Annotated in this window: 58 protein-coding genes, 6 tRNA genes and 1 rRNA gene; all 65 read right to left on the bottom strand. The window is 38.5% G+C overall.

Features of this window, described 5'->3' with window-relative positions:
• A 16S ribosomal RNA gene (locus BMX18_RS08840) occupies positions 1-169 on the bottom strand; the annotation flags it as partial.
• Positions 170-1198: 1029 nt separating this feature from the next.
• Entirely contained in the window at positions 1199-1585 is a 387-nt protein-coding gene (gene rplQ / locus BMX18_RS08835) for a 50S ribosomal protein L17 (protein WP_003067190.1), read from the bottom strand.
• Between the two features lie 14 nt (positions 1586-1599).
• On the bottom strand, positions 1600-2538 hold the full coding sequence (locus tag BMX18_RS08830) for a DNA-directed RNA polymerase subunit alpha (RefSeq protein WP_009853219.1): 939 nt from the start codon (positions 2536-2538) through the stop codon (positions 1600-1602).
• Between the two features lie 48 nt (positions 2539-2586).
• Positions 2587-2970, bottom strand: a complete 384-nt coding sequence (gene rpsK, locus BMX18_RS08825) for a 30S ribosomal protein S11 (RefSeq protein ID WP_003062885.1) — start codon at positions 2968-2970, stop codon at positions 2587-2589.
• A gap of 17 nt (positions 2971-2987) precedes the next feature.
• Positions 2988-3353: a 30S ribosomal protein S13 gene (gene rpsM, locus BMX18_RS08820; protein ID WP_006531334.1), complete on the bottom strand. Its 366-nt coding sequence runs from the start codon at positions 3351-3353 to the stop codon at positions 2988-2990.
• A gap of 17 nt (positions 3354-3370) precedes the next feature.
• Complete coding sequence (gene rpmJ, locus BMX18_RS08815) at positions 3371-3487, bottom strand: 50S ribosomal protein L36 (protein ID WP_002959355.1); 117 nt, start codon at positions 3485-3487, stop codon at positions 3371-3373.
• Positions 3488-3512: 25 nt separating this feature from the next.
• Positions 3513-3731, bottom strand: coding sequence for a translation initiation factor IF-1 (infA, locus tag BMX18_RS08810; RefSeq protein ID WP_001040189.1), 219 nt, complete (start codon positions 3729-3731; stop codon positions 3513-3515).
• A 117-nt stretch (positions 3732-3848) separates the two neighbouring features.
• The gene (locus BMX18_RS08805) at positions 3849-4505 is read right to left on the bottom strand and encodes an adenylate kinase (RefSeq protein ID WP_074965567.1); all 657 of its coding nucleotides are present in this window, start codon (positions 4503-4505) and stop codon (positions 3849-3851) included.
• A 96-nt stretch (positions 4506-4601) separates the two neighbouring features.
• Entirely contained in the window at positions 4602-5906 is a 1305-nt protein-coding gene (gene secY / locus BMX18_RS08800; RefSeq protein WP_039696042.1) for a preprotein translocase subunit SecY, read from the bottom strand.
• A gap of 16 nt (positions 5907-5922) precedes the next feature.
• A complete protein-coding gene (gene rplO, locus BMX18_RS08795) occupies positions 5923-6363 on the bottom strand; it encodes a 50S ribosomal protein L15 (protein WP_003062876.1) in 441 nt (146 codons plus the stop codon).
• Positions 6364-6503: 140 nt separating this feature from the next.
• Positions 6504-6686 (bottom strand): 50S ribosomal protein L30, encoded by a 183-nt coding sequence (gene rpmD, locus BMX18_RS08790; RefSeq protein WP_006531331.1) that lies wholly within the window; start codon positions 6684-6686, stop codon positions 6504-6506.
• Between the two features lie 14 nt (positions 6687-6700).
• Positions 6701-7195, bottom strand: coding sequence for a 30S ribosomal protein S5 (gene rpsE, locus BMX18_RS08785; RefSeq protein ID WP_003062871.1), 495 nt, complete (start codon positions 7193-7195; stop codon positions 6701-6703).
• A gap of 18 nt (positions 7196-7213) precedes the next feature.
• Positions 7214-7570, bottom strand: a complete 357-nt coding sequence (rplR, locus tag BMX18_RS08780; protein WP_003001342.1) for a 50S ribosomal protein L18 — start codon at positions 7568-7570, stop codon at positions 7214-7216.
• A 107-nt stretch (positions 7571-7677) separates the two neighbouring features.
• Positions 7678-8214, bottom strand: coding sequence for a 50S ribosomal protein L6 (rplF, locus tag BMX18_RS08775; protein ID WP_074965569.1), 537 nt, complete (start codon positions 8212-8214; stop codon positions 7678-7680).
• 144 nt (positions 8215-8358) lie between these two features.
• Positions 8359-8757, bottom strand: coding sequence for a 30S ribosomal protein S8 (gene rpsH, locus BMX18_RS08770; RefSeq protein ID WP_006531328.1), 399 nt, complete (start codon positions 8755-8757; stop codon positions 8359-8361).
• A 175-nt stretch (positions 8758-8932) separates the two neighbouring features.
• Positions 8933-9118, bottom strand: coding sequence for a type Z 30S ribosomal protein S14 (locus tag BMX18_RS08765; protein WP_003062863.1), 186 nt, complete (start codon positions 9116-9118; stop codon positions 8933-8935).
• Between the two features lie 17 nt (positions 9119-9135).
• Complete coding sequence (gene rplE, locus BMX18_RS08760; protein ID WP_006531327.1) at positions 9136-9678, bottom strand: 50S ribosomal protein L5; 543 nt, start codon at positions 9676-9678, stop codon at positions 9136-9138.
• A gap of 26 nt (positions 9679-9704) precedes the next feature.
• Positions 9705-10010, bottom strand: coding sequence for a 50S ribosomal protein L24 (rplX, locus tag BMX18_RS08755; RefSeq protein ID WP_003067218.1), 306 nt, complete (start codon positions 10008-10010; stop codon positions 9705-9707).
• 76 nt (positions 10011-10086) lie between these two features.
• Positions 10087-10455, bottom strand: coding sequence for a 50S ribosomal protein L14 (gene rplN / locus BMX18_RS08750; RefSeq protein WP_020916217.1), 369 nt, complete (start codon positions 10453-10455; stop codon positions 10087-10089).
• A 24-nt stretch (positions 10456-10479) separates the two neighbouring features.
• Positions 10480-10740 (bottom strand): 30S ribosomal protein S17, encoded by a 261-nt coding sequence (rpsQ, locus tag BMX18_RS08745; protein WP_002885836.1) that lies wholly within the window; start codon positions 10738-10740, stop codon positions 10480-10482.
• Positions 10741-10767: 27 nt separating this feature from the next.
• Positions 10768-10974 carry a 50S ribosomal protein L29 gene (rpmC, locus tag BMX18_RS08740; protein WP_003062854.1) on the bottom strand — a complete coding sequence of 69 codons (207 nt, stop codon included), beginning with the start codon at positions 10972-10974 and terminating at the stop codon, positions 10768-10770.
• A 9-nt stretch (positions 10975-10983) separates the two neighbouring features.
• Positions 10984-11397, bottom strand: a complete 414-nt coding sequence (gene rplP / locus BMX18_RS08735; protein ID WP_003029477.1) for a 50S ribosomal protein L16 — start codon at positions 11395-11397, stop codon at positions 10984-10986.
• A 3-nt stretch (positions 11398-11400) separates the two neighbouring features.
• Positions 11401-12054 carry a 30S ribosomal protein S3 gene (gene rpsC / locus BMX18_RS08730; protein WP_021141408.1) on the bottom strand — a complete coding sequence of 218 codons (654 nt, stop codon included), beginning with the start codon at positions 12052-12054 and terminating at the stop codon, positions 11401-11403.
• A gap of 12 nt (positions 12055-12066) precedes the next feature.
• Positions 12067-12411 carry a 50S ribosomal protein L22 gene (gene rplV, locus BMX18_RS08725; RefSeq protein ID WP_003062848.1) on the bottom strand — a complete coding sequence of 115 codons (345 nt, stop codon included), beginning with the start codon at positions 12409-12411 and terminating at the stop codon, positions 12067-12069.
• 15 nt (positions 12412-12426) lie between these two features.
• Entirely contained in the window at positions 12427-12702 is a 276-nt protein-coding gene (gene rpsS / locus BMX18_RS08720) for a 30S ribosomal protein S19 (protein ID WP_020916215.1), read from the bottom strand.
• Between the two features lie 101 nt (positions 12703-12803).
• Positions 12804-13637, bottom strand: a complete 834-nt coding sequence (gene rplB, locus BMX18_RS08715) for a 50S ribosomal protein L2 (RefSeq protein WP_039696045.1) — start codon at positions 13635-13637, stop codon at positions 12804-12806.
• A 17-nt stretch (positions 13638-13654) separates the two neighbouring features.
• Positions 13655-13951 (bottom strand): 50S ribosomal protein L23, encoded by a 297-nt coding sequence (locus BMX18_RS08710; RefSeq protein ID WP_003062842.1) that lies wholly within the window; start codon positions 13949-13951, stop codon positions 13655-13657.
• Entirely contained in the window at positions 13951-14574 is a 624-nt protein-coding gene (gene rplD, locus BMX18_RS08705; protein WP_003067225.1) for a 50S ribosomal protein L4, read from the bottom strand. The genes BMX18_RS08710 and rplD overlap by 1 nt, the downstream gene beginning before the upstream one ends.
• A 23-nt stretch (positions 14575-14597) precedes the next feature.
• Positions 14598-15224 (bottom strand): 50S ribosomal protein L3, encoded by a 627-nt coding sequence (rplC, locus tag BMX18_RS08700; RefSeq protein WP_003067226.1) that lies wholly within the window; start codon positions 15222-15224, stop codon positions 14598-14600.
• Between the two features lie 109 nt (positions 15225-15333).
• Complete coding sequence (gene rpsJ, locus BMX18_RS08695) at positions 15334-15642, bottom strand: 30S ribosomal protein S10 (protein ID WP_006531319.1); 309 nt, start codon at positions 15640-15642, stop codon at positions 15334-15336.
• A gap of 272 nt (positions 15643-15914) precedes the next feature.
• Positions 15915-17213 carry an MATE family efflux transporter gene (locus BMX18_RS08685; protein WP_093816062.1) on the bottom strand — a complete coding sequence of 433 codons (1299 nt, stop codon included), beginning with the start codon at positions 17211-17213 and terminating at the stop codon, positions 15915-15917.
• Positions 17214-17277: 64 nt separating this feature from the next.
• Positions 17278-18762 (bottom strand): threonine synthase, encoded by a 1485-nt coding sequence (gene thrC / locus BMX18_RS08680; RefSeq protein ID WP_074965572.1) that lies wholly within the window; start codon positions 18760-18762, stop codon positions 17278-17280.
• A gap of 451 nt (positions 18763-19213) precedes the next feature.
• Entirely contained in the window at positions 19214-21007 is a 1794-nt protein-coding gene (locus tag BMX18_RS08675; RefSeq protein WP_074965573.1) for an acyltransferase family protein, read from the bottom strand.
• On the bottom strand, positions 21004-21384 hold the full coding sequence (locus BMX18_RS08670) for an MORN repeat-containing protein (RefSeq protein ID WP_074965607.1): 381 nt from the start codon (positions 21382-21384) through the stop codon (positions 21004-21006). Before BMX18_RS08670 ends, BMX18_RS08675 begins: the two co-directional genes overlap by 4 nt.
• 17 nt (positions 21385-21401) lie before the next feature.
• Positions 21402-21833, bottom strand: coding sequence for a low molecular weight protein-tyrosine-phosphatase (locus tag BMX18_RS08665; protein ID WP_074965575.1), 432 nt, complete (start codon positions 21831-21833; stop codon positions 21402-21404).
• A 239-nt stretch (positions 21834-22072) separates the two neighbouring features.
• Positions 22073-22603 carry a DUF7010 family protein gene (locus BMX18_RS08660; protein WP_074965577.1) on the bottom strand — a complete coding sequence of 177 codons (531 nt, stop codon included), beginning with the start codon at positions 22601-22603 and terminating at the stop codon, positions 22073-22075.
• 172 nt (positions 22604-22775) lie between these two features.
• A complete protein-coding gene (ruvB, locus tag BMX18_RS08655) occupies positions 22776-23774 on the bottom strand; it encodes a Holliday junction branch migration DNA helicase RuvB (protein WP_074565269.1) in 999 nt (332 codons plus the stop codon).
• 201 nt (positions 23775-23975) lie between these two features.
• Entirely contained in the window at positions 23976-24884 is a 909-nt protein-coding gene (locus tag BMX18_RS08650; protein ID WP_074965579.1) for a helix-turn-helix domain-containing protein, read from the bottom strand.
• 157 nt (positions 24885-25041) lie between these two features.
• The gene (purB, locus tag BMX18_RS08645; protein WP_006531307.1) at positions 25042-26340 is read right to left on the bottom strand and encodes an adenylosuccinate lyase; all 1299 of its coding nucleotides are present in this window, start codon (positions 26338-26340) and stop codon (positions 25042-25044) included.
• Positions 26341-26429: 89 nt separating this feature from the next.
• Complete coding sequence (locus tag BMX18_RS08640; RefSeq protein ID WP_074965582.1) at positions 26430-26654, bottom strand: phosphoribosylaminoimidazole carboxylase; 225 nt, start codon at positions 26652-26654, stop codon at positions 26430-26432.
• A gap of 21 nt (positions 26655-26675) precedes the next feature.
• A complete protein-coding gene (gene purK / locus BMX18_RS08635; RefSeq protein WP_093816060.1) occupies positions 26676-27767 on the bottom strand; it encodes a 5-(carboxyamino)imidazole ribonucleotide synthase in 1092 nt (363 codons plus the stop codon).
• Positions 27754-28242 (bottom strand): 5-(carboxyamino)imidazole ribonucleotide mutase, encoded by a 489-nt coding sequence (gene purE, locus BMX18_RS08630; RefSeq protein ID WP_021141395.1) that lies wholly within the window; start codon positions 28240-28242, stop codon positions 27754-27756. Before purE ends, purK begins: the two co-directional genes overlap by 14 nt.
• Positions 28242-28691, bottom strand: a complete 450-nt coding sequence (locus tag BMX18_RS08625) for a 2-thiouracil desulfurase family protein (RefSeq protein ID WP_093816058.1) — start codon at positions 28689-28691, stop codon at positions 28242-28244. The genes purE and BMX18_RS08625 overlap by 1 nt, the downstream gene beginning before the upstream one ends.
• The gene (gene purD / locus BMX18_RS08620; protein WP_093816056.1) at positions 28681-29943 is read right to left on the bottom strand and encodes a phosphoribosylamine--glycine ligase; all 1263 of its coding nucleotides are present in this window, start codon (positions 29941-29943) and stop codon (positions 28681-28683) included. The genes BMX18_RS08625 and purD overlap by 11 nt, the downstream gene beginning before the upstream one ends.
• 362 nt (positions 29944-30305) lie before the next feature.
• The gene (purH, locus tag BMX18_RS08615) at positions 30306-31853 is read right to left on the bottom strand and encodes a bifunctional phosphoribosylaminoimidazolecarboxamide formyltransferase/IMP cyclohydrolase (RefSeq protein WP_074561395.1); all 1548 of its coding nucleotides are present in this window, start codon (positions 31851-31853) and stop codon (positions 30306-30308) included.
• A 71-nt stretch (positions 31854-31924) separates the two neighbouring features.
• The gene (purN, locus tag BMX18_RS08610) at positions 31925-32476 is read right to left on the bottom strand and encodes a phosphoribosylglycinamide formyltransferase (protein ID WP_074965590.1); all 552 of its coding nucleotides are present in this window, start codon (positions 32474-32476) and stop codon (positions 31925-31927) included.
• On the bottom strand, positions 32476-33495 hold the full coding sequence (purM, locus tag BMX18_RS08605) for a phosphoribosylformylglycinamidine cyclo-ligase (RefSeq protein ID WP_074561393.1): 1020 nt from the start codon (positions 33493-33495) through the stop codon (positions 32476-32478). The genes purN and purM overlap by 1 nt, the downstream gene beginning before the upstream one ends.
• Positions 33496-33530: 35 nt before the next feature.
• A complete protein-coding gene (gene pyrF / locus BMX18_RS08600; RefSeq protein WP_093816054.1) occupies positions 33531-34475 on the bottom strand; it encodes an orotidine-5'-phosphate decarboxylase in 945 nt (314 codons plus the stop codon).
• A gap of 27 nt (positions 34476-34502) precedes the next feature.
• Positions 34503-35966 (bottom strand): amidophosphoribosyltransferase, encoded by a 1464-nt coding sequence (purF, locus tag BMX18_RS08595; protein ID WP_039696059.1) that lies wholly within the window; start codon positions 35964-35966, stop codon positions 34503-34505.
• A gap of 109 nt (positions 35967-36075) precedes the next feature.
• Complete coding sequence (locus BMX18_RS08590) at positions 36076-39801, bottom strand: phosphoribosylformylglycinamidine synthase (protein ID WP_093816052.1); 3726 nt, start codon at positions 39799-39801, stop codon at positions 36076-36078.
• Between the two features lie 50 nt (positions 39802-39851).
• The gene (gene purC, locus BMX18_RS08585; protein ID WP_074565243.1) at positions 39852-40562 is read right to left on the bottom strand and encodes a phosphoribosylaminoimidazolesuccinocarboxamide synthase; all 711 of its coding nucleotides are present in this window, start codon (positions 40560-40562) and stop codon (positions 39852-39854) included.
• A gap of 124 nt (positions 40563-40686) precedes the next feature.
• Complete coding sequence (locus tag BMX18_RS08580) at positions 40687-40929, bottom strand: acyl carrier protein (protein WP_039696062.1); 243 nt, start codon at positions 40927-40929, stop codon at positions 40687-40689.
• Positions 40930-40946: 17 nt separating this feature from the next.
• Positions 40947-41942: a phosphate acyltransferase PlsX gene (gene plsX / locus BMX18_RS08575; protein ID WP_074965599.1), complete on the bottom strand. Its 996-nt coding sequence runs from the start codon at positions 41940-41942 to the stop codon at positions 40947-40949.
• A 136-nt stretch (positions 41943-42078) separates the two neighbouring features.
• Entirely contained in the window at positions 42079-42834 is a 756-nt protein-coding gene (recO, locus tag BMX18_RS08570; protein ID WP_093816050.1) for a DNA repair protein RecO, read from the bottom strand.
• A complete protein-coding gene (locus BMX18_RS08565; RefSeq protein WP_093816049.1) occupies positions 42824-43999 on the bottom strand; it encodes a pyridoxal phosphate-dependent aminotransferase in 1176 nt (391 codons plus the stop codon). Before BMX18_RS08565 ends, recO begins: the two co-directional genes overlap by 11 nt.
• Positions 44000-44190: 191 nt before the next feature.
• Positions 44191-45162 carry a ribose-phosphate diphosphokinase gene (locus BMX18_RS08560; RefSeq protein ID WP_039696066.1) on the bottom strand — a complete coding sequence of 324 codons (972 nt, stop codon included), beginning with the start codon at positions 45160-45162 and terminating at the stop codon, positions 44191-44193.
• A gap of 142 nt (positions 45163-45304) precedes the next feature.
• Positions 45305-46642: a CHAP domain-containing protein gene (locus BMX18_RS08555; protein ID WP_039696067.1), complete on the bottom strand. Its 1338-nt coding sequence runs from the start codon at positions 46640-46642 to the stop codon at positions 45305-45307.
• A 101-nt stretch (positions 46643-46743) separates the two neighbouring features.
• Positions 46744-47259 (bottom strand): rod shape-determining protein MreD, encoded by a 516-nt coding sequence (gene mreD / locus BMX18_RS08550; RefSeq protein ID WP_180366651.1) that lies wholly within the window; start codon positions 47257-47259, stop codon positions 46744-46746.
• Positions 47252-48079: a rod shape-determining protein MreC gene (gene mreC, locus BMX18_RS08545; protein WP_257609281.1), complete on the bottom strand. Its 828-nt coding sequence runs from the start codon at positions 48077-48079 to the stop codon at positions 47252-47254. The genes mreD and mreC overlap by 8 nt, the downstream gene beginning before the upstream one ends.
• A gap of 73 nt (positions 48080-48152) precedes the next feature.
• Positions 48153-48240, bottom strand: a tRNA-Ser gene (locus BMX18_RS08540).
• A gap of 10 nt (positions 48241-48250) precedes the next feature.
• Positions 48251-48324, bottom strand: a tRNA-Ile gene (locus tag BMX18_RS08535).
• A 38-nt stretch (positions 48325-48362) separates the two neighbouring features.
• Positions 48363-48433, bottom strand: a tRNA-Gly gene (locus tag BMX18_RS08530).
• Between the two features lie 17 nt (positions 48434-48450).
• Positions 48451-48523, bottom strand: a tRNA-Phe gene (locus tag BMX18_RS08525).
• Positions 48524-48529: 6 nt separating this feature from the next.
• Positions 48530-48603 (bottom strand) — tRNA-Met (locus BMX18_RS08520).
• Positions 48604-48616: 13 nt separating this feature from the next.
• Positions 48617-48706 (bottom strand) — tRNA-Ser (locus BMX18_RS08515).
• Positions 48707-48709 lie beyond the last annotated feature (3 nt).

Below are 48709 nucleotides of genomic sequence, written 5' to 3'. Positions count from 1 at the left end.
AGCTATCGTTTCCAATAGTTATCCCCCGCTAGTAGGCAGGTTACCTACGCGTTACTCACCCGTTCGCAACTCTTCCAACTTTAGCAAGCTAAAGTCTTCAGCGTTCTACTTGCATGTATTAGGCACGCCGCCAGCGTTCGTCCTGAGCCAGGATCAAACTCTCATTTAATCTTGTTCTCATTCTGTCACTGACAGATTTATCGTTTTTGACAGGTTACTTCCGTAACCCGCACGTTTGGTTCGTATTGTTCAGTTTTCAAAGGTCTTTGTCTCACTCGAGACAACTTCTATATTCTATCAAATTTGAAACGCTTTGTCAACATCTTTTTCAAGAAATTTTCAAGTTTGTTTCAAACTTGTTGCCGCTGTCCTCTCAAACAACAGCTATATTAGTTTAGCATTTCTAGTGAACTTTGTCAAGAAGTTTTTTGAACTTTTTTCAAAGCCTTTTGAAATGTTTGCTGCCTCAAACAACAGCTTATTTAGTATACTAAACTTCATCTACACTGTCAACATGTTTTTTAAGTTTTTTTGATATTTTTTTGTAACAATGTCATAAAAACTGTCATATAAACTGAGTTTATGAGCTTCACCATTATAACTAAGCCGTTTTCATATTTTTTTCTGATAATAACAGCTTAGTTAGTTGACAATTTTTTTCAAAATAAAGAAATCGATGCTCGTTAGAATTTCCTTCCCAGTTAAAAAGATGACACTTCGATTATTCTCCATAAAATACCAAATAAGGTCTCTACAGGCTTCTCGCTTGGATTTTTACTCCCCCAACAGCGAAATTCATCCAAACCGCCCTCAGAGCGTCTCAGGAGCTTTTTAAGCGTTATTTGATACATCCTTGATAAAAATCCTATCTTTCCCGTATAAAGAGGGCATTTTTAGGTATAAACTCGCTATTATAAAGTCTATGCAAAAGATTCTTATTTCGATTGCATTAAATTATTGCTGAGTAGTATATGGTATTGGGTTCTATTATCCATAAATTGAAGGTAGTTGCAGTTTTTAAATAGAAAAACGCCTGCTTACGAAGTGTTTCTAATCTAGAGACATTTCGTAAACAAGCGTTACTCAATCACCAATATGATGAGTGTTCCCGCTGGGGAAAAATCCCCAGCGGTAGACCAGAGCTAGACTAAGAACCAAAAGGTTCCATCATCATAACACTCAACAAAATTGATAAAAATTATACTAATTCAATGATTGCCATTGGAGCAGCGTCACCACGGCGAGGTTCAGTTTTAAGAATACGAGTGTATCCACCGTTGCGTTCTGCATAGCGAGGTGCGATTTCATCGAAAAGTTTTTGAAGAGCTGTTTGTGAAGAGTATTTTTCAGTAGCTTCATCAAAGTTTTCAGATGCAATTTCATTACGTACGAAAGCAGCAGCTTGACGACGTGCATGAAGGTCACCACGTTTACCTAAAGTAATCATTTTTTCAACTGTTTTACGGATTTCTTTAGCACGAGCTTCAGTTGTTACAATAGATTCGTTAATCAAAAGATCTGTTGTCAAATCACGAAGCATTGCTTTACGTTGTGAGCTAGTGCGTCCTAGTTTACGGTAAGCCATTTTATCCTCCTATATTATTTATCGTTTTTGAGTCCGAGTCCAAGATCAGCAAGTTTAACTTTGACTTCTTCAAGGCTCTTACGACCAAGGTTACGGACTTTCATCATTTCAGGCTCAGTTTTTTCTGTCAAATCAAATACAGTGTTGATACCTGCACGTTTAAGACAGTTATATGAGCGGACTGACAAATCAAGTTCTTCGATAGTACGGTCAAGCACTTTTTCATCGTTAACTTTTTCAGTTTCTTTCATTACGTCAGTGTTTTTAGCCACCTCTGTAAGGTCAGTAAACAGATTCAAGTGTTCAATCAAAACGCGTGCTGATAGACCTAAAGCATCTTCAGGAATGATTGTGCCATTTGTCATGATTTCGATTGTTAATTTATCAAAGCCGTCATTGCTACCTACACGAGCAGGTTCAACTTGATAATTAACTTTTTTCACTGGTGTGTAGATAGAGTCTACAGCCAATGTTCCCACTGGAGCATCTTCTTTTTTATTACCTTCGGCTGGAACGTAACCACGTTTTTTAGCAACAGTCATTGTTGCTTTCAAACTGTGTCCTTCAGCGATTGTAAAGAGATAGTGGTCTGGGTTGACGATTTCAACATCACTATCAGTTAAAATATCCCCGGCAGTAACTTCTGCTGGACCTTCAACGTCAAGTTCGATAATTTTTTCATCATCAACATAAGATTTTACTGCAAGTCCTTTAATATTAAGGATAATTTGCATAACATCTTCGCGTACACCTGGAATAGTGTCAAATTCGTGGAGTACTCCATCAATTTTAATTGATGTTACTGCCGCACCTGGGAGTGAAGACAAGAGTACACGACGAAGAGAATTACCTAGAGTTGTACCGTATCCACGTTCAAGTGGTTCGATAACAAATCTGCCGTAATCTTTATTTTCATCAATTTTTGTTATTATTGGTTTTTCAAACTCAATCATTTATTATACTCCCTCGAAACGAATCTTGTGTACTATTAACAATTATGATTACACACGACGACGTTTTGGAGGACGAGCACCATTGTGTGGCACAGGAGTAACGTCACGGATTGAAGTCACTTCAAGACCAGCAGCAGCAAGAGCACGAATAGCAGACTCACGACCTGAACCAGGACCTTTTACAGTAACTTCAACAGTTTTAAGACCATGTTCTTGTGCAGATTTAGCAGCAGCTTCAGCAGCCATTTGTGCAGCGAATGGAGTAGATTTACGAGAACCTTTGAATCCAAGAGCACCAGCTGATGACCAAGCAATTGCATTACCATGCACATCTGTAATCATAACAATAGTGTTATTGAATGTAGCGTGAATATGAGCAACACCAGATTCGATGTTCTTTTTCACACGACGTTTACGTGTTGGTTTAGCCAATTTTTTTACCTCCTATTTTATTTTTTCTTACCTGCAATCGCAACAGCTTTACCTTTACGAGTGCGAGCGTTATTTTTAGTGTTTTGACCACGGACAGGAAGTCCACGACGGTGACGGATACCACGGTATGAACCAATTTCCATCAAGCGTTTGATGTTCATGTTCACTTCACGACGAAGGTCACCTTCAACTTTAATTGCATCAACTTCACGACGGATAGCATCTTCTTGGTCTGATGTTAAATCTTTAACACGGATGTCTTCAGAAATACCAGCAGCTGCTAAGATTTTCTTAGAAGTTGCAAGACCGATACCATATACATAAGTAAGTGAAATTACTACACGTTTTTCATTTGGAATATCAACTCCAGCAATACGAGCCATTTTTTCTCCTTTCTATATTATCCTTGACGTTGTTTGTGTTTTGGATTTGATGGACAAATTACCATAACACGACCGTTACGACGAATTACTTTACAGTATTCGCAAATTGGTTTGACTGATGGTCTTACCTTCATTTTTTAATCCCTCCAATTATTTCGATTATTTAAAGCGGTATGTGATACGTCCACGTGTTAAATCGTAAGGACTCATTTCAACAGTAACACGGTCACCTACCAAAATACGAATGTAGTTTTTACGGATTTTTCCTGATACAGTTGCCAAGATTTGGTGTCCATTTTCTAATTCAACAGTAAACATAGCGTTAGGCATCGTCTCAACAACTTTACCTTCAATTTCAATCACATCTTCTTTTGCCACGCAAAAGTACCCCCTAAATTTCGATTTGATGTCCTCTGAGCACAGAGGTAACAATTATAAGCCAGACTAGCCTATTATATCACGACTCTTCTACTTGTGCAAGTAGAAACTCTTAAATTATTTTAATGATGAGATTGCTTTTTCAATGTCAGCAAATACATCATCGATGTCTTGGTTACCTTGGATATCGAAAACAATACCAGCTTTACGATAGTGTTCGATGATTGGTGCACCTTGAGCGATGTTAACATCAAGACGACGTTTTACAGTTTCAGGTTTGTCATCTTCACGTTGGTAGAATTCATGTCCGCCACATGCATCACAAGTTCCTTCAACTTTTGTTGGATTGAATACTTTGTGGTATGTTGCTCCACAAGAACGGCAAATAAAGCGGCCAGATAAGCGTTCAATCAAGCTGTCTGGATTAACATCAATGTTAATAACACCGTCTAATTTAAGATCCAAATTTTTAAGTGTTTCATCCAAAGCATGTGCTTGTTCGATAGTACGTGGGTAACCATCAAGCAAGAAACCTTTTTCAGCGATATCAGCTTGTGCCAAACGTTCTTTAACAATACCGTTAGTTACTTCGTCAGGTACAAGTTCACCTTTATCGATGAATGATTTAGCAAGAACACCCATTTCAGTTTTATTTGCCATTGCAGCACGGAACATATCTCCGGTAGAAATGTGTGCAACGCCGAATTCTTCAACGATTTTTGCTGCTTGAGTCCCTTTACCAGCCCCTGGTAAACCCATGATTAAAAGATTCATGATACTCTCCTTATTTTATTTTTAAATAAATTTAACACCGAAGTGCTAAACTTATTCAAAAACAAAATAGAAAGGTTGACTAGGTCAACCTATATTCTATTCTGCTGTGTTCATGAAACCAACATACTGTCTCTTCAAGAGATAACCTTCAAGTTGTTTCATTCCTTCAATACCTGTTGAAATCAAGATAAGAAGACTTGTTCCTCCAAGAGCAATACTGCTAGATAAGTTCATTGCTTGTTGTGCAATAATTGGTGTTAATGAAATAAACGCCAAGAAAATTGAACCTACAGTAGCTAATTTCTTCAACAATGAAGAAAGATATTCTTCTGTTTCGCGTCCAGGTCGAACACTAGGAATATATGACGCACCTTTTTGCAAGTTTTCTGCTGTTTTTTCAGGATTAACTTGAACAAAAGTATAGAAGAATGAGAATAAAATAATTAGTACTGCGTAAATTACCATTCCGATCGGTGTTTGGTAATTCAAATATGATTCTAGAGTTGTAAGCCAAGGAATATCATGTCCATTTGAAATCAACGGAATAATCGTACTTGGAATCGTTGTAATCGAGCTGGCAAAGATAACGGGAATGACGCCAGCCGGATTAATTTTTAAAGGAAGATAAGAACTTGTTGGTGCACCTTGAACCAATTTTGTATATTGGATTGGAATTTTGTATTCTGCTTGTTGGACAAAGGTTGTAAAGAACACAATTGCCAATACAGCTACAATCAACAAAGCTACAAAGATGTATGAAGATATTAAATCACTTGAACGAACGTTAACAAAGAAATCTTCGTAGATTGTTGAAATAGCATTTGGAATTGATGAAATGATACCCGCAAAGATAATCATTGAAACACCATTTCCGAAACCTTTGTCGGTGATTTGTTCACCAAGCCATGTCACAATCATACTACCTGTTGTGAGCAAGGCACCAATCAGGATATAAGTTTTCACATTCGGTGTAGAAACCAATGAGATACTTGATAAAGTATTAAATCCTGCTGTAATCCCGATAGATTGAATGAAGGCTAAGACAAGTGAAATGTAGCGAGTCGCTTGATTTAACTTACGACGTCCAACTTCACCTTGTTTACTCCACTCAACAAATTTAGGCAAAATATCCATTTGTAACAGTTGAACAATGATAGATGCTGTGATATACGGGCTAACACCCATTGAGAATACAGAGAAGTTGCTCATAGCATTACCAGAGACAAGGTTCAACATGTTTAGAAAGGGAAGTTCACCTAATTGATCAAGACTCTTAGCGTTGATACCTGGCACAGTAATATGTGTTCCAACGCGGAAAACAAAGATGATAAAAAGTGTAAAGAAAATTTTATTTCTAACATTTTTTACCTTAAGTGCATCTTTAAGTAATTTAAAGAACATACCGAGTCCTCCTTAATTAGATGACTTCGATTGAACCACCTTTTGCAGTGATAGCTGCTTCAGCAGATTTTGAGAATTTAGCTGCTTTAACAGTCAATTTTTTAGTCAATTCGCCGTTACCAAGAACTTTAACGCCTGATTTTTCAGCACGAATGATTCCAGCTTCTTTAAGAACAACTGGAGTTACTTCTGTACCATCTTCGAAAACGTTAAGTTGGTCAAGGTTTACAAGAGCGTATTCTTTAGCGTTAACGTTCAAGAAACCACGTTTTGGCATACGACGGAACAATGGAGTTTGTCCACCTTCAAAACCAAGACGTACTTTACCACCGCTACGAGCTTTTTGACCTTTTTGACCGCGTCCTGCAGTTTTACCGTTACCAGATGATGTACCACGACCTACACGGTTACGTACTTTACGAGAACCTTCAGCAGGTTTAAGTTCATGAAGTTTCATTATTAATTTCTCCTTTTTTGTAAAATGCTAGCGCCTCTATGAGGGGAAAGGACTCCCCATAGAAACTCGCCTATACTATATCTAGTTTAAGTCGCAAGAGAATCCCTTGCGACTTAAACCTAAAATTTATTTAATGTTAATTATTTAACATCTTCAACAGTTACCAAGTGTGAAACTGAAGTAACCATTCCACGGATAGCTGGAGTGTCTTCTTTGACAACTGAGCTATGTAATTTACCAAGTCCAAGAGCAGCAACTGTTTTACGTTGTGCAGGAATGCGTCCGATTGGAGACTTAGTCAAAGTAATTTTAATTTGAGCCATTATTATCCCCTTTCTTATGCTAAATCAGAAACTGAAACACCGCGAAGAGCAGCAACGTCTTCTGCACGTTTAAGTTGTTTCAAACCTTCAACAGTTGCACGAACAATGTTGATTGGAGTGTTTGAACCAAGTGATTTAGATGTAACATCTGCAACACCGGCCAATTCGATGACGGCACGAACAGCACCACCAGCAGCGACCCCAGCACCTTCTACAGCAGGTTTCAACAATACTTTAGCTCCACCAAATTCTGAACGAACTTCGTGAGGAATTGTTGTACCAACCATAGGTACTTCGATCAAGTTTTTCTTAGCGTCTTCAACAGCTTTACGAATAGCTTCTGGTACTTCTTGAGCTTTACCAGTACCGAAACCAACACGACCATTACGGTCACCAACAACTACAAGAGCTGCAAAACGAAGACGACGTCCACCTTTAACAACTTTTGTAACACGGTTGATCGCAACAACGCGTTCTTCAAGTTCAACTGCATTATCTTTAAATGCCATTATTTAGTGTCCTCCCTATTAGAATTTCAATCCGTTTTCACGAGCTGAGTCAGCCAAAGCTTTAACACGTCCGTGATAGAGATATCCACCGCGGTCAAACACCACTTCAGAAATACCTTTAGCTACTGCGCGTTCAGCAACAAGTTTACCGACAACAACGGCTTGTTCTGTTTTAGTTCCTTTAGAAACTTCTTTATCAAGAGTTGATGCACTTGCGAGCGTTACACCCGCTACGTCATCAATAACTTGAGCGTAGATGCCTGTATTAGAACGGAAAACGTTCAAACGTGGGCGATCAGCAGTTCCAGAGAGTTTACCGCGAACGCGACGGTGGCGTTTTTGGCGGATTTTGTTTTTATCTGGTTTCGAAATCACAATTTTCACCTCTTAATTAATTGATTAATGTCAAAACGACATTGTTTTTATAAATGTTAGCATATGAGTTCTGCGAGAAAAAATCTCGCAAGACATCCCATAAACTATTATTTACCTGTTTTACCTTCTTTACGACGTACGTATTCACCAACGTAACGGATACCTTTACCTTTGTAAGGTTCTGGAGCACGAAGGCTACGGATGTAAGCAGCTGTTTGACCAACAACTTCTTTGCTGATACCGTTAACGATGATTGAAGTTGCAGATGGTACTTCAAATGAAATTCCTTCTGGAGCTTCTACTTCGTCTTGGTGAGATTTACCTACAGAAAGTACAAGTTTTGAACCTTGAAGTTGTGCACGGTAACCAACCCCGCGCATTTCAAGTTCTTTTTTGAAACCTTCAGAAACACCAATTACCATGTTGTTCAAGTTAGCACGAGCTGTACCATGGATTGTTTTCATTTCTTTTGAGTCGTTTGGACGGTGAAGTGAAACTTCAGTTCCTTCAACTTTGATTTCAATGTTTTTGTTAAACTCACGAGTGAGTTCGCCTTTAGGTCCTTTAACAGTTACTACGTTGTTGTTGTTAGTAACTTCTACACCAGCAGGCAAGTTGATAACTTTATTACCAATACGTGACATAGTTTTATTTTTCTCCTGTTAAATTGTCAGGCCGCATAAAGCGACGAGTTTTCACGGGGCGACTAATACACAAATTTGTGCTTAATAGTCCATTAGATGGTTAAGTAAGATTTCCTCTCCATAAATGGAGAGATGAAAAACTTCTTACCAAACGTAAGCAATAACTTCTCCACCAACGTTCTTTTGACGAGCTTCTTTGTCAGTCAAAAGACCTTCTGATGTAGAGATGATTGCAATTCCAAGTCCGTTAAGAACTTTAGGAACATCTTCACGTTTTGCGTAAACACGAAGACCTGGTTTTGAGATACGTTTCAAGTTAGTGATAACACGTTCACCGTTTTGTCCGTATTTAAGGAATACACGGATGATACCTTGTTTGTCATCTTCGATAACTTCAACGTTTTTCACGAAACCTTCGCGTTTAAGGATTTCAGCAATACCTTTTTTGATGTTTGATGCAGGTACTTCAAGCACTTCGTGTTTTGCTTGGTTAGCATTACGAATGCGTGTCAAAAAGTCTGCAATTGGGTCAGTCATAACCATTTATATATTCTCCTCTTACTAGTAGTTTGAATTGTTCACTTGCTAGTTAATGTCGCCCGAAGGCTTAATTAAATTCAAGTTTATCACTTGAACCCCATCATGAACCACGCCAAATAGAAAATTGAATAACAATTTACTAAATGGCTTGTCCAATCAGGTTTCTTATATCATCGACTTACCAAGAAGCTTTGGTAACGCCTGGGATTTGTCCTTTGTAAGCTAACTCACGGAAGCAAACACGGCAAAGTTTGAATTTGCGGTAAACTGAGTGTGGACGGCCACAACGTTCGCAACGAGTGTAAGCTTGCGTAGAGAATTTCGCAGGGCGATGATTCTTAGCAATCATAGATTTTTTAGCCAATTGATTTACCTCCTAAATTATTTTGCAAAAGGCATTCCAAGGCCTTTAAGCAATTCACGACCTTCTTCGTCAGTGTTAGCAGTAGTTACGATAACGATATCGAGACCACGTACTTTATCAACGTCATCAAAGTTGATTTCTGGGAAGATCAATTGTTCTTTCACACCAAGTGTGTAGTTACCACGTCCGTCAAATGATTTTGTTGGAACACCGTGGAAGTCACGAACACGTGGAAGTGAAACTGTTACCAATTTATCTAAGAATTCGTACATACGTTCACCACGAAGGGTAACTTTTGCACCGATCGCTACACCTTCACGAAGACGGAAGCCAGCGATTGATTTCTTAGCTTTAGTAATCAATGGTTTTTGACCTGAAATAAGTGCCAATTCAGCAGCAGCTTTTTCAAGGTTTTTAGCGTTATTTACAGCATCACCAACACCCATGTTAAGAACGATTTTCTCAACTTTTGGGACAGCCATAACTGAAGAATAATTGAATTTTTCAGTCAAAGCAGAAACAACTTCGTTAGTGTATTTTTCTTTTAAGCGATTTGCCATTATATACTTTCTCCTTTCCTTCGTGATTAATCAAGCACTTCGCCTGATTTTTTGTTGTAACGAACTTTTTTGCCGTCTACAACTTTGTAACCAACACGTCCTGCAACACCATTTTTGTCAAGAACTTGAACGTTAGACACATGGATTGGTGCTTCTTTTTCCACGATAGCACCTTGAGGGTTTACGTTGTTTGGTTTTTGATGTTTTTTAACAATAGCAACACCTTCAACAACAACTTTGTTGACTTTAGGAAGGGCTTTAAGAACTACAGCTTCAACGCCTTTGTCCTTACCAGCAATAACGCGAACTTTATCGCCTTTTTTTACAAACATTTGGTTTTTCTCCTATTATTTCTTACGCCCTAATGGGCACCCTGCAAAAGCAGGGGACTTAGTTTGTGTTTATGAATTAAAGTACTTCTGGTGCAAGTGAAACGATCTTCATGAAGCCACCTTCACGCAATTCACGTGCAACAGGGCCGAAGATACGAGTTCCGCGAGGAGTTTTGTCATCACGGATGATTACAGCAGCGTTGTCGTCAAATTTGATGTATGAACCGTCTGGACGGCGTGCACCAGTTTTAGTACGAACAACTACAGCTTTTACGACATCACCTTTTTTAACAGCTCCACCAGGAGTAGCTTGTTTTACAGAAGCAACGATTACGTCACCGATGTTAGCGAATTTACGTCCTGAACCACCAAGAACTTTGATAGTCAAGATCTCACGAGCACCGCTATTATCAGCAACTTTCAAGCGAGTTTCTTGTTGAATCATTTCAAATTTCTCCTTTTAGTTTGATTAGATAATAACAGCTTCTTCCACAACTTCTACAAGACGGAAGCGTTTTGTAGCTGAAAGTGGACGAGTTTCCATGATACGAACGATATCGCCTTCTTTAGCAACGTTGTTTTCATCATGTGCTTTGTATTTTTTAGAATAGTTGATACGTTTACCATAGACTGGGTGGTTACGTTTAGTTTCAACTACAACAGTGATTGTTTTATCCATTTTGTCAGATACTACGCGTCCAACAAGGGTTTTACGTTGATTACGTTCCATTATTAGAATTTCTCCTTTCCCAATCTATTATTTCTTTTCAGATTGCACTGTTTTAACACGTGCAATTTGTTTTTTAACTTCGTTCAAACGAGCAGTTTGATCAAGTTGACCTGCTGCAGCTTGGAAACGAAGATCAAAAAGTTCTTTCTTAAGTTCGTTTTCTTTCTTAGCAAGTTCTTCTTGAGAAAGACCACGAAGCTCTTTAACAAAATCTTTAATTTCTTGAAGTTTCATGATTTCTCCTTATTCTGCTTCACGTTTCACGAATTTAGTCTTAACTGGCAATTTGTGGCTAGCAAGACGAAGTGCTTCACGTGCAACTTCTTCAGGTACACCAGCGATTTCGAACATAACTTTACCACGTTTAACCGGTGCTACCCAACCTTCAGGTGCCCCTTTACCAGAACCCATACGTACACCGATAGCTTTAGCAGTGTATGATTTGTGTGGGAAGATTTTAATCCAAACTTTACCACCACGTTTCATGTAACGAGTCATTGCGATACGGGCAGCTTCGATTTGACGGTTTGTGATCCAGTGGCTAGTAGTAGCTTGAAGACCGTATTCACCGAATGCGACTTCTTTACCACCTTTAGCTTCACCGCGCATTTTTCCACGGAATTCGCGACGGTGTTTAACACGTTTAGGTACTAACATTTGTTATTTGCCTCCTTTAGTGTTTTTACGAGCTGGAAGAACTTCACCACGGTAGATCCAAACTTTAACACCAAGTTTACCGTAAGTAGTGTCAGCTTCTTCCCAAGCGTAGTCGATATCTGCACGAAGTGTGTGAAGTGGAACAGTTCCTTCTGAGTAACCTTCAGCACGAGCGATATCAGCACCGTTCAAACGACCAGATACTTGAGTTTTAATACCTTTAGCACCTGCACGCATTGTACGTTGGATAGCTTGTTTTTGAGCACGACGGAAAGCAACACGTTGTTCAAGTTGACGTGCAATGTTTTCACCAACAAGGTGAGCGTCCAAATCAGGTTGTTTGATTTCAACGATGTTGATGTGAACTTGTTTTCCTGTCAATTTGTTAAGTTTAACGCGAAGAGCGTCAACGTTAGCTCCACCTTTACCGATAACCATACCTGGTTTAGCAGTGTGAAGTGAAACAATTACTTTGTTTACAGCACGTTCAATTTCAATACGTGAAACTGAAGCGTCTGCCAATTCTGTTTGGATGAATTTGCGGATTGCAAGATCTTCATGAAGGTAATCCGCGTATTCTTTTTCAGCATACCATTTCGCATCCCAATCACGGATGATTCCGACACGCATACCAATTGGATGTACTTTTTGACCCACGATTTTACCTCCTTATTTTTCTGACACAACTACTGTTACGTGAGTTGTGCGTTTGTTGATTGGTGAAGCTGAACCTTTAGCACGTGGACGGAAACGTTTCATAGTTGGTCCTTCGTTTGCGAAAGTTTCAGATACTACCAAGTTAGCTTTTTCCAAACCAAAGTTGTTTTCTGCGTTAGCGATAGCAGAGTTAAGAACTTTTTCAACTACACGAGCTGCTTTGTTTGGAGTGAATTTCAAGATTGCGATTGCGTCAGCAACGTTCTTACCACGGATAAGATCAAGTACAAGACGTGTTTTACGAGGTGAAACACGGACTGTACGAGCCATTGCTTTAGCTGAAGTAATTTCTGCCATTGTGTCCTCCTCTTATTAACGTGTTTTCTTATCGTCAGCAGCGTGACCTTTGTAAGTACGAGTTGGTGCGAATTCACCAAGTTTGTGACCTACCATGTCTTCTTGAATGTAAACTGGTACGTGTTTACGTCCATCATAAACTGCGATTGTATATCCGATGAAACTTGGGAAAATCGTTGAACGACGTGACCAAGTTTTAATTACTTTTTTCTTTTCGTCGTTTGCTTGAGCTTCAACTTTTTTCATCAAATGCTCATCGACGAAAGGTCCTTTTTTAAGACTACGTCCCATTTTGTAGTTTTCTCCTTTAAATTATAGTACCACAGCGGCCTGTGTGCATAAATGCACACTACCGAGCTGGCGGATGATTAATAAGCTAAGCGACTAATAAATTATTTGTCGTTACGACGACGAATAATAAGTTTGTCTGATTGAGCTTTTTTGTTACGAGTTTTAAGACCAAGCGCAGGTTTACCCCAAGGAGTAGATGGCGCTTTACGTCCAACTGGTGCTTTACCTTCACCACCACCGTGTGGGTGATCATTAGGGTTCATTACAGAACCACGAACTGTAGGACGGACACCCATCCAACGGCTGCGACCAGCTTTACCAAGGTTAACAAGGACTTGTTGTTCGTTACCAACTGTACCGATTGTAGCACGGCAAGTTCCAAGAATCATACGAACTTCGCCTGATTGAAGACGAACAAGAACGTATTTACCTTCTTGACCAAGAACTTGTGCAGATGCACCAGCAGCACGGATCAATTCAGCACCTTTACCTGGTTGAAGTTCGATGTTGTGAATAACTGTACCAACAGGGATGTTAGCAAGTGGAAGTGCGTTACCAACTTTGATATCTGCATCTGGACCTGAAACGATACGTTGACCAACTTCAAGACCTTTAGGTGCAAGGATGTAAGCTTTCACACCATCAGTGTAGTGTACAAGAGCGATGTTTGCTGTACGGTTTGGATCGTACTCGATAGTTTTAACAACTGCTTCAACGCCATCTTTGTTACGTTTGAAGTCGATCAAACGGTAGTGACGTTTGTGACCGCCACCTTGGTGACGAACAGTGATGCGACCGTTGTTGTTACGACCAGCTTTGTTTTTAAGTGAAACAAGCAATGATTTCTCAGGAGTGCTTGTAGTGATTTCAGCAAAATCCAAAGAAGTCATATTACGACGACCATTTGTCGTTGGTTTATAAGCTTTAATACCCACGTTATTTCCTCCTTAGATTATTCAGCTTCAGCTGCAAACAACTCGATTGCTTTAGAATCAGCTGTAAGAGTGATGATAGCTTTTTTAGTTTTTGAAGTGAAACCAGTGTAACGACCAACACGTTTAGCTTTTGGTTTAACTGTTACAGTGTTCACGTTTGCAACTTTAACTCCATCAAAAGCAGCTTCAACAGCTTGTTTGATCAAAAGTTTGTGCGCACGAGAGTCAACTTCAAATGTATATTTACCTGCTTCGAGGTCGTACATTGATTTTTCAGTGATAACTGGTTTTTTGATTACGTCGTACAAATTCATTATGCAAGAACCTCCTCGATTGTAGAGATTGCTTCTTTAGTAACAAGAAGTTTGTCGCTGTTTACGATATCAAGAACACTTGCAGTTGTTGCAGTTGCAACTTTAACGTTTGGAAGGTTACGTGCAGAAAGTGCTGCAAATTCATTACCTTCTTCAAGGATTACAAGTACTTTTGAGTCAACGTTAAGAGCTGAAAGTACGTTTGCGAATTCAGCAGTTTTTGGAGCTGCAAATGAAAGGCTTTCTACAGCTACAAATTTTTCTTCAGCAACTTTAGCTGAGTAAACTGATTTCAATGCAAGGCGACGAACTTTTTGTGGAAGTTTGTATCCGTATGAACGTGGAGTTGGTCCGAAGACTACACCACCACCACGCCATTGTGGTGAGCGGATAGAACCTTGACGAGCGCGTCCAGTTCCTTTTTGACGCCATGGTTTACGACCACCACCAGATACTGCTGAGCGGTTTTTAACTGCGTGAGTACCTTGGCGAAGGCTAGCGCGTTGGCTGATAACAACATCAAACACTACTGATTCGTTTGGTTCGATACCGAAGATAGCGTCGTTCAATTCAACTGAGCTAACTTCTTTACCAGTTTGGTCAAATAGTTTTACGTTTGCCATTTTAACTGTTTTCTCCTTTCTTATTATTTAGCAGCCTTAACTGCTGATTTGATAGTGATAAGAGATTTCTTAGCACCTGGTACGTTACCTTTGATAAGGATAACGTTTTTCTCTGGGATAACTTGGACAACTTCAAGGTTTTGGATTGTCACACGGTTACCACCCATACGTCCTGCCAAGTGTTTGTTTTTGAAAACACGGTTAGGCGCAACAGGTCCCATAGAACCTGGACGACGGTGATAACGAGAACCGTGAGCCATTGGTCCACGAGCTTGACCATGGCGTTTGATAACACCTTGGAAACCTTTACCTTTAGATGTACCAGTTACATCAACAACATCTCCAGCTTCGAATGTATCAACTGTGATTTCTTGACCAACTTCCAAGCCTTCAATGTTTTTGAATTCACGAATGAAGCGCTTAGGAGCTGTGTTAGCTTTTGCTACATGGCCTTTGGCAGGTTTGTTGCTCAATACTTCACGTTTGTCGTCAAAACCAACTTGAACAGCTTCATAACCGTCTGTTTCAACAGTTTTCACTTGAAGCACAACGTTTGGAGTTGCTTCGATGACAGTAACAGGGATGAATTCACCAGATTCAGTGAAGATTTGAGTCATTCCCACTTTTTTCCCTAAGATTCCTTTTGTCATGAGAAAATATTTCCTTTACTTTATTTATTTAAAAAGTTTTTAATGAGCGTTTTTTATGCTCAAAAAAGTTTTTAACGAGCGTTTTTTGTGCTCAAGAATCAAATCCTTATTAAAGTTTGATTTCTACGTTAACACCACTTGGAAGATCCAATTTCATCAAAGCGTCAACTGTTTTTTGAGTTGGGTTGATGATATCGATCAAGCGTTTGTGAGTACGCATTTCAAATTGTTCGCGAGAATCTTTGTATTTGTGAGTCGCACGAATAATTGTGTACAAGCTACGTTCAGTTGGAAGTGGAACTGGTCCAGCTACTGAAGCACCTGTACGTGTTGCAGTTTCAACAATTTTTTCTGCCGCTGTGTCAAGTGTACGATGTTCGTATGCTTTCAAACGGATACGGATTTTTTTGTTTGCCATCTTTTTCTCCTTTTCGTCTATTTAAGATAATAGGCTAGCTCCTCAAGAAAACCAACACGTCTTTGCGTGGCAATGCAACCGAGCGTGTCGCAACCTCTTGTATCATAGCTAAAGTCACTGTATTAACAGCACCAGTATATAATATCAGATTTAACAGTGGTTTGCAAGGATTTTGCTCCCTTTTTTTCGATTTTTTAGAAGAAAATGTTTTCAGCTTATTCTTTTATTTTTCACAACAAAAAAACCAGACTTTCGTCTGGCTAAAAATCCTGTTATTTAATAGTAGATTTTTGAAAATAATTCATATGTTTTCTGTAAAGAATATATAGAAAAATCCAACGGAAAATATTATCTGCCACGGTCGCTAACCACACTCCAGTTAGACCTAAGTGCAGACTCACACCAAGCACGTAACCCGAAATAATTCGAATAATCCACATTCCAAATGTCGTTGCATAAAACGGGAGTTTTGCATTTCCTAACCCTTGCCAAGCTGCCGTAAATATCAAGGTTCCCGCTGTTGCCGGCCCACCAACGAACGAATAAAACAAAACAACAAGGCTAGCATCTAGAGCAGCTTGATTAGAGGTAAACAAGTGCGTTAAGTAACCTCCAGAAAAGTAAATCGTAGCTCCAACAAGAAGCATAAGAGCAACAGAAATTAGATAGGATTCCTTAATCAATTGCTTGATTTCTTGGATATTCTTCTGCCCGAGGCTATGCGCCACAAGGATTACTGTAGCCGTAGCCATCCCCATCCCTGGCATGTAATTAAATTGTGTCAACGTTTCTCCAATAGCGTTACCAGCTACCACTTCCGTTCCAAACTTAACGATAATTGCCACAATAACCACATCACCTGCGCGCATCATTAAGCGCTCACCAGCAGCTGGCAAAGCAATTTTAATTAAATCACTATCCAGTGTCCACCGGATGTTTTTGATAATCTTTTTAATCGGTAACTGACTGGCTAGCAACAGCGTTCCAACCAAGCGTGCCAGAACTGTTGAACAAGCCACACCAACAATCCCCCAATGCAGAATAAATACCGCTACAGCTGACAAACCTGCATTTAAGACATTGGTCAGCAAACTGATATACATTGGTAGTTGTGGTTTTCCCAAAGCCCGTAAAAAAGCACTCAAGGTCGTCATCAGCCCTAAACTAACAATCAAACCACCGACAATCGAAAGATAAAGACCGCCAGCTTGCGTGACTGCCGCATCTGTCCCAAGCCAAGTTAGAATCGTTTTCCCAAAGCCAAGAGAAACTAGACCAAGAACTAAACTCAATCCAAGAGTAATCAATAAAGACTCAGATTGATAGTGAAGTGATTTTTGAGCGTTCTTTTCCCCAAGACTTTTGGCAACTAGACTTGAGACCGCCGCACCAAGAGCAATGAAAATCGCTTGATAAATGGTAATAATATTATTAGCTACAGAGACCCCAGAGACAGCAATTAAACCAACTTGTGCAACAAGATAGTTATCTACTACCCCCATAAGCATCTGCAAAAGATTTTCCATCATGGCCGGAAAAGCCAATCGAATAATTTTCTTTGTTTGTTTCATGATTCTATCGTAACAAAAAAAAAAGAAAAGCCGAGAACCAGCCTCAGCTCTTACTTTATAATTTTTAAAGTCCTAAATAATCTTCAACAGCTTTTTGCATGTCACTTGTAGCAACTACTGTTTTGTGGCGAACCTCAGCTGTCTCAAGTCCGTTGACAGCTTTTGGAATAGCGATACCTGACAATTTTTCAAGTTCTTTTACCGCAGCAAAGTCATCTGCTGGTGCTTGTCCACTAACAGCTTCTACGGCAACACGTGGGAATTTATAAGGACTTGCTGTAGACGCAATAACAGTTGGCGTATGATCACCAGTTCGTTCAACATATTTTTGATAAACAGCTGACGCAACAGCTGTGTGTGGGTCTTCAACATAGTCACAAGCATCATAAACACGTTTGATTTCAGCTGATGTTTCAGCTTCCGTTGCAAAACCAGCTTCAAACATATCAAGAATAGCTTGGTTAGCACCTGAAAGAGTGTACTCTCCTTCAGATACAAGTTTTTCCATCAAGTCTTTTGTTTTAGCAGCATCGTTGCCCAAAAGGTGGAAAATCAAACGTTCCAAGTTAGATGATACCAAGATATCCATTGATGGACTTGTTGTCACCTTAAACTCACGTTTTTTATCATATGTACCTGTTGTGAAGAAATCAGTTAAAACTTTATTTTCATTTGAAGCACAGATTAATTTACCAACTGGAACACCAATTTGACTAGCGTAGTATGCTGCTAAGATATTACCAAAGTTACCTGTTGGTACTGTAAAGTTAACTTTTTCGCCTGCTTTAATATGACCTGCTTTAACCAATTGTGCATAAGCGTAGACATAGTAAACAACTTGTGGCACCAAGCGACCTACGTTCATTGAGTTAGCTGATGAGAATTGTGTCTTGTGCGCAAGCAATTTTTCACGTAAAGCCACGTCATTAAACATACGTTTAACATCTGTTTGAGCATCATCAAAGTTACCAGTAATAGCCACCACATGCGTGTTGTTACCAGTTTGTGTAGTCATTTGAAGTTCTTGAATTTTGCTGACACCATCTTTTGGATAAAAGACAATGATTTCAGTTCCTGGAACATCCGCAAAGCCAGCCATGGCAGCTTTACCAGTGTCTCCTGATGTCGCTGTCAAAATCACAATTTTATTATCAACACCTTGTTTTTTAGCTGATGTTGTCAAAAGGTATGGCAAGATTGACAAAGCCATATCTTTAAAGGCAATCGTTGAACCATGGAAAAGCTCAAGGTTATATTGGTCTGCTAGTTTAACGACTGGAGCAATGGCAGATGTGTCAAATTTTTCATCATAAGCTGAATTGATACAGTAATCTAATTCTTCTTCTGTAAAATCATCCAAAAACGCTGATAGAACCAGTTTAGCCACTTCTTGGTATGAAGCATCTTTTAAAGCATCAAAGTCCAAAGCCACTTCTGGAAGTGACGTTGGGGTGAAGAGTCCGCCGTCAGTTGCCAATCCTTGTAAAATAGCTTGGCTAGCAGTCACTTTGTTATTTTCGTCGCGAGTTGATTGGTAAATTAACGTCATCACAAATTCCTCATATTAATAGATAGTCTTGCACCCATTGTATCATAATTATCAGAAAATTTATACAAATTTATGCAATTTATCAAAAAAAGAGTAAGGCAAAGCTATTTCCTACCAAGTAACAGCTTCATCCCTTACTCTACAAACGCTCAATAACTATTTGAAAACTTTGACAACATCAGTTTTTTCTAAGTTTCCTTGTTTTTATAATTTGATTATTTTCCCCAACGTGAATCAACACCAGCAATAGAAATCCAGACGCTTGCTAAGACGTCATAGAACAATTCAGCCACCTTTTTCGCTCCCTTCTTCTCACGTTTAATGTCATATGTATTATAACGCTACGAACCGTTGATGTAAAGGGATTTTTGCAGATTTTTTAACGTCATATTTTCTAACATAAAACGGTAGCTTTACACACAAAAAAGCCAACCGAAGTTGACTTTTGATATTAACTATTAGATTCACCTTTGGCAGGTCTCTTAGCAGATTTATCAATTGCTTTTTGAATAGTTTTAACATAGAGGTCAGCACCTGTCGTATTAGCATCACTGTAGTGAACACCGTCAGTACCATTCCAAATTTCTGGATGACTCGTTGCTGTCTTGTACCAATCAGCAATAGTAATGTAATTGTACGTTTTCGGTAAACTCAATTCATAATCACGCGCCTGCTTAACTTTCGCTTCGTCGCTAGCGTTATAAGGCGTCACAATAATCAAGCGATAGCCGTCTGGCAAAGCATCAATAAATTGTTGAATGTCTTCTTGATAATGATCGAGTGAATTCACACCAATCGCAAGCACTGTTGTCTTAGAAAGTGTTCCGCTCGAAATCTCATTTTGGAAAATTTCAAACGCATTATCAAAACTACGACTTACCGCTGCATCTAATTGAGCATTAGAAAGCAAGCTTGAGAACGCAGCACTTGAACGTAGTGCAACAGAATCTCCAATCACAGTTATATCGCTTAAAGCTCCCGCATCACCAGCTGTCACAGTATGCGTACGATTCAAATTCGTTTGAGCTTGTTGTAGTGAGTTAACCAAGAGTCCTGTTTCAAAATTCCCCATAGCTGGTGCTGTAGCAACAGTTATCAAAGTTATCAAAACTAAAACTGCTGAACTACCATATAGCCATTTCTTGTAAGGAGATAAATCCAAAGAGATACCAAATGGTTTAACTGGCTTACCAGCAAGAAATGGTTCAATCACATAATAAGACAAGGTTGAAAATACTAGAGATAGAATAACTGTCAACACAACAGCCAGTCCATTTGACATCAACTGTGTAAAGATAATGTAAAATGGCCAGTGGAAAAGATAAACACCATAACTAACATCAGCTAGATAGTTGATAATAGCAGGTTCTTTTGCATTTGGCGTTTGGTCATTTAGGACACGCGCCGCATAAATCATTACCGTAGCAAATAAACTTGCTAAAACAAATCCAAATAAATAAGTGATGCGTTGGTCAAATTTCAAAGTAAACATCAATAAAACTAAGAGAGCTGCGCTCACTAGCATTGTGAGGATACTACGTTTTGTAGACCACAGGCGAACATTCTTTTTAAAACGAATAGTTGTTTCTCTGATACCAGTCATCGTTGCCGCCATAGCCCCTAAGAAGAATGGGAAACTATGCGTCAAAGATGAGAAGTAAATCGTTGAAACATTATCAACGAAGAAAGCTCGGACAAACATCGTTAGGAAACTTCCAGCAAAAAAGGCTGCCGAAATCGCAAAAATCAAACTACGGAATTTTGCCAAATTATCCTGATGTCTTCCCAATAACCAAACTATGAATCCCCAGATTAAATAGAAATGCATCTCAATTGCCAAACTCCACGTGTGAACAAAGAGATGTGGGATAAATTGCGTTTCGTAATTACCACCTGTGATAATTTCAAAGAAATTTGTTGTAAAACCAATCGCCGCAGCAACTTGACTACCAATACTTGCCACATAATCTCTGCGAACCAAGTAAGTAAATGGCATGACAATCAAAATCATCAAAATTAACGGTGGAACAATCCGATAAAAACGTCTTTTATAAAAACCTAAAAGATCAATTTTCTTATTTCTCGAATACTCATCAATCAGCAAAGCTGTAATCAAATACCCTGAGAAAGTAAAGAAAATGTCAACACCAATAAAACCACCTGGAAAGGCCGTTTTAAAGAAATGATAGAGCAGAACTAGGAAAAGCCCAGTCACCCTAACCATTGAAAACCATTTTATTCTCATTTTTGAAAAATCCCCTGTTTAAAGGTTCCTGTATATACTTTACCATTTTGTGCTGTTAGAGTACCGTCACCATCTGGTTGACCATTTTTAAATTCACCTTTATAAATCCAACCAGAATGTGAAGTAAAGACGCCCTGACCTTCAAACACACCATCATTAAAATTACCTTCGTAGCGATCACCATTTTCATAAGTCAACTTACCTTGACCATTCATACGGTGATTGACCACATAGCCTGTGTATGTGATTTTACCATTGTCATACGTTAAGGTTGTCTTTGATTTCACCGATAAAGTAAAGACCGACAAACCACAAATGATAAGAATTAAAACCGTCAGAAGCTCAAGGCGTCCTCTGGTTATTTTGATTTTTTTCATTTTCACTCAACTTCTCTTTAAGAATTTCTTAGTCGCGCTAGCCATTGCTCACAGCCACGCTTAACCAACTCATAGGTAGCATCAAAATCACCTGTAAACCATGGATCTGGTACACCGCCATCTACAAAAAGAAAGATTTTTTCATCAAAGCGTCCTCGTGACATTTCTTTTAAATCTGCCACATTATTCCTATCCATCCCAATGATGACATCAAAATCTCGAAAATCTTGATAAGAAATCTGTTGTGATGATTTTTGATAATCATAAGCAATATGATGCTTTTTAAAAATACCTTGTGTCCCGTGATGAATAGGATTGCCATGTTCCCAGTTAGAAGTCGCACGACTTTCAATTAATAGATTTTCACTAGAAACTAAATCCTTCATCACAAATTCAGCCATCGGACTACGACAGATATTTCCTAAGCAAACAAAACAAACTTTTTTCATGTTCTCTCCTACGTAGTCAGTAACTGATTGTTTAAAACTTCTTTTATCATTATAACAAAAAAAGAAGTCTTATCACATGCAAATTCCTTTATCTGCTGACTTTAAGAAAAAATTAAGGCAGGCTTCCTATAATATAGACAATCCTAAAACTTTTCTTTTTCATAATCTCCTGAGAGGGCTCCGCTTGCGGGGCCCTCTCGTTTTTTATAAAAAGTTCTTAGACAACTAAGAACCTTTAATTATTTATTCGCATTTAGCTCAACTTGTAGTAGCATGGCAAAAACAATCTCCAAAAATACCATCACTAAACTAAGACATGTCATGCTCGCCATGTGACCTAAGACAAGTGCAAGTATCGGAATCAAAATAGCAAAAACAAAATATGTTCTTGATTTATATAGCCATGAATAGGGTAAAAGATGCGCTCCAAAAACCATTGTATAAACCATAAGCATTTTTTCAGGTACCGCACTAAAGACCCACATAACAATCAATAAATAAATCAATTGGTTACAAGTAAATAAGAAACCTAAATTCGTTAAAGGATTTTCTTTGGAGAAGATATCAACATTCAGCCATTTCCCAACAAACCAAGAAAGTGGCAACAATGGACATGAACAACAAAAAATCAAAAGATTTTGAAAAGGAAGTGATACCTTCATCATAGTTACCAAGGTTATTAAAACCCAGATAATGATGGACGCAACAATAAAAGGTTGCCCTTTTCTCTGACTAACAATCATATCTTTTCGTAAAACTTCTAAATCCATAATCTTGCTCCTATAAGCACTTTTTCTCAATTATACCACACTCCATAGCCATTTATAAAACAAAGAAAGAACCTTGGAAAACCAAGGTTCTTTCCGGAGATTATGAAAAAGAAAAGTTTTAGGATGGTTATAGTATATAAAGACTTGCTTAAACTTTCCTTAAGATAATATTTTATTTTTCGGCATAAGGATATCCCAAATGGTCATAAGCTTTAGCAGTGGCTACACGACCTGTACGTGTACGCATAATAAAGCCTTTTTGAATCAAATAAGGTTCATACATATCCTCAACCGTATCACGTTCTTCAGCGATATTAACAGAAAGAGTTCCCAAACCAACAGGACCACCATTGTAAACTTCAATCATGGTACGCAAGATTTTTTGGTCAATATAATCAAGCCCCTCATGATCGACATCCAGCATCGTTAAAGCTTTATCTGTAATATCTTTTGTAATAATACCATCACCCATAATTTGAGCATAGTCGCGAACACGTTTTAACAAACGGTTAGCAATACGCGGTGTGCCTCGGCTACGTCGCGCCAATTCTTGTGCAGCTTCATGCACAATTTCCATTTCGAAAATATCAGCTGTGCGTTCAACAATTTCTGTCAAATCGTCGACCGCATAATATTCCATATGCCCCGTAATTCCAAAACGCGCACGCAATGGATTAGAAAGCATACCTGCTCGAGTTGTTGCTCCAATTAGCGTAAAAGGTGGCAAATCCAAATGAACACTACGACTAGTCTCACCATTACCAATCATAATATCAATATAGAAATCTTCCATAGCGCTATAAAGCACTTCTTCTACCGCCATCGGCATACGATGAATTTCATCGATAAACAAAACATCCCCAGGTTCCAAATCATTCAAAATAGCAACCAAATCGCCAGCTTTTTCAATAGCTGGGCCAGAAGTTTGTTTGAGATTCACCCCTAATTCGTTAGCAATCACAAATGCCATTGTCGTCTTACCAAGACCCGGAGGTCCAAACAATAGCACATGGTCAAGTGATTCATCACGTAATTTTGCAGCTTCTATAAAAATTTTCAGCTGATTTTTAACCTTATCCTGTCCAATATATTCTTTTAAATATTGAGGACGAAGCGTACGTTCCACAAATTCTTCGTCACCCATGATATCATTATCTAAAATTCTACTCATAGCCTTATTATACCAAAACAAGAGCTGTCAGTGAATTGTTTTGATGAGAGTCTATAATCCCCACCAAGCTGTCAATAAAACCGTAAATCCCTTTAACATTTGCTCCTTCTCCCCTTTCCCTAATTTCTAATATTATTGTAAAAGGTTCGAAGAAAAAACAACATGACAAAAATGTCATGTTATTTTTATTATCTACATAAACTACTCCACAGCATCGATATCAAGTTGCCATTCTTCTTTAAGTTTATTTTCTAAATAAGTATCACCAACCAACCGTGCAAATAATGTTGCATTCGTAAATGATTGTTCTGCCAAAGCAAAATCATGTTTAAATTTCAAATAATACTTCCACTCCACCAAACTTAAAATCGGACGGCGTTGAAAATCATGAATCTCTGTCATAATTTTTTCACTGATTACAATAACACGCTCAATATAATATTCTCGTTTAAATTGGAACGCTAAGTCGATATTATTTAACAATACATTATTTAAAATTAAATCAGTCTCAGGTGAAATATGCTTCTGATTTACCAACCTTTTCATCAAATCGTCGTAAAAATCCAAGCTATAAATTCCTTCAAACTTCTTAGCAGAAGAAAGACAAGCAAAGTAAAGATCAATCAAAATTAAATCATTAATGGTAAAAACTTTCTTTCGATTAACTTGACCAAAATAATCATTTAAAATTCCCTCTCCAAAATTGACATCTTCACTAAAATGAACATCGAATTTTGATTGTAAACAATCAATGATTAACCTTTCTTCTTCTGGAATAACATCATAAAATGATTCAGCAATCTCATCAAAATAGTCATTTTTTCGATCAAGTCGTACCTGGTCTCCATATGTAGGTGTTCGAAGAAGTAAATACTTCAACTCTTTATACCGCTTAGGTAGTTCTAAACTGTCACCATCAGTTAAGGTACCTAATTTTACTCCCAGACGATTGGCAATGAAGCTTGCTTTACTGAGATTGGGTATTGATTGATTCAACTCGATTCTAGCTAATTGTCTTACCGATAATTCTGTTTCATCCCCACAGAATTCTTCGCGTGAGATTCCCTTTTCCTCCCGCATCAAGCGGATCTTCTCCCCAAATTTTTCCACTTCAATCTCCTGTTTTATTAAAAAAATTTGCTTATTTCATATTTTAACATACCGCTTTCATTTGACAAACTATTTTCATTAAAAATAATAAATTTTCTAATAAAACATTTAATAAAAAATACCCAAGACTTTCGTCTCAGGCACTTTTTTGATTAAATTAATCTCCTAAACCGATGCGGTTAAAGATTTCATCAACACGTTTAGTGTAGTAAGATGGGTTAAACAATTCATCGATTTCGTCTTGAGTCAAACGTGAAGTGACTTCTTCATCAGCTTCAAGAAGTGGTTTGAAGTCAACTTGGTTATCCCAAGAGTAGGCTGTCTTAGGTTGAACAAGGTCGTAAGCTTGTTCACGTGTCATACCTTTTTCAATCAATTTAAGCATAACACGTTGGCTGAAGATAAGTCCAAAAGTAGAACCCATGTTGCGAATCATGTTTTCTGGGAAAACAGTCAAGTTTTTAACAATGTTTCCGAAACGGTTAAGCATGTAGTCGATAAGGATTGTTGTATCAGGTGAAATGATACGTTCAGCAGATGAATGTGAGATGTCACGTTCATGCCAAAGTGACACGTTTTCATAAGCTGTTACCATGTGACCGCGGATAACACGCGCAAGACCTGTCATATTTTCTGAACCGATTGGGTTACGTTTGTGAGGCATAGCTGAGCTACCTTTTTGGCCTTTAGCAAAGTATTCTTCAACTTCACGTTGTTCAGATTTTTGAAGACCGCGAATTTCAGTTGCCATACGTTCAATTGAAGTTGCGATGCTAGCAAGAACAGCGAAATATTCAGCATGAAGATCACGTGGAAGAACTTGTGTTGAGATTTCTTGAGCACGGATACCAAGTTTTTCACATACGTATGCTTCAACAAATGGTGGAATGTTAGCGAAGTTACCAACAGCACCTGAGATTTTACCAGCTTCAACACCAGCAGCAGCATGTTCGAAACGTTCGATGTTACGTTTCATTTCGCTGTACCATGTTGCCAATTTCAAACCAAATGTAGTTGGTTCTGCGTGGACACCGTGAGTACGTCCCATCATGATAGTGAATTTATGTTCTTTAGCTTTGTTAGCAATGATTTCAAGGAAATTGTGCAAATCTTTGCGGATGATTTCGTTAGCTTGTTTGTAAAGGTAACCGTAAGCTGTATCAACAACGTCAGTTGATGTCAAACCATAGTGAACCCATTTACGTTCTTGACCAAGACTTTCAGAAACAGCACGTGTGAAGGCAACAACGTCATGACGTGTTTGTTGTTCGATTTCTAAGATACGGTCAACGTCAAAGCTTGCATTGGCACGGATTTTAGCGACATCTTCTTTAGGAATTTCGCCTAGTTCAGCCCATGCTTCGTCAGCCAGAATTTCAACTTCAAGCCAAGCTTTGTATTTATTTTCTTCACTCCAAATTGCCGCCATCTCAGGGCGTGAATAACGATCGATCATGTTTATGATGTTAAGGGCATTAAGCAAATTGATTAATACCCTATCTCCTTTCCTTTTTTAAGTTATATATCAAATAATAACTAACGCATTTAATTAAAATCTTCTTTACCAATTTCAACAGATGGATAGTGAGGTAAGCTTGTCAAATCTGTATCAAGTGGTAAATCATAAGTAGCAAGGTAATCATTAGGGTACTTACTTTCCAGCTCTGTCATTTTTGCAGAAATTCTAGACTCATCAGAAGAAGCAAAAACCACTTCAACAATAGCCTTATTTTCGCAATTAACATAGGCATGAACAATAATTTTTATCATAAGTACCTCCAAGTTAATCCCTTAAAAATCCATTCCTTCACCCATTTCCGCAATGGTATCAGGTTCACTACTAAACAAAGTAATGTGTCCCATTTTGCGGTTATGTTTCGCCTCTAGTTTACCATAAAGGTGGAGGTGAGCGCTAGGATTTTCCTTAACATAAGCTTGCGCTTTTTCCATATGTTGTCCGAGAACATTGAGCATTACAGCTGGTTGATGCAAATGAATTTTAGGAAGTGGCAAACCAAGAATTCCTAAAATATGTGTATCAAATTGTGAAAAATCACAAGCTTCGATTGAATAGTGTCCAGAGTTGTGTGGACGCGGTGCAATTTCGTTGACAATAATGTCATCTGATGTCGCGAACATCTCAACACAAAGTGTCCCAGACAATTCCAATTGTTCAGCAATTTGCATTGCCATAGCTTGTGCTTTTTTGGCAAGTTCATCAGAAATGCGAGCAGGTACGATAGTTTTTGACAAGATGTTGTTGCGATGAATATTTTCTTGAACTGGGAAAACAGTCATCTCCTTACCATTACCTGACACAATCACTGAAATTTCAAGGTCAAAATTCACAAATTCTTCTAGCACACATTCACAAGAGTTGGCTAATTTATTTGCAGCTTCCAAATCAGCGGCTGATTTAATGACGATTTGACCATGACCGTCGTAACCGCCAGTTGCAGTTTTCAAGACATAATTCTTAGACAAATCAATATCTTCAAGATCAAGACTTGATGTCACAACTTTATAAGGCGCTACGGTAACACCAGCTTTTTGAGATAAAAAGTTTTTCTCAAAAATACGATTTTGTGAAATTCTAAGCAGATCAGTTCCTTGTGGTAATTGATTTGCTTTTACCACTGCATCTAAAGCATCCGCATCGACATTTTCAAACTCATAAGTAAGCACATCGCAACGCTCTGCCAATTCACGCATCGCATCAACATCATCGTACGGTGCCACAATCATATCACTAACACGTGATGCTGGGCAATCCGCCGTCGGGTCAAGGGTAACCACCTTGTGCCCCATATAAATAGCTGAAATAGCCATCATCTGACCTAATTGTCCACCACCGATAATACCAATTGTTTTAGTCGAGTTCATCTGTTGATGCCTCCGCAACCTTACCTTGTTCGATAGCAAAGTTTTCTAGTTTTTCTGCCAAAGCTGCATCTTCAATCGCCAAAATACGAAGAGCTGTCAAAGCTGCATTTTTAGCTCCTGATTCACCAATCGCCATTGTCGCAACTGGTACACCACCAGGCATTTGAACGATTGAATAAAGAGAATCAAGTCCACTAAGGGCACGTGATTTCACAGGAACACCAATAACTGGAAGTGTTGTTTTTGCTGCGACCATACCAGGTAAATGCGCAGCACCACCAGCACCAGCAATAATCACCTTGATGCCGCGACCTCTTGCTTCTTCGGCATGTTTAAACATCAAATCTGGTGTACGGTGAGCTGAAACAACTTTCTTTTCATAAGCCACACCAAATTCATCAAGTACTTCTGCTGTTTTTTTCATGGTAGCCCAATCTGATTTGCTTCCCATGATAACTGAAATTAATGGTTTCATTATTTTCCTTCCAATTGTTTTATATCTTCAACATCAAGAACAGGATAGCCAAGTGCTTTTAACTTTTGGGCAAAAAGACCACTACCTGCCACTTTCTTGCCAGAAAAGTTTCCATCGTAAATCTGATTAACACCACATGACGGGCTGCGCGATTGCAAAATAGCTAAATCAATAGACTTTTTAGCAAGCTCATTGACACAGCGCTCAATGCCTTTTTCAAACAGGTCATCGTAACAATTTCCTCTCTTATCAAGAACATGTCCATCAACTAATTCAACAGGTTCTCGTGGTGTAGGCAGACCAGCTAAAACTTCTGGACAAATGGCTACCACTTCTTTGTCAGCAACATAATCAACCAGAGCTTGATTGTAATTATGACCTCCGTTATACTTACACTTCTCACCCAAGAGACAAGCGCTGACTAAAACACATTTAGGTTTAACGTCCAAGAGCTTTACTTCCGATATCGTTGCGATAGAAAAGACCTGTTGTATCTTGCTTAGCAAGCTCTGCATAAATAACATCCTGAGCAGATTTGACATCAGATTTTGTTGTGACTAGCATGTACACACGTCCACCATTTGAAAGCAATGCTTTATCATCAGCGAACTTAGCTCCTGCGTAATAAGTAATCACATCACCTGATGTTTTTTCTGGAAGACGAACACCTTTTTCGTAAGCAACGGGGTAACCTTCTGAAGCGACTACCACACCTAAAGTAACGCCCTTGTCTGTCCAAGTGATTTCTGGCTCTTTACCATCTAAAATATCAGTAATGTTTTGAGCGAAATCAGATGTCAAACGTGGCAAGATAACTTGAGTTTCAGGGTCACCAAAGCGTGAATTAAATTCGATAACTTTAGGACCATCAGCTGTTAAAATAAGTCCTGCATAAAGAACACCAAGGTACGGACGTCCTTCTGCAATCATCCCATTAAGAACAGGCTTAACGATTGTTTCAACGGCTGTATCAACAACACTTTGTGGCAAATGCGGTACCGGTGCGTAAGCTCCCATACCACCAGTATTAGGACCTTTATCACCATCAAAAGCACGTTTGTGGTCTTGCGCAGTTGGCATGATATAGAAGTTATCGCCATTGACAAAAGCAAACAATGAGAATTCTTCGCCATCAAGGAATTCTTCAATGACCACACGCGCACCAGAATCACCAAATTTATTATCAAGCAACATTTCATGTGCAGCTTCCACAGCTTGCTCAACTGTTTCAGCAACTACCACACCTTTACCCAAAGCCAAACCGTCAGCTTTGACAACAATCGGTGCACCATGTTCTTCAATATAACTCTTTGCTTGCTCAAAATCTGAGAAAGTGCTGTAAGCCGCTGTTGGAACATGATATTTAGCCATGATTGATTTAGCAAAGTCTTTAGACCATTCAAGCTCCGCAGCAGCTTTACTTGGACCGAAGGCTTTCAAACCTGCAGCATTAAAATCATCAACAATTCCTGCAGCCAAAGCATCATCAGGTCCGATAAATGCCCAAGCGATATCATTTGCTTTTGCAAAGTCAATAAGCTTAGAATGTTCGGAAATTCCGATATTTACCAAATCAAGTCCATCAAGTGTCATCCCATCATTTCCAGGTGCTACAAAAACCTGGCTCACTTGAGGAGATTCCAACAACTTCTTAGCAATAGCGTGCTCGCGCCCGCCAGAGCCAACAACTAAAAGTTTCATAAGTAAAAATACCTCAATAGAAAACAATCACAGGAGCCCAAGCTCCAAAATCAACAAAGCACGTAAAAACAAAATATTTTCACGAATTATCTAGATATATTATAACATATTTGTTCGGAAATAGATGGAAATCCTGTGATAAGTTTAGAAAAAATACCATAAAAATAAAAAAATCCCAATCTAGATAGACTGGGACTTGGTTGGATTATGAAAAAAAGTTTATTTAGGAGTTATTGTTAGTATAGTAAGCCTTACTTAAGTAAGACTTAAGCATAACTTTCAAAAAGCTTAAAGTAAAAGCATCCTAGCCTTAGCCAAGATGCTTCATGAAATATTTATTAAAGGAAGTTTGCCTATTTATCTTAGTGACGGAAGTGACGAACACCTGTGAATACCATGGCAATGCCGTATTTATCAGCCATATCAATAGATTCTTGGTCACGAACTGAACCACCAGGTTGGATGATAGCTTTCACACCTGCAGCAGCAATTTCTTCAACGTTGTCCGCAAATGGGAAGAAAGCATCACTAGCAAGGACAGCACCGTCAAGACGGTCTTTGGCTTGGTCAAGTGCGATACGAACAGAAGCCACACGGTTTGTTTGACCAGGACCAACACCAAGTGTCATGTGGTCATTTGTTACGATGATACCGTTAGATTTAACGTATTTGATTGATTTCCAAGCAAATTCAAGCGCAGCTTTTTCTTGTTCAGTTGGTTGACGTTTTGTGACAACTTTCCAATCTGCTGGATTTTCTTCGATAACATCTTGGTTTTGAACCAAAAGTCCACCAACAACACCAGTGTATTCTTTTTCAACTTGGCTAGCTTCTTGAGCATCAAATGGCAATTGAAGAATACGCATGTTTTTCTTCTTAGTTGTCAAGATTTCAAGAGCTTCATCAGAATAACTTGGAGCAATGATGATTTCAAGGAAGATAGCGTGCATTTTCTTAGCTGTTGCAGCGTCAACTTCACGGTTCAACACAACAATACCACCAAAGATTGATACTGGGTCTGATTCATAAGCGTAATCCCAAGCAGTTTCAATGTCATCAGCTTGTCCGATACCACATGGGTTCATGTGTTTAAGAGCAACAACAGTTGGACGGTCTTTGAAATCACGGATGATACGAATAGCTGCATCAGCATCGCGGATGTTATTAAATGACAATTCTTTACCGTTCAATTGTTTAGCAGAAGCAATTGAGTAATCTGTTGGCAATGCTTTTTGGTAGAAATCCGCATCTTGTTGTGGGTTTTCACCATAACGCATTGGTTGTTTAAGATCGTAAGTGATGGTAAGTTTTTCAGGTTTTGTTTCACCGACTTGTTTTGTAAAGTATTCCGCAATCAAAGCATCGTATGCTGCTGTGTGACGGAAGACTTTCGCTGCCAAACGTTGACGAGTTTCAAATGTTGTTTCACCATTAGCTGACAATTCATCCAAAACAACAGCGTAATCAGCTGGGTCAACGACAACTGTAACACTAGCGTGGTTTTTAGCTGCAGAGCGAAGCATTGAAGGACCACCGATATCAATGTTTTCAACCGCATCAGCGTAAGTCACATCTGGTTTCAAGATTGTTTCTTTGAATGGGTAAAGGTTAACCACAACAAGGTCAATCAATTCAATGTGATTATCTTTTGCTGCTTGAAGGTGGCTATCAAGGTCACGACGAGCCAAAAGACCACCGTGGATATTTGGGTGAAGTGTCTTCACACGTCCATCCATCATTTCTGGAAAACCAGTTACATCATCAATCGCAATAGTATCAACACCTGCTTTATCAAGCGCAACTTTTGTTCCACCAGTTGAGATGATATCCCAACCAAGTTTTTTCAATTCTTGAGCAAATTCAACAATGCCCGCTTTGTCAGAAACACTAATTAGTGCACGTTTTGTCATTTTTTCTCCTTTAAAAAGATGTTACTGTTATGTTTAGCCTTCAAAGTTATCACAAAATCTAACTTTTGAGATTACTTTTTCTCAACTCCCAAGCTCTCTAAAACCTCAGGATAAAGCTTATACTCATTTTCATGAATGCGAGCTTCAAAGCTTTCAATGGTATCACCTGCTAGACGAGGCACACGAACTTGTTTAATCACTGTCCCTGTATCGACACCACTGTCAACCCAATGAATGGTAACGCCAGATTGGTCAACTCCTGCTTCCCAAGCATCATCAATACCATGAGCACCTGGAAATTCAGGAAGATAAGCTGGATGAATATTGATAATACGACCTTCGTAAGCTTTTAACAAAGTCGGCCCAACAATTTTCATATAACCAGCCAAGCAAACCAAATCAATGTCATATTTTTCAAGCAAAGCTACAATTGCTTTTTCATAATCTACTTTACTATCAAACTCTTTAAGTTCAAAAGCATGAGCTGTCACACCGAGTTTTTCAGCACGTTCTAAGACATAAGCATCTCGGTGGTCTGAAAAGACAAACTCAACAGGAAATTGCTCAGCAATAACTTGAAAATTTGACCCGTTACCACTCGCAAATACTGCGATTTTTTTCATTATTTAATCACCACACTTGCATCTGCTTTTTTAACGATGCGACCAAGTTCGTAAACTGGTTCGTCAAGTAATTCTTTAACGCGTTCAACTTTGTCAGGGCTAACTGCCATCATCAAACCAATACCCATGTTGAAGATTTCAAACATTTCTTCGTGTTTGATGTTACCGTATTTTTCAAGAGCTTTGAAAATTGGAAGAACTGGAATTTTATCTTCTTCGATTTCAGCAGCCAAATCATCAGCGAACATACGTGGAACATTTTCGATGAAACCACCGCCAGTAATGTGGGCAATACCATTGACCAATTCTTCTTTGATAAGTGGAAGCACCGCTTTAACGTAGATACGAGTTGGTTCAAGAAGAACTTCTTTCAATTTTTTACCTTCAAGTTCTGGAAGAACTTCTTCACCTGAATAATCAGCAAAAACTCGACGAACAAGTGAGTAACCATTTGAGTGAATACCGCTTGAAGCAAGTCCAAGAAGAACGTCGCCATCAGAAACTTTTGAACCATCAATGATTTGTGATTTTTCAGCAACACCTACTGCAAAACCAGCCAAATCATAATCATCTTCGCCGTACATACCAGGCATTTCAGCAGTTTCACCACCGATAAGAGCTGCACCAGATTGCACACAACCTTCAGCAACACCTGCAACGACTTGTTCAAGTTTTGCAGGTTCATTTTTACCAGTTGCGATGTAATCTAGGAAGTAAAGTGGTTCTGCACCAGCAGCAATGATATCATTGACACACATTGCTACACAGTCTTGACCGATGGTATCGTGTTTGTCATATTTAATGGCAAGCATGAGTTTTGTTCCCACACCATCAGTTCCTGAAATCAAAACAGGTTCTTTAACGCCAGTTTTAGTAAGGTCAAACATACCACCAAAACCACCAAGAGCGCCCATAACACCAGCACGTTCAGTACGTGCCACGTGTTTTTTGATACGTGCAACAACTTCATAACCCGCTTCAACATCAACACCAGACTGAGCGTAAGCATTTTTTGACATAATATTTTCTCCTTTTTGGGAAATAGCAGAGCTATTTAAACATTTTTCCAGATAAGTTTATTTGACTTTTCCAAAGTATCGTTGATTAACTTATTATAACCATCGACAGCTTTAGAAATAGCAGTTCTAACTTCTTCTTGAGAAGCATCAACATCTTGATAAGCATAATTGATAGCTCTTGAACATGGAATAATAACACCAGTTCCTTTATCATCAAATGCTGATTCAAGCAAAGTGACATCTCCACCTTGATATCCAATACCAGGCATCAAGAACAATGAGTTCGGTAATAGTTTTCTAAATTTAGCAACTTCTTCTGGATAAGTTGCACCGATAACTGCACCTAAATCAGAATATCCATACCTACCAACTTTTGTTCCATGATTATTAATGTAATCACAAACAAGTTCTGATACTGTAGCACCATTAACTGTTTCCATGTCTTGTAACTCACCAGAAGAGGGATTGCTAGTTTTAACAAGAATAATTGTTCCATTACCAGTTTCATGACCAACTTCTACAAATGGTGTCACCCCATCACTTCCTAGAAAAGGATTTACTGTAACAGCATCAACATAACTTGTTTCATCCATCCATTCATCACAAGAACCTTTGAAGAAAGCTTTAGCATAAGCTTCAGAAGTCGTTCCGATATCCCCACGCTTGGCATCTGCAATAACCAACAATCCTTTCTCATGAGCATAAGCAACAGTATCCCAGAAAGCTTGTAAACCTTCTGCACCATATTTTTCAAAATAGGCAAGCTGTGGTTTGATAGCAGGAACCTTACCATCAATTAAATCAATAACCATTTTATTAAAAGTCAAGATAGCATATGCAGCACCTTTCGGAGTTTTACCATACTTTTCTGTAGCCTCTTGCAAAAGATAAGTTGGATACTTGTCTAAAATCGGATCTAAACCAACACAAAGATGTGAGTGAGTTGCTATAACTTTTTCAATATATTTATCTGAAAACATTAGTTCCTCATTTCCTCTAACCAAAAGCTATTTATTCTCATTAACTTCGTGAATATAGAAACTTGTTTTTTCTTCCAAGCTCTTGAGGTATGCTTCTTCATAATCATAGAGTGGTGTTGGATACTTACCGTCAAAGTATGCCACACAAAGACCACCATTTGGAGCATCTGTATCAAGACCGATTGATTCAATCAAACCATCAATTGACAAGTAAGTTAGACTATCTGCACCGATAATTTCACAAACTTCATCTTTGGTATGATTAGCCGAAATCAATTCACGACGATTTTGAATGTCGATACCGTAGAAACATGGGTATTTCAACTCTGGACTACCAATAGCCACGTGAACTTCTGTCGCACCTGCTTCACGAAGAAGACGAACAATGCGACGTGAAGTTGTTCCACGTACGATAGAATCATCTACCATGACCACGCGCTTACCTTTAACAACACCTGAAACAGCTGAAAGTTTCATACGAACACCTTGCTCACGCAATTCTTGTGTCGGTTGAATGAAGGTACGTTGTGTGTATTGGTTTTTCACCAAGCCCATTTCATTAGGAAGACCTGATTCTTCAGCAAATCCCATGGCTGCTGAAAGCGATGAATTTGGCACACCAACAACGATATCAGCTTCATGATGAAACTCTTGTGCCAAACGTTTCCCCATATTTTTACGAGCTGTGTGAACATTGACACCGTAAATGTCACTATCAGGGCGGGCAAAGTAAATGTATTCCATTGAACAAATGGCAAGTTGAGTGTCATTTGTGTAAGAGTCATAGCGAATACCACTGTCATCGATAATCACCATTTCACCAGGTTTTACATCACGAACCCACTTAGCACCAATCACTTCAAAAGCACATGTTTCACTTGAAACCACCCAAGCGCCATTTTCCATTTGACCAATTGACAATGGACGAAAACCATTTGGATCAAGCGCAGCAATTAACTTATCTTTTGTCATCAACAGATAAGCAAAGCCACCTTTGACAGTGTTAAGGGCTTCTTTAACTTTCCCAAGGAACTCTGGATTGTGACTACGACGAATCAAATGCATCAAAATTTCAGTATCTGATGAGGCATTGAAAATCGCACCTTCATCTTCAAGTTCTTTCTTCAATGATACGGCATTTGTCAAATTACCATTGTGGCAAAGACCAAACTGTTCGTCTGTGAAGTTGTAAAGGAAAGGTTGGATGTTATTAATAGATGCTGAGCCAGCAGTCGCGTAACGAACGTGACCGATAGCTGCAGTCCCTGTCAATTTTTCCAAATCAGCAGGATTTTTAAACACATCTGAAAGGAGACCTGTATTGCGATGTTGAAGAAGTTTGCCGTTATCGTTAGTTACGATACCAGCACCTTCTTGACCGCGGTGTTGAAGACTGTGGAGTCCAAAATAAGTGACGTGAGCAGCTTGAGGATGTCCCCAAATCCCAAACACACCACACTCTTCATTAAGAGATTTAACTTCGTATGTCATTCTTTTTTATTACCTAAATTTACTCGTCAGAATTTTTCTCTGATAAGTTGACAAAAGGTACTCACGTACCCTGTCACTATCAATTCTATAAAATATATTTTTGTGGATATTAAGCTTTAGTGAAATACTCAACCGCGCTACGGAACAAGTGTTGGTCTTTATTTCCTGGAATATTTTGGAAAAGACCATCTTCGTAACGTTCTGAGTGTCCCATCTTACCGATGATTTGTCCGTTCTTGCTTGTGATACCTTCAATAGCATTCACAGAGCCATTCGGATTGTATTTAGAATCCATGCTTGGTTTGCCATCGAAGTCAACGTATTGACTAAAGATTTGTCCGTTATCACGAAGTTCAGCAAACTCTTCATCAGTCACAACAAATTTACCTTCACCATGTGAAACTGGAATAGCGTAAACATCACCAACTTCAACACCAGCAAGCCAAGGTGAGTTTGTATTTGCAATACGTGTTTCAACCATTTTCGCCACGTGTTGGTTAGCATCGTTGTAGAAAAGAGTTGGACTTGTTTCAGTAGCATCTTCAAAGTTACCGTATGGAAGAAGACCTGATTTAACAAGAGCTTGGAATCCATTACAGATACCAATGATAAGACCACCTTTTTCGATAAAGCTATCAATAGCTGCGCGAACTTTTTGGTTAAGCAAGATGTTCACGATAAATTTAGCAGAACCATCTGGTTCATCAGCAGCTGAGAATCCTCCAGCAAAGAAGATAATGTTAGCTTTACTGATGTTGTCAACCATTGTGTCAACTGAAGCTTCGATTGCTGCTTCGTTAAGTGTCACAAATGGTACCAAATTAACTTTTGCACCAGCTTGTTCAAAGGCTTTAGCTGAATCGTATTCTGAGTTTGTGCCAGGGAAAACTGGGATGTAAACAAGTGGTTCAGCAACTTTTTCACTTGCTTTAATGACAGCGTCTGAAGCGACAGCTGGAACATCTTCAAGCTTAGTACTTTGTTCAAATTCAGTTGGGTAAACTTCTTCAAGTGTTCCTTCAAAGGCTGAAAGAAGTTTGTCACCAGCAAGGTTGATATCGTTGACAGTAAGTGTAAAATCAGCTGTTGTTTCACCAATTTTAACAGCGTCAGCAATTTCTTCATCTGAAGTAAAGACAAAGCCACCAAGTTGTGCTGTCAAGCTTGTTGCAAGCTCGGCCAATTCAACCTTAGCACCGATATGATTACCAAAGCTAGCAAGTGCCAAGCTTTCCATCACACCACCGTATTTAACAGCTGACGCTGCTGTAATGTGATGTGCTTTTTGAATGGCTTCAAATTTAGCAAAGTTACCTTTGATTAGGTCAAAATCAATATCTTGTGAAATAGCTTGACCTGGAATATAGTAAACATTTTCGCCAGCTGCTTTAAATTCAGGTGAAAGAACTTTACGGCTATCGGCTGTTGTTACCCCAAAAGCAACCAATGTTGGTGGTACTGTCAATTCTTCAAAAGTACCAGACATTGAATCTTTACCACCAATTGATGGTAAACCAAGTTGAATTTGAGCTTCGATTGAACCAAGAAGAGCTGAGACAGGTTGACCAAAGCGTTCAGCTTTTTTATCCATACGTTGGAAGTATTCTTGATAAGAAAAACGTGCTTTAGACCAATTAGCTCCAGTTGCCACCAAACGTGCTGTCGCTTCAATCACAGCATAAGCAGCACCGTGATATGGTGACCATTCAGCAATGTAAGGATTGAATCCTTGAGCCATGACTGAAGCTGTTGTTGTTACACCATTTTGAACAGGAAGTTTTTGAACAGAACTTTCTGTTGGTGTGATTTGGTAACGACCACCAATTGGATGGTTAACTGTTGAACGACCAACAGAGCTATCAAAGATTGTTTGTAAACCTTTTTGGCTAGCATGGTTAAGGTCTGAAAGGACTTTAGTTGTATCAGTTTCAAGAGTTGCTGCTGAAGTTGTACGTTGTTCTGGCATGTCAACTTGACTGTCAACGACATCAGCATCAACGACCACGCGCACACCGTTAGTATCAAGGAAACGACGTTCAATATCGACAATGGTTTGACCATTCCAAGTCATGACAAGGTTTGGTTTTTCTGTAACTGTCGCAACAACAACAGCATCGATATTTTCTTTGTGACATTCAGCTACGAAAGCTTCAACGTCTTTCGGACGAACTACAACAGCCATACGTTCTTGTGATTCTGAGATAGCAATTTCAGTTCCGTTAAGCCCTTGATATTTAAGTGGCACTTTATTAAGGTCAATTTCAAGACCATCAGCCAATTCACCAATCGCAACACAGACACCACCAGCACCAAAGTCATTTGATTTTTTGATGAGGCGAGTCACATTGCCATTACGGAAAAGACGTTGAATTTTACGTTCTTCGATGGCATTACCTTTTTGAACTTCTGCGCCAGCTGTTTCAACAGATTCAACCGTTTGAACTTTAGAAGAACCCGTTGCACCACCGACACCATCACGACCAGTTTTACCACCAAGAAGGATAACTACATCACCAGCTTCTGGTTTTTCACGAACAACATTACCTTTAGGAGCTGCACCAACAACAGCACCAAGTTCCATACGTTTAGCAACAAATCCTGGGTGGAAGTATTCTTTAACGTAAGTTGTTGCAAGACCGATTTGGTTACCATATGAAGAATAACCATGAGCTGCTGTTTTAGAAATCACTTGTTGTGGCAATTTACCAAGACGAGTTTCTGCAATTGGTGTTGTGATATCACCAGCACCTGAGATACGCATAGCTTGGTAAACATAAGAACGTCCTGACAATGGGTCGCGAATAGCACCACCAATACATGTTGCAGCACCACCAAATGGTTCAATTTCTGTTGGGTGATTATGTGTTTCATTCTTGAACATAAGAAGCCAAGGTTCTTTAACACCATTCACATCTACTTCGATTTCAACAGAACATGCGTTGATTTCATCTGAGACTTCCATGTCGTCCAAACGTCCGTTAGCACGTTCGTAACGACCAAAAATAGTCGCCATATCCATCAATGTTTGTGGTTTTTCAGAACGTCCTAGTTCGTCACGCATAGCAATGTATTTATCATAAGTTGCTTGCAATTGTTTTTGGAATTTAGACGCTGAGAAATCAATATGTTTAAGCTCAGTTTCAAAGGTTGTGTGACGGCAGTGGTCTGACCAGTAAGTGTCCAAAACTTTCAATTCAGTTTCAGTTGGCACACGACCAATTGATTTGAAATAATCTTGGATGAAAAGAAGGTCATCAACTTCCATCGCCAAACTTTGTTCAGCTTTGTAGTCAGCAAATTCAGCTGCTGTATAAGTTTTAAAGAAATCAAGATTTGGAATTGTTTTGTCAGATTCTGAAAATGCTTGTGGGGCAATTCCTGTTGTAATATCTTTAAAACGAGAATCAACAGGATTAAGCAAATAATTCTTAACCGCATCAAGTTCAGCTGCAGCGATATTTTTATTAACGAGATAAAGTTGAGCAGTATTAACAGTCACGTCACTATTGCTACCAAGCAAAAGCAAGGCTTCTTGTGATGAGGCTGCACGTTGGTCAAACTGACCAGGAAGTGATTCAATCGCAAAGAAAGCATAATTAGCAAGTTCAGCAACCAAATCATTTTCAGCTAAAATATTATCTGTTACTTGTTCAGAAAAAATATGTTTTTCCGCACGTTCAAAAAGTGCTTTGTCTAGCCCAAAAACATCATAAACTTGAATGATACGTAGATCAGTCAAACTTGTTAATTGAAGATTATGTTTAAGCTCTTTAACAAGCGCTTGAGCTTTAATATTGAAATTTGATTTTTTCTCAACGAAAATTCGTTTATCCATTTTTTACCCTTTTTAGAATTCTTCTTTTACCTACTAGCAAATGTTGCAGATTATTTAAGTCCTTTTAGTTTTTCAAGAACAACTTCATAAACATCTGTTAAGCTACCAAGATCACGACGGAAGACATCTTTGTCCATGTGGTGACCTTCAGCATCCCAAAGACGGCAGTTATCAGGTGAAAATTCATCAGCAAGAATGATTTTACCGTCTTTATCTTTACCAAATTCCAATTTGAAATCAATCAAAGTAAGTCCGATTTGTTTGAACCAATCTTTCAAAAGTTCATTAATACGACGTGTTTCAGCTTTGATGTAAGCAATATCTTCATCGCTTGCAATACCAAGGAATTTCACATGTTCATCATTAATGAATGGGTCATCCAATTCATCGTTTTTGTAATAAAACTCAACAATTGGTGTGTCCAATTTGATACCTTCTTCGACACCAAAACGTTTTGAGAATGAACCTGCTGTAACATTACGCAAAACAACTTCAAGAGGAACAATATCAACTTTTTTGTTCAATTGTTCGGTTTCTGACAATTGTTTAACAAAGTGAGTTGCCACACCTGCTTCATTCAATTTAGTAAAAATTAAAGATGAGATTTGATTATTAAGAACGCCTTTACCTTTAATAGTCTCTTTACGAGCACCATTAAGCATTGTTGCTTGGTCTTTGTAGACTGAAATAATCAAGTTCTCATCTTCTGAAGTTGTGTAAATATCTTTAGCTTTTCCCGTATAAATTAGTTGTCGTGACATGTTTTTGTTCGCCTTTCGCTTTTATTCTACTAAATTTTAACACATGCTCTAACCAATTTCAATATTTAACAGACTTTTTAATAAAATAAAAATAAAAACGTCCGCTTTTAGCGAACGTTTTTGCTTAATTTACTCTATTATAGAGATATTCCATCATTTCTCCCATACATTTCATGTCTTCAACATCTTCATCAGGGATTTCCAAATGAAACTCATCTTCCAAGTTGATGATAAATTCCATCAAGGCAATTGAATCAACTCCCAAATCATCATGAAGACTCGTTGTTTGCGTAATCTCCATATCTGGTTTATTCATTTGCTCCTTAATGATGAAACTAATCCTTTCAAAAATAGCCTCTTTTGTCATTTCATCCTCCCTTTTCATTAGTCTTTTGGTGTGAATGCTTCAACCAATTGACCAACAACATTTGTATCTAACATCTTACGAGCTTGTCTAATAGTATAGTAAACAGCTTGCGCGTCACTTGAACCATGACATTTCACAACAGGTGCTTTAAGCCCAAAGAGAACCGCACCACCTGCACTTGAATAATCCATAGTATCTTTTAGACTATACAAACTGTCTTTTAGTAGAAGGGCTCCTAATTTTGCTTTCCATCCACCTGATTTAATAGAAGATTTCAAGCTTCCCATAATGTTAAGAGCAGTTCCTTCCATCGTTTTAAGAACAGCGTTTCCTGTGAAACCATCTGATACCACAACATCAGCAACACCATTCATCAAATCACGCGCTTCGACATTTCCAACAAAGTTTAGACTAGCGTCTTCTGCCAAAAGAGCGTAAGTTTCTTTATGAAGTGGATCACCTTTAGTAGCTTCTGTTCCGTTATTTAGCAGACCCACACGTGGTTTATCAATACCACGAACATTTTTAGCATAAAATGACCCTAAAATAGCATATTGGTGCAAGTGTTTAGGGGTATTTTCAGCATTCGCACCAAGGTCTAACATATCATAACCTTTACCATCAAGAGTTGGTAAAGTAGACATCAAACCTGGACGATCAATTCCTTTAATACGTCCGACAACAAAAAGTCCTGCTGCCAAAAGAGCACCTGTATTACCTGCAGAAATCACAGCATCTGCTGTTCCTTCCTTAACGGCTTGAGCACCAAGTACCATACTAGCTTTCTTTTTACGACGAATCGCTTTTGCTGGTTCATCGTCCGAATTGATTTTTTCATCTGTATGAATAATTGACACACGCTCTGTTGCTGTCAAATATTCCTTAATTTTTGCTTCATCTCCATAAAGTTGAATCTCAATATCTGAGAATTCAGCCAAGGCACGATTAACTCCCTCAACAATAGCTTTAGGAGCATTATCTCCGCCCATAGCATCAATAGCAATTTTCTTCATATGAATTTCCTCACAAAACATTATCGCCTTATTATAGCATGATTCGCGATTTTTTTCATTTTTTGAAAATCCTCGCATGCTTTCAGAAAAAAAGCCATCTGATAAACACTCTAAAATTGGTGCTCATCAAATGACCTTATTTCATAATATTTCCCCAAGTTCCTAAATCATCGATGAATTTCTTACTCTTCAAACGAAGACCAACATAATTGTCATAAATATCATCAATGAACAACCGTAATTTTCGCTTCATCTCTGGCTTGACAGAGATTGTCTTCAAATCATCAAATTGAATTGCTTGAAAACGATCCACCAGATAAAGAACATTCGGATCCAAATGACTGCGATGATCATCTTTCACATAATGTTCAGGACAAAGCAAACCAGAATACTTGTGTGAAAAATCAAAAGGAAGCCCTACACGATGACAAAAAGCACACTCATGAAAATTAAGACTAACACCAAAACGTTCTAAAATCTGAATCTCAAAAATATTAGTCAAAATTTCATAGTCAAGCCCCTCTTCCATCAACAAAAGAGTCTTCTTTAAAAAGGCAAATAACTGCGGATCTGCAACACCATCTGGTACAGCAGCATCAGCTAGGGACGTCACATAAGACGCATAAGATAGCTTAAATAAATCCGCATTAATCTCCTTGAAAGAATCAACTTCCTTATAATCTTCAATAAAAGATAAACCAGTCTCATTGATTTTTAAAATAAATTTAGCTACCGTTAACGGTTGAATAGCCGAATTAAAGCGAGATTTACTAGCATGTTTCACAAAAAACATGTGTTTCCCATTGGTTTCAGTAAAAATCTTAACTAACTTATCATCCTCACGATAATTACGATTATAAAGGACAAGACCGTAAGTTTCCTTATTTTGCATGTTCTTCCATAAATTCTTTCAAACGATCCATGGCTGTTGTGATTGTTTCCATACTTGCCGCATATGACAAACGAAGATAGCCTTCACCATATTTACCAAAAGCTACACCAGGAATGAAAGCAACAGCTTTTTCACGCGCAAAATCTTGACAGAATTTAAATGAATCTTGTTCATAGCCAGCTGGAATCTTAGCAAAAATGTAAAAGGCACCATCTGGTTTGATAATCTTAAAGCCAAGCGCAGACATTTTATCAATGATGTAATCACGACGTTTCATATACTCTGCTTTCATAGGAAGAGCATCATCCTTACCAGCTGAAAGAGCTTCAATCGCAGCAAACTGTGCCATTGTTGCAGCAGCTGTAACCAAGTATTGGTGACTCTTAATCAACTGTGCTGTAAAATTAGCTGGTGCAAAAATCATACCAATTCGCCAACCAGTCATAGCGTGAGATTTAGAAAGACCATTAATTAAAATCGTTTGTTCTGGAAGATATTCTGCAATTGATACATGAGGTTCATCACTATAAGTCAACTCAGAATAAACTTCATCTGAAACCACAAAAGCATCATATTTCTTAAGCACATCCGCCAAAGCTTTAATTTGTTCACGTGAATAAGTCACACCAGTTGGGTTAGTTGGGTAATTAAGCAAAACAGCTTTTAGCTTATCGCCTTGTTCCAAAATGGCTTTTTCAAGCATTTCTGGTGTTAAAACAAAATCATTAGCTGTTGTATCAATTTCAACAATTTCAGCTCCTACAAGATTAACAATAGGTTCATAACCAGGATAAGCTGGCGCAGGCAAAAGAACTGTATCACCAGGTTCCAAAATAGCCGTTAAAGTTGCTGACAAAGCTTCCGTTGCTCCAATTGTAACCAAAATTTCATTGTCAGGATTATAAGACAAATGATATTTAGATTTCAAAAAATCTGCAGCTGCTTGACGAAGAGCAGGTAAACCTGCCATCCCAGTATAGTGAGACTGATTGGCATCAATCGCAGCTTTTGCTGCCTCTTTAACATGATCAGGTGTTGTAAAATCAGGCTCTCCAAGAGTCAATTTCATAATGCCTGGCACGTCAGAAATAGATTGGTCAAATTGACGAATCAACGACACTTCAATCTTATTTAAATTTTTATTAAAACGATCAGTTAAACTCATAGCATCACCTCAAAAATCTAATTACATCTATTATACATAAAATTTGATAATTATACACCCTTTTTCAAGTTATCCACAGCAATAACCGTACGATGTCTAAAAGTGACTTATCCACATGTTAATATCTAAAACTAAAAAAATCGCTGGAATAACACCAACGATTTCTTCTGACTTAAAGCCAAAGCCAAATCTTATTTATTAGCTGTTCCCATTTCAAACAATGGTGACAAAGGACGTTTTTCGTGAATACGAGTAATTGCTTCAGCAATTAATTCAGCGATTGAAATTTGTTCAATCTTATCGATCAAACGTTCTTCTGGAAGATAGATAGTATCCAAAACAACCAATTTTTGGATTGCTGATTTCTCGATATTTTCAAGAGCAGGGCCAGAAAGAACTGGGTGAGTACATGATGCATAAACCGCAGTTGCTCCAGCTTCAGCAAGAGCATCTGCTGCGTGACAAATAGTACCTGCTGTATCGATCATATCATCAATCAAGATACATTTTTTACCTTTAACATTACCAATGATGTTCATAACTTCACTGGTATTCATTTTTGTAACACTACGACGTTTATCAATGATAGCAATCGGTGTTTGGAGGAATTGTGCCAATTTACGTGCACGAGTCACACCACCGTGGTCAGGACTAACGACAACAACATCGTCTCCAACCAATCCGTGACGGTCAAAGTAATCAGCGATCAATGGTGCACCCATCAAGTGATCAACTGGAATATCAAAGAAGCCTTGAATTTGTGCAGCGTGCAAGTCAACAGTCAAAAGACGATCAACTCCAGCTACTTCAAGCATATTTGCGACTAATTTAGAAGTAATCGGTTCGCGTGAACGAGCTTTACGGTCTTGACGTGCATAACCGTAGTAAGGAATAACCACACTAATTTTTTCAGCACTAGCACGTTTAAGAGCATCAACCATAATCAAGATTTCCATCAAGTTATCGTTAACTGGTGAGCTAGTTGACTGCAAAATAAAGACATGGTCGCCGCGAATTGATTCTTCAATGTTGACTTGGATTTCACCATCAGAAAATTGACGAACGGTTGATTTTCCGAGTTGAATTCCCATAGCCGAAGCTACTTTTTCTGCTAATTCTTTGTTTGACGATAAGGCAAACAATTTTAAATCAGAATAAGACATGATTTCCTCCAAAGTTTTTATCCTTTACCATTTTAACGTTTTTTTAGCATTTTTTCAATGACAAATGCGTTAAATCCGCTAAATACAGGCAAAATAGAGGGACACAAAAAAAGAGAAGGACATAATCCTTCTCACAGTTTTATTATTGGTAGATATAGTAGACAGTTCCGCCACCCCAAGTTGATGAAGTTGGGTTGAACCATCCACGGTAGTTACCGATTGATGAGTTACCAGCGTAGTTAGCTTCCATAACTTGGATGTTAGTTGAGCTTTGAACAGCTGTTACGTATGCAACATGTCCATAACCACCACCATCGTATGGCCATACAGCTACTGCACCAGCTTGTGGTGTAGTACCTACAGAGTGACCAGCAGCTTGTGCGCTAGCAATCCATTGGTTAGCATTACCCCAATAGTTACCAACCCATGAAGCAAGTGATTTAACACCCCAAGTACATTGACCTACTGGGTAAGTGTTACCTGCTGTGTTAGTAGTTGGTGTTACTGAAGATGGTTTAGCAGCTGATGATGAAGTTGAAGCAGCTGGTTTAGCAGCAGTTTGTGCTGGTGCACTTTGAGCTGGTGTTGCAGCTTGTTGTGCTGGCGCTGCTTGAGCTGGAGTTGAAGCTTGTTGTGCTGGTGCTGCAGCTGATGAATCTTGAGCTGAAGTATCTGTAGTTGTATCAGTTGTAGCTGTACCGTTTTGAACAGCAGCTTGTGCTTGTGCTACAGATTCAGCTTGTGCTTGTGCTTCAGCTTGTGCTTGTGCTTCGGCAGCAGCTTGTGCTGCAGCAGCTTCAGCAGCGGCTTGTTCAGCAGCTTCTTTTTGAGCTACAAGGTTAGCACGTTCATCTTCAGCAGTTGCCAATTGAGCAGAAAGATCCAATTGAGCAGCTTGCAATTCAGCTTGTTGTGTTGCCAAAGCAGCTTGATTTTGTTCGATAGTTGCTTTGTTAGCAGCTACTGTATTGATAGCTTCTTGGTTTTCAGCTTGTTTTTGCTCAATTGCAGCTTTATCAGCTTCTTGTTCATCAAGCATTTTTTTGTTTGCAGCAACTACTTCACGAATTGCTTGAACACGGTTGATAGCATCAGAAACTGATTTAGAGTTCAAGATTGTGTTGATGTAGCTTGTAGCAGAAGCATTTTTTTGTGCGTTACGAGCTTGATTTTTCAAAGTTTCGTTACGAGCAACAATTTTGCTTGAAAGAGCTTGAATTTCTTCACTTAATTTTTGAGATTCAGCTTCAAGTTGAGCATTTTGTGCTTCCAAATCAGCTTGTTGTGATTGAAGAGAAGACACTTGACTTTGAATAGCGTCAACTTTACTTTGAGCTGCAGCTTGTTCTGAAGTTAGGTTGCTGATTACAGCATCCTGTGCAGCAATTTGTGTATCATAATCGTCCGCATTTACAGTTACGGCCGCTGTTCCCAGTGTCACACCACTGACAAGAACAGCTGATAAAATTCTTTTTTTCATATTAATTAAACTACTCCTTTTTGATAAGACATTATTATTTTACCAAAAAATCACGCAATTAATATTACGTGATTGTTACATTTATGTTTTGTTATGGTAATCTAAGCGTTAAAATATACTTTTTTAAACAATTTCTGGAATATCAAATACAACAAAACGTTAAAAATAAGGGTTGGCGCAAAACTATAGGCTATAAAATTAGCCATTGATAACGTTGTCATTCCCAATAAAACAGCAGCTGATTCTCCAACAATTTCAAACAAAAACAAAACAATAATATAGAAGGTTAATGTTTGAAAATTACTAGCAAAAATACTCTTAGTAATCTTATTAGTAAAGATTACTAAAACTGGTAATAGGAAAACAACTAAACCAATTCGATTCAAGTAATAGATATCATATAAAGCACCTAAGACCAAGGCACTGAATAAGACAAAATGTTTATTCCTATCATGATAAAAATCAATAATTGCCAATAAAAGAAGATGACTACTAATGGTCACATGATATGAGAAAATAGAACTCATCAAGTAAGAAAGCTGACCATCAATCAACATCAAGAGAAAAAGTAAAAAAAGTAAAAAGTATTTATTCTTAAAAAAAGCCACTTTAATCACCAACTATTGTTACATATGAGATATCAGAAAAATCTGCCGCAGGTGTTACATAAACAACACGTTCTAAATTCTCTGAACTGTTCTTCACACTTGAAACTGAGCCAACAGCAATATTTGCAACAGTATCACCATCAAGTCCACTTGTCACAACACTATCATTTTCATTAATATCAGTAGAAGAATTTAGATTCGAAACAACAAAACATTTCTTATCTGAATCATAAGATTCTAAAATTCCAAAAACATCACCTGAAGCAGTTGAAATTTTAACAGGAATACTAAAATCAGAACCATTTGCTAAAAGTGCAATACTTGAAGTAGTTGAAGAAACGTCAGTGACTACACCAATAAGTCCCCCATTTGACAAAGCAAGCATCTTTTTAGCAACATTATTATTTTTTCCTAACTTAACAGTCAAAGAATCATACCAAGAAACTGGGCTTCTAACAATAACTTTTCCTGTAGCAGAAAACTGAGTAGTAATAGATGATGATGCATTAATAGCACTATTTAATTGACCATTTTCAGATTTTAAAGAATCAATCACTTCACTCTGATTTTCAAGCTCTGCAACCTTTTTCTTTAACTTTTTGTTCTCAGAATAAGTATCAAAAAGATCGTGAATATCCTCATTAAGAGAATCTAAAGATCTAAAGGGAGCGGAAACAATAGAATCCACTCTTGCAACAACACTCCGAACTGGAGAAGTTACACTAGAAACAATTCCCTCATTCTTAAATAGAAATGCCAAAGAAAGACAGAGAACCAATAAAATCAACACAGCGAAGAAAACGAGACGAGAGATTCTTAATTTTTTCAAAATTGTGCACCAACTAACTTAGAATATAAAAATAAACGAGATATCAAAAGATAATCTCGTTTGTAAAATAGCACGGAGAATAAGGGATTCGAACCCTTGCGCCAGTTACCCGACCTAACGATTTAGCAAACCGTCCTCTTCAGCCTCTTGAGTAATTCTCCATTCCATGTATGGGCACAAGTGGACTCGAACCACCGACCTCACGCTTATCAGGCGTGCGCTCTAACCAGCTGAGCTATGCGCCCATGAAACTTGGAATAACCAATATAAATAAAAAATAAAAAGCGGGTGACGAGAATCGAACTCGCGACAACAGCTTGGAAGGCTGTAGTTTTACCACTAAACTACACCCGCATTTATTAAATTTTAAATGGCGCGAGACGGAATCGAACCGCCGACACATGGAGCTTCAATCCATTGCTCTACCAACTGAGCTACCGAGCCAAACTATTGCGGGAGCAGGATTTGAACCTACGACCTTCGGGTTATGAGCCCGACGAGCTACCGAGCTGCTCCATCCCGCGTTAACAATATTAAAGGAGGATGTGGGATTCGAACCCACGCACGCTTTTACACGCCTGACGGTTTTCAAGACCGTTCCCTTCAGCCGGACTTGGGTAATCCTCCATA

The sequence above is a fragment of the Streptococcus sp. 45 genome (genome assembly GCF_900108865.1).
Classification (GTDB): domain Bacteria; phylum Bacillota; class Bacilli; order Lactobacillales; family Streptococcaceae; genus Streptococcus; species Streptococcus ruminicola.
Note: the sequence above shows the minus strand (reverse complement) of the source record. Positions and strands in the feature narration are given on the sequence as shown.

Excerpts from the sequence above, each read along its gene's own strand:
- rplQ (WP_003067190.1), bottom strand. The coding sequence starts at position 1,585 with ATGGCTTACCGTAAACTAGGACGCACTAGCTCACAACGTAAAGCAATG.
- BMX18_RS08830 (WP_009853219.1), bottom strand. The coding sequence starts at position 2,538 with ATGATTGAGTTTGAAAAACCAATAATAACAAAAATTGATGAAAATAAA.
- rpsM (WP_006531334.1), bottom strand. The coding sequence starts at position 3,353 with ATGGCTCGTATTGCTGGAGTTGATATTCCAAATGAAAAACGTGTAGTA.
- rpmJ (WP_002959355.1), bottom strand. The coding sequence starts at position 3,487 with ATGAAGGTAAGACCATCAGTCAAACCAATTTGCGAATACTGTAAAGTA.
- BMX18_RS08805 (WP_074965567.1), bottom strand. The coding sequence starts at position 4,505 with ATGAATCTTTTAATCATGGGTTTACCAGGGGCTGGTAAAGGGACTCAA.
- secY (WP_039696042.1), bottom strand. The coding sequence starts at position 5,906 with ATGTTCTTTAAATTACTTAAAGATGCACTTAAGGTAAAAAATGTTAGA.
- rplO (WP_003062876.1), bottom strand. The coding sequence starts at position 6,363 with ATGAAACTTCATGAACTTAAACCTGCTGAAGGTTCTCGTAAAGTACGT.
- rpmD (WP_006531331.1), bottom strand. The coding sequence starts at position 6,686 with ATGGCTCAAATTAAAATTACTTTGACTAAGTCTCCAATCGGACGCATT.
- rpsE (WP_003062871.1), bottom strand. The coding sequence starts at position 7,195 with ATGGCATTTAAAGATAATGCAGTTGAACTTGAAGAACGCGTTGTTGCG.
- rplF (WP_074965569.1), bottom strand. The coding sequence starts at position 8,214 with ATGTCACGTATTGGTAATAAAGTTATCAACTTGCCTGCTGGTGTAGAA.
- rpsH (WP_006531328.1), bottom strand. The coding sequence starts at position 8,757 with ATGGTTATGACTGACCCAATTGCAGACTTTTTGACACGCATTCGTAAT.
- rplE (WP_006531327.1), bottom strand. The coding sequence starts at position 9,678 with ATGGCAAATCGCTTAAAAGAAAAATACACTAACGAAGTTGTTTCTGCT.
- rplX (WP_003067218.1), bottom strand. The coding sequence starts at position 10,010 with ATGTTTGTAAAAAAAGGCGATAAAGTTCGCGTTATTGCTGGTAAGGAC.
- rplN (WP_020916217.1), bottom strand. The coding sequence starts at position 10,455 with ATGATTCAACAAGAAACTCGCTTGAAAGTTGCTGATAATAGCGGTGCT.
- rpsQ (WP_002885836.1), bottom strand. The coding sequence starts at position 10,740 with ATGGAACGTAATCAACGTAAAACCCTTGTTGGACGCGTAGTATCTGAC.
- rpmC (WP_003062854.1), bottom strand. The coding sequence starts at position 10,974 with ATGAAACTTCAAGAAATTAAAGATTTTGTTAAAGAGCTTCGTGGTCTT.
- rplP (WP_003029477.1), bottom strand. The coding sequence starts at position 11,397 with ATGTTAGTACCTAAACGTGTTAAACACCGTCGCGAATTCCGTGGAAAA.
- rplV (WP_003062848.1), bottom strand. The coding sequence starts at position 12,411 with ATGGCAGAAATTACTTCAGCTAAAGCAATGGCTCGTACAGTCCGTGTT.
- rpsS (WP_020916215.1), bottom strand. The coding sequence starts at position 12,702 with ATGGGACGTAGTCTTAAAAAAGGACCTTTCGTCGATGAGCATTTGATG.
- BMX18_RS08710 (WP_003062842.1), bottom strand. The coding sequence starts at position 13,951 with ATGAATTTGTACGACGTAATCAAAAAACCAGTTATCACTGAAAAATCA.
- rplD (WP_003067225.1), bottom strand. The coding sequence starts at position 14,574 with ATGGCAAACGTAAAACTATTTGACCAAACTGGTAAAGAAGTTAGCTCA.
- rplC (WP_003067226.1), bottom strand. The coding sequence starts at position 15,224 with ATGACAAAAGGAATCTTAGGGAAAAAAGTGGGAATGACTCAAATCTTC.
- rpsJ (WP_006531319.1), bottom strand. The coding sequence starts at position 15,642 with ATGGCAAACAAAAAAATCCGTATCCGTTTGAAAGCATACGAACATCGT.
- BMX18_RS08685 (WP_093816062.1), bottom strand. The coding sequence starts at position 17,213 with ATGAAACAAACAAAGAAAATTATTCGATTGGCTTTTCCGGCCATGATG.
- thrC (WP_074965572.1), bottom strand. The coding sequence starts at position 18,762 with ATGACGTTAATTTACCAATCAACTCGCGACGAAAATAACAAAGTGACT.
- BMX18_RS08675 (WP_074965573.1), bottom strand. The coding sequence starts at position 21,007 with ATGAGAATAAAATGGTTTTCAATGGTTAGGGTGACTGGGCTTTTCCTA.
- BMX18_RS08670 (WP_074965607.1), bottom strand. The coding sequence starts at position 21,384 with ATGAAAAAAATCAAAATAACCAGAGGACGCCTTGAGCTTCTGACGGTT.
- BMX18_RS08665 (WP_074965575.1), bottom strand. The coding sequence starts at position 21,833 with ATGAAAAAAGTTTGTTTTGTTTGCTTAGGAAATATCTGTCGTAGTCCG.
- BMX18_RS08660 (WP_074965577.1), bottom strand. The coding sequence starts at position 22,603 with ATGGATTTAGAAGTTTTACGAAAAGATATGATTGTTAGTCAGAGAAAA.
- ruvB (WP_074565269.1), bottom strand. The coding sequence starts at position 23,774 with ATGAGTAGAATTTTAGATAATGATATCATGGGTGACGAAGAATTTGTG.
- purB (WP_006531307.1), bottom strand. The coding sequence starts at position 26,340 with ATGATCGATCGTTATTCACGCCCTGAGATGGCGGCAATTTGGAGTGAA.
- BMX18_RS08640 (WP_074965582.1), bottom strand. The coding sequence starts at position 26,654 with ATGATAAAAATTATTGTTCATGCCTATGTTAATTGCGAAAATAAGGCT.
- purK (WP_093816060.1), bottom strand. The coding sequence starts at position 27,767 with ATGAACTCGACTAAAACAATTGGTATTATCGGTGGTGGACAATTAGGT.
- purE (WP_021141395.1), bottom strand. The coding sequence starts at position 28,242 with ATGAAACCATTAATTTCAGTTATCATGGGAAGCAAATCAGATTGGGCT.
- purD (WP_093816056.1), bottom strand. The coding sequence starts at position 29,943 with ATGAAACTTTTAGTTGTTGGCTCTGGCGGGCGCGAGCACGCTATTGCT.
- purH (WP_074561395.1), bottom strand. The coding sequence starts at position 31,853 with ATGACAAAACGTGCACTAATTAGTGTTTCTGACAAAGCGGGCATTGTT.
- purN (WP_074965590.1), bottom strand. The coding sequence starts at position 32,476 with ATGAAAAAAATCGCAGTATTTGCGAGTGGTAACGGGTCAAATTTTCAA.
- purM (WP_074561393.1), bottom strand. The coding sequence starts at position 33,495 with ATGTCAAAAAATGCTTACGCTCAGTCTGGTGTTGATGTTGAAGCGGGT.
- pyrF (WP_093816054.1), bottom strand. The coding sequence starts at position 34,475 with ATGTTTTCAGATAAATATATTGAAAAAGTTATAGCAACTCACTCACAT.
- purF (WP_039696059.1), bottom strand. The coding sequence starts at position 35,966 with ATGACATACGAAGTTAAATCTCTTAATGAAGAGTGTGGTGTGTTTGGG.
- BMX18_RS08590 (WP_093816052.1), bottom strand. The coding sequence starts at position 39,801 with ATGGATAAACGAATTTTCGTTGAGAAAAAATCAAATTTCAATATTAAA.
- purC (WP_074565243.1), bottom strand. The coding sequence starts at position 40,562 with ATGTCACGACAACTAATTTATACGGGAAAAGCTAAAGATATTTACACA.
- BMX18_RS08580 (WP_039696062.1), bottom strand. The coding sequence starts at position 40,929 with ATGACAAAAGAGGCTATTTTTGAAAGGATTAGTTTCATCATTAAGGAG.
- plsX (WP_074965599.1), bottom strand. The coding sequence starts at position 41,942 with ATGAAGAAAATTGCTATTGATGCTATGGGCGGAGATAATGCTCCTAAA.
- recO (WP_093816050.1), bottom strand. The coding sequence starts at position 42,834 with ATGCAAAATAAGGAAACTTACGGTCTTGTCCTTTATAATCGTAATTAT.
- BMX18_RS08565 (WP_093816049.1), bottom strand. The coding sequence starts at position 43,999 with ATGAGTTTAACTGATCGTTTTAATAAAAATTTAAATAAGATTGAAGTG.
- BMX18_RS08560 (WP_039696066.1), bottom strand. The coding sequence starts at position 45,162 with ATGTCTTATTCTGATTTAAAATTGTTTGCCTTATCGTCAAACAAAGAA.
- BMX18_RS08555 (WP_039696067.1), bottom strand. The coding sequence starts at position 46,642 with ATGAAAAAAAGAATTTTATCAGCTGTTCTTGTCAGTGGTGTGACACTG.